The sequence below is a fragment of the Acinetobacter sp. NIOH-H-8 genome, from assembly GCF_046635365.1.
Taxonomy (GTDB): domain Bacteria; phylum Pseudomonadota; class Gammaproteobacteria; order Pseudomonadales; family Moraxellaceae; genus Acinetobacter.
Genome location: NZ_JBHDVN010000021.1, coordinates 1 through 52,214, shown reverse-complemented (window position 1 = coordinate 52,214; position 52,214 = coordinate 1). Strand labels below are relative to the sequence as shown.

Genomic DNA, 52,214 nt, shown 5'->3' with positions numbered 1-52,214 from the left:
AAAGTGGAATATGCCGATTCGCGACTGGCGTTTAGCCATGAGCCGCTTTATTATTGAATTCGGTGACCGCTTAAGCAATCACCTTTAAATTGATGAAAAGCAATTACACAAAATTATTTACAGGCTCAGATTTAAATATTTTATCTGCATCATGGCGCTGCCAAATATGGAATAGGCTGTTATGGGTACAATTCATAGCTTTTAATATTTCTTCTTGGGTTTGAATTGAGTTGTAACCATCTAATTTTTTATTAAGAACCTCAAAAAATAATTTATCAGTATTATTTAATTCATTCGGTATATCAATAATGTCTTTTATTGTTTGCACAGTCCAGATTGGTTGAGGGAGTAAATCTTCCCCATAAACCATAATAGATATCCTTACTATGTCTATATAAGGTATTTTTATTATTACATCATCTATATTTACGCCCACAATCTGATCATGCTCTAAGCTAAAATTTTTAATTTTAGTTTTATAATTACTCGTATCTAAATTTTTATTAGCTTCTTTTCTTACTAACCTTTTTAAAAACTTAAACATACAGGCTACCTACTGGAATTAAAATAAAGTCCATTCTGTAAAAGCTTCCAACTCTTCATCATAAGCTTCAACTAATTTATATGCTCCATACCCTCCCGCTAGACCGCCAATTATTACACCTACTGTTGAACATATGGGAGACCCGGGGCCACAAATTCCTCCTGCAATAGCACCACCCACAGCGCCAGCTGCCACTCCTGAGCCTATGGTTGCGGCTTCTTTATAAAATTCCTTTTCTTTATTCTCAGCTGAAAAAATCTCATACCAAGCATAGGAAATTGAAATAACGACAATTACTCTGCCTAGTGGTTTCATATACTTTGCTGCTTTATCAAAAGTTCCATGGGATGCCCCTGATCCTTTAACTACACTATAAAAAACTTTATTTTTATCTGCTGTTGAAAGCGCCTGAAAATATGAATTTCTTGTACCTGTTGATGCTTTTACATAATGATCTAAGGTTTGTCTTGACTGATCTTTCAGTCTTTTCCATTCATCAGGATCTTTTAATTTCAATGCATAATATTCTAAAAATTGATCTAAACTTTTAGCCGCTATTTTTTCTTTTTGTGATACTGCTAACGCGATTGGAGAATTCTTTTTCCTAGTCTGTTCTAAGATATCATTTCTTAATGTATGAGCCTCTTTCGAAGCATCTTTTACAGTCATTCTTCCATTTTCAACATCCTTTAAGTAATCATGACTCATTTTTTTAATTGCTTTCATATAAGCAATTCTTAAGGAGCTATCATGATCTAAAAAGTTATTACTAAAGTAAAGTGCTGTACCATGTAAGGCTTCAAGTGCTATTTCTAATTCATTTTTAACTTTAACAGGTACTTTATTTAATTCTGCTTGTTTTGTTGTACCTGTAGTTGATTTTAATTTATATATCGATTTATTAAATTCGCCATTTTCTAGTGCGGGAACACGCACTCTGGCAATTTTTGAATTATTTAAAATTAACTCTACAAAGATTAAATCTAATTTATTGCAACTATAGATTTTGGTACAACCATTCGGATCAATTTTTCCTCCATAACTTTTTTGAGTTGTCGTATTTAGTAAGGTATAGCTTAATTTTGATAAAAGGTCTTTATTATCACAGGATACTTTTAAACGAGCCGTATAAGTCATTCTTCTAACTCCGATATCTCTGCATCATATTTATGCACCATAACCGTATATTTTTCTTCCTTATTTTTTGAGGTAATTCTAATAATTCCATCTTTGGGAACCTCTCCTGTTCGTACATTCCCCTTAGAATCAATAAGACTAAAAATTGGAGAGCTTTCTAATAATTTATTGTTTATTTTATGTCGCACATCGAACTCTAAAATATAGGAACTATTATGTGAGGCAGGAAGATAGGGAATATCATGCATTACCTTTTCTCCTGATAAAAATTGATGCTGCCCTGCCTTCATCTCAAACTGACCACCCGTCATCGGCAAAATTCCGGCACTACTGATCTCAACTTGAGAACCGCCCGCAGTTAAAACAATTTCCTTCGCTGCTGTAATTTCGATCTGATCTTCAGTGGAGATAGTTTTGATACCTTTGCGTGCAATAATATCCATCCCATCATTTTGCGCCTGTAGTTCAACTTTGCCTTTTGCGGCATAAGCTCTTAAGCCTTGTTGGGCTGCAAACAGACTGACTTTAGAAGAGGCATGCCCAATAATATTTTTCTGCGAACTTAAATTAATACTGTCCGCTGACTGGTGGCTAATTTGACCCTCCGCAGACAAATGAATATCCTGCTGGGTACTCAGCGCAATGGATTTTGGTGCTGTCAGAATCATAATTGCCTGTTTAAAGGCAGCTGCCTTGTCTTGATCTTGCTGTTCAATTTTCTCAATAAAGCTTTTTAAATTTTCAAAGATTTCAAGCGGATCAGTTTGCTGGTTTTTAGCAACATCACTTAGCGCCTGGCTCATCTGCAAGCCTGATTCAAGCTGGCTTTTCGCTGGTTCAGCATCCATATGTGAACCGTCTGCGGCTTGCTGTTTATGAGCCGAAATCAATAACCCTTTACCTGCACGGACTGCACCCCATTGGTCAGTTCTAAGTTCAAAACCTTCACCCCGTCCTTCACTTTCAGCCTGTTCTTTCGGATGACTCAAGTTACCCAGATTGAGCTGACTGGCAGCTTGACTACTATGTAACTGTATACTGATCTGGCCAGTCGTATCATCAAAACGTAACTGGTTAAAGCCTTGCCCCTGTACTTCTTGCGAGCGAATACCACTGAGTTTTTTGGTGTCTGGTAGTTGTCCTTTTTGATCAAACTTCGTCGGAGAACGTTGGCCTTCATGAATCCGACCTACCACAAAAGGCCGATCAATATTGCCGTCGAAAAAGTCGACGACCACAATTTCACCAATGCATGGCAAGAAACGGACCCCATAACCTATACCTGCCCACGGGGTCAGAACATCTACCCAGGCTGAATCTGTATCACTGTCATTGCTGCCTGCACCACCATCGTGAGCATGGTCATCCGAACGAGTGAACAGAAAACGGATTTTGATCCGCCCCCATTCATCCACATAAATTTCTTCATCTTCTGGCCCGACTACCTTGGCGCATTGCGGATAGGCCTGTGGCCGCTGCAATAAAGGTTGATACTCAGGAACCAAGTGAATATGGCGACGTTGCAAGACTAGCTGGTTGGCCTGACGCTCACCTGCGTCCTTGGATTCTGTCATCTGCCAACAGCTTTGCTGAATTAAAGCATGAACCTGCTCATTTAAGTCTTTAGGCAAATTATTTTGGTTATAAAATTTCCTAGAGATGATTAAAAATTCTTTATCTACTGCTGGATGCTGGTCAATTTCAGGATGCTGATCCAGCCGAAACCAGTAACCCACTTGGGCATCACGTACCGTGGATGTTGCTAAAAATTGTTTGGCCTGTGCATCATAGAAATGCTGCAAATTTTGGTTTATTTTCTCGATTTGTGCATCCGAGGCTAGAGTTGCCTGATCTGCATGCCTGAGATCAGTGATCCATGCCGGACTGATGTTCCAGCCTTGTTCCAATGCCAGGCTGGCATTATCCTGAACCTGACTCTGCTGGTGCTTGCTTTGTACTGAACCTATGCCTTCTTCCTGATTCAAGCGACCGGCATGCCAGCGCTGGATATGTACAGCGGTCGGCTGCAACTGCCGTTCTGCAATAAAACTGGTCATGCTATCTTCTTGTTCAGTCGCACTGGAACGATGGAAACGGATCGCTCTGCGGCTTAAAGCTTGGTAGTAGCTATTGTCATCAATTAATCTAAGCTTTTGCGCTGCAATCGCTGCAGATGAATGCACAACTATAAGCTCAGACTCATCAATCAGCCAGTTAATCCCCTCACTACGCCATAAACGGGTTAAAAAGTCATAGTCGCTTTCATTCAACTGCATAGTAAAAGGACGCACATCATAAGTTTGCTGCAAACCGGATAAATCCAGCTTGAGTGCAGCCGCAAATAATGGACTCTTACGCTGCCATTCTTTGAATAAGATTTCAGTAATCTCCCGGACACTCTTGTCCATGAACACACGACTATTACGGCGTTTATGCCATAGCGACGTTGCATCTTCCAGGGTGAGTTTATAAAGCACTAATGCACCATCACTCTGTCCCTGAGTTGCTGCAGTAATAATTCCGGAACTGCGAAATAACTGTCCTTGATCCGTGACCTGATCTATCGCTACTTGAATTCCAATAAATTCCTTAAGGGGAATCAAGGCATTAGTCGACACACAAATCAGCTCAATCTTTAGTCCCTGATTCAGGACATGTTGGCCATCAATACGTTGCAGAAAAACTTCAGAATTAAGTTTTTGATGGGAAAACTGAACAAGCAAAGCACGCTTCTGTGCGCTAAGACCCAATTGCTCTAATACTTGAGCGATATGATTTTTTATCATTTTTAATTGTTATAAATATTTTTGCGGCATTATAGTGAATTATTTATATCCAGCCTAGATTCATTGGTCTGGCCATGGTTCCGATTCATCACTGTAATTCTGGAAGAGGCTTGAATATCAAAATTTTTATTTTCTGAAAATCAGGAATTTCAAGCAGATCAACTATTCAAAAAAATAGCTTTCTTTTCATTTTAATCTTTCAAAAATATGGGCAAATGAATCACTCATCTGCCCAAAAAAATCTTTTAACCGCCTTTTTTTACCAGATAATGGAACTCTTTATTGCCATTTTCATCCAGACGCTCCTCTTGGAGTAGCAGTTCATGGCCAAGGTGCATACAAAATTTTGGAATATCCCAGGAAGTTGAATTATCCGTAGCAAAAACTTCAACTACATCACCAGCTTTAGACTTACGGATGGCTTGATGCAACATCATCACTGGCTCAGGGCAGCGTAATCCACGGGTATTCAATTGCAGGCTTGGCGTAATTTCAGCTTCAGACATCGACAGACTCAGGAATTCAAGATCAGCCTTATTTTAGCATAAAGCGGCTATCGCATTGCAGCCCGCGCTTTGAACCAATTCACAAAACCATACTGACCCGCGCGATCAAGTCTGCGCAGCATAATTACAATAGACAAGCGTATTTTCTGCGGTATGATAAAATCACGTTTTTTTAGATATTAAGAGTCTTTAGGAAAGATCATGCACGAGGAATCAGGCCCGTCGTGGGGTATGCGCGGCTTACGTAAATGGCTGGGAACTGCACCCGAAACTCGCGACGAACTGCTAAAATTAGTACAAGATTCACGTCGATTTTTAGAACCCGATACTGTTGCAATGCTGGAAGGCGTATTGGATCTGCCAGCCACCAAAATTCGTGAAGTCATGACGCCAAGAACGTCCATGATTAGCTTGCAGGAAGATGACCAACTTCTCGAAATTCTGCATGTTTTAGTTGAATCTGCGCATTCGCGATTCCCTGTGTTCTCATCGGATCAACCGGATAATGTAGTTGGTATTTTACTGGCCAAAGATCTGCTTCCTTTCCTGACCGAGCCTTCTGCCAAAGTCGATATTCGTGCCTTGATGCGTCAGCCGCTGTTTGTGCCGGAAAGTGCGCGTTCGGATCAGGTTCTACGTATGCTGAAAAATACCCAGACTCATATTGCGGTAGTGATTGATGAGTACGGTACAACTTCAGGCCTGGTGACATTAGAAGATATTCTCGAAGAAATTGTGGGTGAAATTGAAGACGAACATGATATTGCGGATGAAGAAGCACAATATATTGTTCCGGATCAAGACCCGAAGACAGCCAATACCTGGGTAGTACAAGCGCTGACGCCAATTGAGCATTTTAACAATATGCTAGATGCCAATTTCTCCGATGATGAAGTTGAAACCATGGGCGGTTTGTTATTACAAGAAATTGGTCTGGTAAATGATTTGGAAGGTCAGACGATTGAACTGGAAAACTGGCAATTTACCATTCTTGAGGCAGATTCACGTTCTATTCGTTTAATTCGAGCTGTGCGCCAATGAGAGCATATTTCGATAAGCTATTAAATCCAGCCCAGCAGCAAAAGCAGCTAGCCTTAATTTATCCTGTATTGATTGCCTTATTTGCCGGCGCTATTTTTAGCCTGGCACTGGCACCTTATCATTACTGGTGGCTGGCGATTCTCTCTCCTGCCTTACTGTATGCTTGCGTCCGTGGTCGTAGTGCGAAACAGGCCTTTGGGATTGGCTGGGCTTATGGGATTGGATTGTGGTTTGTGGGTGCATTCTGGCTCTATACCTCTATTCATGTGTATGGCGATACCAGTGCTTTCCTGAGCGTAATCATGATCCTGATCATGGCGATTGTCATGGGACTGTTTACTGCGCTTCAGACTTTTATTTATCGTCGCTTTTTCCCGGAAACACCCCTTACCTTCGCCCCACTTTGGGTGATCTTTGAATGGGCCAAAACCTGGGTATTTACCGGTTTCCCATGGCTCTTTGCAGGTTATGCTTTTACTGAGCTTTATCTGGATGCCTATGCGCCTTTATTTGGTGTATTTGGGGTGTCCTTTGTAGTGATTGTTCTGGCCTGTGCGCTGGTTGAAATTTTAAGTAAACGGGTCTTCTGGATCGTTCCTTCTGCACTCTTGTTATTGGGTGCTTGGGGCGCAGCACAACTGACTTTCGTGCAAGAAAAAAATCAAAAGCCGCTCACTGTTTCTCTGATTCAGGGCAATATCCCCCAGGACCTGAAATGGTTAACTGAATATCAGGTAAAAACCCTGCTGATCTATGCCAATCTGAGCAAGACCGAATGGGGACGTGACCTGATTGTCTGGCCAGAATCTTCGATTCCAATGTTCCAGACCGACATTGAGCCTTTCTTGGATGCCATGAAAGTTCAGGCAGAAAAATCTGGAACAGCTTGGGTCACAGGTATTCCGTTCTGGGATCTGGCTGAGTCACAGGAAGCAGGCACGCCAAAATATTACAATAGCATCATGGCGACCGGTAATGAGTCGAGTGGTTTGTATAAGAAGCAGCGTCTGGTGCCTTTTGGGGAATATATTCCACTTTCTGGCGCACTCAGCTGGGTACTGCCAGCTCTGCAAAACGACCCTTCGGTGAGTGGTTTCTCGCGTGGTGCGGATATCCAGAAACCATTAAATGTGAAAAACCATCCTTTAGGTGCAGCGATTTGCTATGAAGTGGCTTATCCAAACCTGACTCGTCGTAATGCCAGCCAAAGCGATTTTCTGGTGACCGTATCTAATGATGCCTGGTTTACTGGCACTGCCGGTCCACAGCAACATTTACAGATGGTACAAATGCGGGCCAAGGAAAATGGTCGCTGGTTTATTCGTGCCACCAATACCGGGGTAACCGCGTTCATCGACCACAATGGTCATATTGTGAAGCGTGCACCCATGGATAAAGAAGCTATACTCCGCGGTGAGTTACCCGCCATGCAGGGTGAAACGCTTTATATGAAACTCAGCGACTGGCCAGTACTGATTTTCTCCGTATTGTTATTATTACTGGGTTGGCGCTTCCGCCCACGTAAGGTGGATATCAGCTTTAAGTCGAGAAGATAATTCTCTCAAAAGTCCCTCTTTACGAAAGGTGAGCCATATATGGCGCAAGAGGGGGATTAATTTTCTAAATCCCTCCCGGCCTCCCTTTTAAAAAGGGAGGAGATATAAAAAAACCGAGGTTCATGCCTCGGTTTTTTATCTATATATTTATTAAGAATGTTATTAAAACTGGATCACCAGATAAGACAACATGCTCGCCAGTGACAACATTGGAATATAACGATAGATCTGTACAATACCGTTTTCAAATGCAGAAGCCTGTTCTTGTTTAAACTGCACGACAGATGCTTTTAATGCTGACCAGAAGCATAGTACGAATAAGGTACTCATCATGCTAATGGCAAAGAAACCCACCATAATCTGGCTGCTGCCTTCAGTGGTCTGCCATAAATGCAAAATTCCTTGGCTGGCTGGAAGAATGCTTAAAACCAAAAGAACAGATTTCAGCATCGACCAATGAAACTGGTTTATTTCATCCGACAATATTAATGCTTTCATACCATTCTCCTTTGGCTAAAAAAGGGCCATTAAGAATATTATGAGCTATTTTTTATAAATAGAAAGTCTATATTTATTCACATTTTACGATAATTGTAATAGATAAATATGGGAATAATTCTTATTATAACTATCAAATCATCAATATTATAGTAATAGCATTAAATTCAGTTATTTATATTATATTTTATGATTGAGAGTTATTATCACTTCACCCAATATTGAAACAATCAATCAAGTGAAGTGATATATTCAATAACCTACTAATTTATAATAATTATCAGTTAAGGTTGGTAATAAATATCAGCATCAGTTCCTTCGCCACCCGCCTGTCCATCAGCACCAAAAGAATACAAGTCGAAGGCACGGCCGTTAGTTCCCGGAATCACGTATTGCAGGTCATTATCCCAGCTGTCTTTTGGATAACCACCTTTCACATAGCCGCCTGGGAGCCAGTTCTTCGCTGTTGCCGGCTGATTTACCAGCGCATCCAGACCACCTTCCTGCATGCTTGGATATTTGCCATTGTCCAGCTTATATTGATCCAGTGAACCCGCAATACTTTGCAATTTGATGACTGTGGTATCCACTTTAGCCTTTTCACCGCGTCCCATTACATTTGGAACAATTAGGGCCGCAAGCACACCGAGAATAACAATAACCACCATTACTTCAATCAGGGTAAAACCTGAGGCACGATGGGCACGTAACTGGCTCACACGTACGGTAGGTTTAACAGCTGTAATTGAAGGGGCTTTGGCTTGATTTGGATTCCTTTTCATTCAATATCTCTCATTCATCTTTAGAAAGTTTCAGGCACTTTCAATTCTTCGTAGACGTTACACATGTTATTTAAATCATATTATTCATATTGACGATTGGCAGCATCACTGCGATCACAATTACCAGCACAATACTGGCCATGAGTACCAGCATCAGCGGCTCTAGAAGTGCGAGTAATGTCGAAATCAGCGTGGTCACTTCCCGATCCTGCATGGTCGATGCCCGTTCCAGCATACGATCCAGCTCCCCCGAGGCTTCACCACTTTTGATCATTTGTACCATCATCGGGGGGAAATAACCACTACGTTCCAGCTGGGTAGCCAGGTTCCCGCCTTCAGTCACTTTTTCAGCAGCCAGATTAACCGAATCCCGGATCACCCAGTTATTACTTACCGCCGCTCCAATGCGTAAGGCATCTACCAAAGGTACACCGGACTGGGTCAGAATCGATAGAGTACTGGCAAAACGGGCAGCATTAATACCGCGTGATAATTTTCCGAATAAAGGTAGTTTCAGAGTTAGACGATCAAAAGCATAATGCCCAGCCGTTGTTCTTAAAAACCGTACCAGAAGAAAAATACCTACCGCACTCCCTATCAATAAAAATGGCCACGCGATCCGGATAAAATCGCTGGCTTTCATTAAAGTCACTGTAATCCAAGGCAAGGCATCTTTACTTTGATCAAAGGTCTTGACGATATCCGGTACTACATAGGTCATCAGACCCATCACAATTGCAAAAGACATCAAGAGCAAAATAATCGGATAGATCATCGCCCCTTGAATCTTTTTCTGCATAGCAAAACGGTTTTCGGTATAGTCAGCTAACTGATCCAGAATCAGGTCCAAGTGACCAGAACGTTCACCAGCCGCAATGGTGGCAATATACAGCTCTGGAAAACGTCCAGACTGTTGTAGCGCCTGAGCCAAGCTATGTCCTTCCAGCACTTTAGAACGTACTGACATCAGCAGATTTTGCACATGAACTTTTTCGCTCTGCTTGCCGACGGCGCGAATGGCTTCTTCTAGCGGAATTGCGGCAGCGACCAGTACCGAGAGTTGCCGGGTCATAAGGGCCAGATCATAGGCAGTGATGCTTTTTTCAAACCATTTGCGACGGTAGTGCTGGTCTTTTTTCTCAACCGGATCTACAGAGACCGGAATCAGCGCCTGATCCCGAAGCTGTTGCCGGATTTGTCGTGCTGAATCCCCCTCAAGCACGCCTTTTTGCTGCTTCCCTGAAGCGTCAAGCGCAGTAAACTGATATGCAGGCATTGTAATGCTCTAATTTTCCAAAATTTTGCTTAACGCTGTTGCGTCAGACCATCAAAATCATTCATATTCTTCAATATAAATTATCTGCTCACTCTAACATAACTGAACTTTGAGCACGACGAAATTTCATCAGGACCCACTCTGTTACTATGCCAAATTCTGTTCCCGTTACTGCCCCTGTTTATCGTGTTCGTGTTGCAGTGCCGGTGCATCTGTTTGACTGTTTTGACTATAGCTTGAGTCAGGAACAATATCAGCAGGCAGAAGTGGGTGCCCGAGTCGCGGTTTCTTTTGGCCGGCAAAATCTGGTCGGCGTGATTACTGAAAAATTACCGCTAGATGCTCCGATTGATCCCAGTTTCAAACTGAAAGCAATTACCGAGCTTTTAGATGACCGTGCCATTATAGACTCTCAAGTTTTAAGTGTATTGACCTGGTCAGCACAGTATTACCAGTTTCCTATCGGGGAAGTGATCCAGACTGCCTTGCCGACCTTATTGCGTCAGGGCAAACCGTATAATCTGCTGGCCCGAAACTGGAAATTGCTGGATCATGAGGCTGAAGCCAAGGTTCGCCGTTCCGAGAGGCAACAGGAAGCCTATCGGATTCTAAAACTACATCCGGTGGGAACAACTGAGAATCTCTTAAATCTGGCCGGAATAGAAACAGCGACTTTAAAAGCGCTCGAAAAAAAAGGGATTTGCGAATGTGTCCTGGAAGCACAGGATTTTAGCCCGCAACCTGTACAACTGGCCCAGATGCCATTAACGGCCAATCCGGAACAAAAGCATGCGATTCAGCAAGTGCTGAAATACCGCAAGCAATATCAGGCCTTTTTACTTGATGGCCTGACTGGCAGTGGCAAAACTGAAGTCTATCTTCAGATCATGGAACAGGTACTTAAACAGGGCAAGCAGGTACTGGTACTGGTACCTGAAATCGGACTGACGCCACAAACCATTAGCCGCTTTCAGTCCCGTTTCCATTGTCATATTGCCTTACTTCACTCTGGCCTGAATGACAGTAAACGCTTACAAGCCTGGCAAGCCGCTGAAACCGGTAAAGCGTCCATTGTGCTTGGCACCCGTTCTGCGATTTATACACCGATGCCGAATCTGGGCTTGATCATTCTGGATGAAGAGCATGATCTGTCTTTTAAACAGCAGGAAGGCTTTCGCTATCATGCCCGTGATGTGGCATTGTACCGGGGACATTTACAGCAATGTCCAGTCCTCTTGGGTTCGGCCACCCCCAGCATTGACAGCTATGCGCTGGTGCAGCAAGGCAAAATGCAGGTGCTGGAACTGAATCAACGCGCGGGTACAGCACTAATGCCAAAAATCCATATTCTGGATTTAAAAGTGGCACCAAAGCAGCATGGCATCAGCCTGCATCTGATTGAAGAAATCAAAAAGCACCTGGCTAAAAAAGAACAGGTACTCATTTTTCTGAATCGTCGTGGTTATGCACCCGTATTGATCTGTGGCAGTTGTGGTTGGCAGGCGCAGTGTCCGAACTGTGATGCCAATTTCACTGTGCATCGGCAACCTTATCAGCATCTGCATTGTCATCACTGTGGCACCATTCATCGTATGCCTGAACAATGCCCGCAATGCCAGCATCAGGAGTTGGCTACTTTAGGCATGGGGACTGGAAAAGTTGAAGAACATCTGAATGAGCTTTTTCCAGATTTTGAAGTGATCCGGGTCGATCGCGACTCAACCAGCCGGGTGGGTAGTTGGCAAAAGATCTATGACAAGATTCAAAAAAGCGAGCCTGCAATTCTGCTCGGCACGCAGATGCTGGCCAAAGGCCATCATTTCCCTTATGTCACGTTAGTCGCGATTTTAGATATCGATTCCGGTCTTCTTAGCGTCGATTTCCGGGCCACAGAACGTACAGCACAATTGATCGTACAGGTCGCAGGTCGTGCAGGACGTGGGGAACATAAAGGGGATGTATATTTACAGACCCTAAGACCTGATCATGCGCTGCTGAATACCTTAGTCACTGAAAATTACCGCGCTTTTGCCAAGCAGACTTTGACCGAACGGCAAATCGCCCAGATGCCTCCTTTTCGTTATGCCGTGCTGATTCGCTGTGAATCCAAAGATCAGGCACAAAATACCGAATTCTTACAGAAACATGCTGCTCTGCTCAGGCAATATCCCGATCTGGTGCTGGACATCTGGGGTCCCATTCCTGCCCCGATGGAACGCAAAGCCGGACGCTATCAATCCCATATGGTGCTATTGTCCGCAGACCGTGCCCGTTTGCATTATTATGTCCGTAGCTGGTGGCAAAACCTGTTACAGGATAAGCCATCCAATATGAAGCTGACACTGGATATCGATCCACAAGAACTCAGCTAAAATATTGAGACCATCTTCATTTGATAAAGGCTCAACTTTAAGACTGGATGAAAATAAAATTTAAGGCGGAAAAATGTCGATACTGTTACAAATAGCGCTGGTTCTGGCGATTGCACTGTTCATGGTGCCACTGAGCCATAAACTCAGACTGCCAACAGTGCTGGGCTATTTACTGACAGGTTTAATCATTGGGTCGAGTGCCTTAGCGCTGATCTCTGCTCCTGAGGTGATGCAGACTTTTATTCAAATCAGCCTGTTATCCCTGATGTTCTGGATTGGTCTGCAACTCAGACCACAACGAATTCTTCAGCTTGGGCAACCCCTGTGGTTTATGGCCATTTTACAGGTACTGAGCACGGCCCTGATTTTGAGCCTGCTGGCCTGGTTCTTTCTCGATCAGCATCTGGTTTCCAGCATTGTCATCGGACTGGCCGGCAGCCTCTCTGCCATGACGTTGGTGACCCAGTTTTTAAATAATCAGCAACAACTGGCGACCAGTTATGGTCAATCCGCTTATGCCAACACCCTGATTCATGCACTGATTGCAATTCCTATCATTGCAGCGATTCCGCTTTTTGCTGGGGTCAGTTCAACAGAACATGGCATAGCTTATTTTGCTGCCATGATGGCTACCTTTACTGGCTTATTTCTATGTAACCGCTATTTCATGCAGCCGCTCTATCGCTGGATTGCCAAAAATGGTCGTCATGAATTGCATAGCATTGTTGCCATTGTCATTTTCCTGAGCTTACTAGTCCTGATGGATACGCTGGGACTGAATCTGTACCTCGCGGCATTATTTGCTGGCATGTTACTGGCTGATTCTGATTTCCGGATTTCGGTCGAAAAGAGTCTGCAGCCTTTTAGCGGATTATTGATTGGGCTGGCTTTTATCAGCCTGGGCATGTCATTGCAGTTTGCCGATATACTGACGCAACCCGTATTGATTATTGCCGGAACACTTTCGCTGATCCTGATTAAATTTGCGATTACCTTAGGATTGGCACGTTATTATCAACATAGCTGGCGCAACAGTACGCTACTCGCCGCCAGTGTGGCACAAAGTGGTGAGTTCGCTTTTCTGGCACTCATCATTGCACTTTCGCAGCAGATCATTACTCCAACCCTGCTCTCCCCATTGATGTGGATGGCAAGTTTATCCATGCTACTCACACCGGCATTTTACTGGTTATTACATAACCAGATTCTGCCACGACTGGATCGGCAAAATCATTTGGCAGCAACCTTTGACATTGAAAGCCTTCCACCAAATACTGCACCAATTTTATTAATCGGTTTTGGCCGTTTTGGCCAGATCATTACCCGTATTTTGCTGCAACAGCAGCAAAAATTCAGTGTCATGGACAGCAATATCGAAGCAACTGAATTGCTCACCTCTTACGGTATTACCTTCTATCAGGCCAATGCGACTGAGCCAGAGGCTTTAGCTCAGGCACATCTGGATACGGTTCAGCATGTGATTGTCGCCATTGATGATATTGAAGATTCACTGCTGACTGTCCGGCATCTGCGATTAAATTATCCTGATATGTCTTTATGGGTACGGGCACGTGACCGGCATCATGTCCATCTACTTCAGGAGCTGGGCGTGGAACGAATCTGGCGAGAAACCTATGCTTCTGCACGAGAACTCAGTCAGTGTCTGCTAGGTCAGCTGAGCGGACTGTCTGAAGAGCAGGCGCAACAAAAGATCCATGAGTTTCATACTCACGATGAAAACCTGCTCAATCGTCAATTTCATCTGGATACGGAGAGCCCGTTTAATTCTGCAGGCTCAAGGAATACACTGGCAGAACTGGAGTATCTTTTTGCTCAGGATCAGCTAAAAAAAATACCAGAACAGGATACGGACACGCAACAGGACAACAACGCTTCAGGAATTGATGCCATAAGAGATGATCTGGCATAACTTGTGTTTTACAATAATGCCACCATTAAAGCAGGGTTATGGAGAATTTTATGTCTGATTTACGCCAACGCTTTTTTATTGAAGATAGCCCTGTTCGTGGTGAAGTGGTGCATCTTGAAGAAGCTTTACAAACAATTTTGGCCCAGCGTGATTATGCGCCTGCAGTAAAAATCCTGTTAGGTGAAATGCTGAGTGCCACTGCACTATTGGCCAGTACCCTGAAAATTAAAGGGCGTATCAGCCTGCAAATTCAGGCTTCAGGCACATTTAAATGGGCAATGGCTGAATGTAACCATCGCGGTGAAGTACGTGCACTGGCGGATTACGAAGAAGATCCACACTTTCAGGCAGCAGAAGATAGCAGCACAGTTTTAAAATCACTGACTAATCCAGTGCTGTTTATCAATATCGAGCCTGAATTTGGTGAACGTTATCAAGGTATTGTTCCGCTTGATCAGGAAAATCTGGCTGGCTGTCTGATGCAATATTATGACCTGTCTGCCCAGATTCCGACACGTATCGTGCTGGCCAGTGATAACAATCGTGCAGGTGGTTTGCTGATTCAACTGCTACCGCGTAACAGTGAAGAAGAACAACGCCGTGTCGATGAAGACTTATGGCCACGTCTGACCATGCTGACTGAAACATTAAAAACAGAAGAACTGGTCACTCTGGATGCCAATGAAATTCTCTATCGTTTATATAACGAAGAAGAAGTGCGCTTACCAGAAGTAGAACATTTGCAGTTTGGCTGTACCTGTTCTAAAGAACGTTGTGCGATTGCCTTACAGCAGATTGGTGTAGAATCGGTTCGTGAAACTTTAGAATTCCAGAATCCAATTGAGATGGACTGTCAGTTCTGTAATAGCCGTTATATCTTTACGGCTGAAGAAGCTTTGAGCCTGTTTGGCGAACACCTCAGTTAATAACCGCCCCTGTTCGACTCAAAAAAGCACTCAATATTGAGTGCTTTTTTCATTTTATATTTTCATAAAATATTGACCAAAATTTCTCATAAAAAAAGTCAAATGTACTTAATTTCAAGCTTACCCCATGATTAAAATTTGCACACCGATAGAATCAGAAGATCAACGGTATTTTCAAAGTAAAAAAATCAAAAAAATAAGTGGAAGATTTTAAATAAAATTTCGATATTTAATGGGTGTGATGTTATGTTTTGTACAGAGCTTCAGCTATGCAGCCGAAATCACGGGGACATGGAAAGCCATTGATGACAAAACGGGCTATGCGCGTGCTGATGTTGAAATCAGTAAACTCAATGATGGTACTTATCAGGGTAAAGTTGTTCGTATCCATGCCATTCCAAATCGTCCTGCACATACCCATTGCTCTAAATGTAAGGGGGCACTGAAAGACGTACCTATTCTGGGTCTCTCTGTCTTATCAGGTCTAAAACCAAATCCTGAAAAGAAAAATGAATTCGTTAATGGTTCAATTCTCGATCCACTAACCGGTAATGTCTATAAAAGCAAGGCAACTCTGAATTCCTGAGGTAATGTACTGACGCTTCGTGACTATGTAGGTACACCCATGCTCGGACGAACAGTATCCTGGGTGAAAGTCGAATAAATCTCATTTTTTATAAATTCTCATCTGCAAGCTGTCTGGCCAGATCAAAGGCTTGGACAGCTTAAAATCATTATCTTTATCCCATTCCTTATCACGTAAATACTTACTCATTCTCATCATGCTGAATGAACGTAATTTTTAACTCATATTCATTTTTCTTAATTTAATGTGATTATTGACTGGTATTTAGTGTATTTTTCACGCTATATTAATCCCATAATTTTTTTATGCCTTTAAGAAGTTAAATATATTTTCAATAGCATGGGGTAATGTGGCAATGAGATTCAAACTGCTTTGTTCTATCATTCTTACAGCAGCAAGTACCATCAGTCTATCCGCGTTCGCCAACAGTGATCCATTGCTTGGCCACTGGAAAACCATTGATGACCGTACCGGTTATTCCCTGGCAGATGTGGTGATTAGTAAAGATGCTCAGGATCGCTATATTGCCAAAATTGTGCATGTGCGTGAGATTCCTGGGGCAGCTCGACAGCAAACTTGCACTCTATGTAAAGGCGCATTAAAGGATCAGCCGCTCATTGGACTAACAATGCTTAAGGGACTGAGCAGTCATCCCGACCATAGCAATGAATTTATTAACGGCACTCTGCTCGACCCGGTTTCTGGACAGCTTTATCAGGCCCGTGCCCGCCTGAAAAATAATGGCAGGCATCTCGTCATTCATAGCCGTGCTGAAGGTGCACCGGTCGGACGCAATATGACCTGGATTAAAAACTAGTTTCGAATTCAGATTATTAAGAAAAGCTCCTTAGGAGCTTTTTTATTTTTAGGTCATGTGATAATTCACATGAATTTATTAATTTTATGCCAATCTCATCACATTTTACGCTATTGATTTTGTTACATTTTATGAATAAATTAGAGTAATAAATCTAATACGAATAATCATTGATCAACAGGCATGTTATGAAGAAAATTTTAAGTCGCTTAATGATGGGGATCACATTAGCAACAGCAGCAGGTTTAAGCCTTGCGTCTGAAGATCCACTACTGGGGAAATGGAAGACTATCGATGATCAATCCGGTTATTCTCGTGCTGATGTCGAAATCCGCAAAAAACCAGATGGTAGCTATGAGGGAATTATCGTAGAAACCCGCAGCCTGCCAGGTGCAGAAAAACTGGGAATCTGTAGCAAATGTCCAGGACAACTTAAGAATAAACCATTTATTGGCTTGCCATTTATCTGGGATTTTAAGGCAGACCCAAAAAAACCTCGCGAATTCCATGATGGCAAGGTACTGGATCCAATCAGCGGCAAAGTTTACAAAGGTAAAGCGCGTTTAAGCGCCAATGGCAAACGTCTGACCCTGCGTGGTTATGTAGGCGTTTCGGTTATCGGACGCAGTGTTACCTGGATAAAATACTAATTTTTTTCAGTTTTCCATGCCCCTGTTTCAGGGGCTTTTTTAATGGTTATGATTTGAAACAATTAAGTACAAATAAAAACTGTTTCCCTTAACCCAAACTCATAATAATGAATTGAAGACGGTTATTTTTTATTCACACAATGATCTATCTTCAGCTGCAATTCAATCTGCTACGGACTCTGGAACCTCTGGAACGGAGTATCCATGCAACATGTATTCCTCAATTAATAGGCATGGGTAAATGTGTGTTGCAAACAGCGGATGGTTTGCAAATGACAGATAAAACTATAAAAACAGATGCCCGCCTAGATCTTTGTTTCCCTGCCCAGACTGAGCTGTTCAGGTTCAAGCAGGATTTCCATAGGATAGGAGTTCCTCTTCTAGGCAGGATGCTGGTTCAAATAGCATTCCATACCGTTAGGGCACAGCGCATCGGCCATAAAATATTATGGCATTCCCCTACTTCAGGACGACCTTCCTCTCTGAATGTCTCAAGCCTGGCTGTTTAAGGAGTAGAGCTATGACTACAATTCAATATAGAGAAAACTTTTCCAACGGTTATATCCCCTCTGAAATCATGGATGATCGTACCTTTGATTTGTTCCACTTTTCTGAAGCATGTGGCCAAAGTCCGGAATGGGTGATGCAACTCATTGAACATGGAATTTTGCCGAACCGTTCTAAAACCCATCCTGGTACCTTCCTCGGGGAAGATATTACTCGAGCACAACGCGCTTACCGTTTGCAGCGTGATTTTGATGCTTCCTTTAGTGCCGTTGCCATGATGCTGGATCTCATTGATGAAGTGCAGGAATTACGTCGTGAGGTGAAACATCTGCATTTCAAATAATGCCTTTTAATGTCCGGTCTGCTTGAGTTAGATCAATGCGGACTAGGGCATATTTTGCTTTTTTCTTTTATTTTTTGAGTGATAAATATCCCTATGAAAACCAAAGACTGCAATAAAAAGATCAAATATATGTTCCCAGAATACCGTGATTTAATTGTGCAATTACGTGAGGAAAATCCGTACTTTGCCCGATTGTTTGAGGAACATAGCGAATTGGACAAACAGATTAGCCAGCTTGAACTCGATCCAGTCAATCATATCAATGATGATATCGATGCGATTAAACGCAAAAAGCTAAAACTGAAAGACGAGATTTATCGCATGCTGAAAAACTCTGAAGCCGATCCGCTTACCTGAATGAGAACAGCTTTCTTGACCAAGAGTCTTTCCATATAAGGTTTAATCATCCGTTTTATCTAGAATGTGATTATTAAATGTATTTCGGTTCTTAAATAAAGAATCTGTCCAAATAAAAAAGCCCGCATGATGCGGGCTTTTTCAGACTTAAAAGTAATCGAATTATGCTTGTTCGATGTCTTTCATTGTCAATTTAATACGACCACGGTTGTCAACGTCAGCAACCTGTACTTTCACTTCCTGACCTTCTTTCAATACGTCAGCCACGTTGGCAATACGTTCGTTAGAGATTTGAGAAATGTGAAGCAGACCGTCAGTACCTGGCAGGATGTTCACGAACGCACCGAATTCAACGATACGAATCACTTTACCAGTGTAAATAGTGCCCGGCTCAACTTCAGCAGTCAGCGCCTGAATTTTTGCAATCGCAGCCTGTGCAGCAGCTTTAGTTTCACCAAATACGCGTACTGTACCGTTATCTTCGATGTCAATCGCAGCTTTAGTTTCTTCAGTGATTTGACGGATAGTGGCACCACCTTTACCAATCACGTCACGGATCTTGTCAGGGTTGATGTTGATCACTTGGAAAGTCGGCGCGTGCATAGAAATTTCTGGACGAGCACGTGAAATCACTTGATTCATCGCGTTCAGGATGTGCATACGACCTGCATAAGCCTGGTTCAATGCAACTTCCATGATCTCTTCAGTAATACCTTCGATCTTGATGTCCATTTGCAGCGCAGTAATACCGTTGGCAGAACCCGCTACTTTAAAGTCCATATCACCAAGATGGTCTTCGTCACCCAGGATGTCAGAAAGAACTGCGAAACGTTCGCCTTCTTTCACCAGACCCATTGCGATACCCGCAACTGGTGCTTTAAGTGGAACACCGGCATCCATCAATGATAGAGAAGCACCACATACAGACGCCATTGAAGATGAACCATTAGATTCAGTAATGTCAGATACGATACGGATCACGTACGGGAAGCGGTCAGCTGCTGGAAGCACAGCTTGAACACCACGACGAGCCAGACGACCATGACCGATTTCACGACGTTTAGGACCAGACTCACGACCTGTTTCACCTACAGAATATGCAGGGAAGTTGTAGTGAAGCATGAAGTTATCAGTTTTAGTACCGGCCAGGGTATCTACCATCAACGCATCACGAGTATTACCCAGAGTAGTAGTTACCAATGCCTGAGTTTCACCACGTGTGAATAATGCAGAACCGTGAGCGCGGTCTAATACGCCAACCTGTACATCAAGGGCACGAACAGTTTTAGTATCACGACCATCAATACGTGGTTTACCAGACAGGATGTTGTCACGTACGGTACGGTATTTAAGATCTTCAAATAATTCGTTTACGTCATCAGCAAGACCTGTTTCGTCGCCTTCTGGAACGAACTGAGCGAGTGCTTCTGCTTGAAGTGCATCAAGTGCTGCATAACGGTCTTGTTTCACCGCAATGGTATATGCTTCAGAGATTTTCGCTTCGAATGCTTCTTTCAGTTTTGCACGAAGGTCTTCGTTTTTCTCAGGAGCAACCCAAGTTGATTCTTTCGCACCAGCTGCAGTCGCGAATTCTTTGATTGCTTGGATCGCGATTTGCATTTCATCATGACCGAACAATACTGCACCCAGCATTTGGTCTTCTGAAAGTTCTTTCGCTTCTGATTCAACCATCAGTACTGCAGATTCTGTACCTGCAACCACAAGGTCAAGATCACTTTCTTTCAATTGTTCAAAGCTTGGGTTTAGAACGTATTCACCGTTGATCAGACCCACACGTGCCGCACCGATTGGACCACGGAAGGGTGTACCTGCAATCGCAAGTGCTGCAGAAGTACCCAGCATTGCTGCAATGTCAGCTTCCATAGTCTTGTCAGAAGATACAACAGTCGCAGTCACCTGGATTTCGTTATAGTAACCTTCTGGGAACAATGGACGGATTGGACGGTCGATCAGACGTGAAATCAGCGTTTCAGCTTCAGATGCACGGCCTTCACGTTTACCGTAACCACCAGGAATACGGCCAGCTGCGTATTGTTTTTCTTGATAGTTAACAGTCAGTGGGAAAAAGTCTTGACCTGCTTTAGCAGTTGGTTGAGCAACAACAGCAACTAATACAGTTACGCCGCCCATAGTAATCAATACAGTATTGGCTTGACGCGCAACACGACCTGTTTCTAGGACAACCTGATGTTGGCCAAATTGGAATTCTTTACGAACAATATTAAACATCGACATGTTTTATTTTTTCCTGATTTTATTCTAGTGGAGACCCCTAAGGTTTGGCATTCACATCCATATGGACGGGTAAATGACAAAGCTTAGAAGCCGACCTCACCAGAAATAAACACTATTTTTAAACACAAAGAAGGAGCGAACATTCGCCCCTTCCCCTGATCTAGCCAAAGGCTAAACCGACTTTAGTTTTCAGCAATAAAGCACAAGGCATGCAATAAACCCGAAAATAAAGTTTAAATCGAATTAACGACGTAAACCTAAAGCACCGATCAATGCAACATAACGACCGTGGTCTTTACCATTTAGGTAGTCAAGAAGCTTACGACGTTGGTTAACCATACGGATCAGACCGCGACGGCTATGGTGGTCGTGTTTGTGCTCTTTGAAGTGACCTTGTAAGTCATTGATTTGAGCAGTTAAAAGAGCTACTTGAACTTCTGGTGAACCAGTGTCGTTTTCAGCGCGAGCGAATTTAGCAATGATCTCTGCGCGATCTGCGTTTGTTAAAGCCATTCGATTTCTCCGAGATGCTTATATATCTTGATAAAAATCAAAGTAATGAGAATTCAATACATTGACTGCCGTGCATCACTACAGCAAGTTGCATATTTTAAGGGAAATTGCGTCAGATTGCAAAAATAGATCATGAATTTTGAGGGTGTCGGCTGCCAGATGTCTTGGCTTATTTGCTGATATGAATAAATTCCATATGGTTTAATTTACACATAATTTCAGGAATTAGACCTGATCTGGCTTATGAGTAGCTGTTTAAATAACTGCAGAAATTAACTGATCTTTTTATATTTAAAATATTTCTGGTCGCGCTTAGAAATAAATGATAAAAAAAAGCCCGAGTAAACTCGGGCTTTTTCGCGCTGTAGTTTCTTCTATTATCATTTTTTATTTATTGTTTTTTTTAGTGCGTTTTACGCTTTATTATTTTCAAATCTTCCTGACTAAAAATAACTTCCTTGTGTGGTAGATTTTGCCATATTGTCGAAATGCTCATAGAGGCATTTATCTTCACTCGCTGTAAGCCATTGCGTACAAAATTGTCATCGAAATTTGCAAAATATTACACTTATATATCTTTTAATTACGCTATTTACTTAAATTTACTTATTCTGCCAACTTAATTGAACTATAAGATTATGGCAAAATTCCATTAACAGCAGATATAAAAAAGCCTTGTAGTCTCTCCCAAAACTACAAGGCTTAGCGGCTGTAAGTTTCCTCTTTCACTTACTTCACTGTAAGTTCGCTGTCTGGTGACATTCTTGTTCTTATTATGCGATTTATACCCAACTTTCCGTGTTGAGTTCTTTTGTGTGACCAATCTTCTCAAAAACCGAGTAAAAGCTCCATGCGCCAATTTCCTGAATCCATGTAAGCATTTACCTACAAAAGTTATTTATTTTTTGCCAATAAATTGTTGCATTGTTCAAGTATTTTTCTGCTTAAACCACTCTTTCGTGTGGTTCTGACACATAGCGCTTGTGTAAATGCGTCGCGATCTACCAGTAAGCTCACAACTTTTTTGGCCCGGGTAATTGCTGTATAAATCAGTTCCTTACTCAGCAAATTTTTGGCCTGTTGATCGAGTACTACAGCCGTATGAGTAAATTCTGAACCTTGCGATTTATGAATCGTCAAAGCAAATGCCGTTTCGATACTTTTCGGCAAGCGTGTCGCCAGTACCCATTTTTCCAGATTCGGGAAATACACTTCAAATTGTGACTGTCCTTGTTGTTCTCTCCAGAAACAGATTCCAATATCACCATTGGACAGACCCAGCTGATAATCATTATAAGTCATCATCACTGGTCGGCCGGTATACCAGTCGCCCTGTTTTAACTTGCCTACACTGGCCAGAAAACGCTGTTCAATCTGCTGATTGATTTTATTCAAACCCAGATCACCATGCCGGATTGCTGTAAGAATCCGGTAATGATCAAAGTACTGAATTGCCTGCTGCATATATTGCTCGAAACCAGCCTGATCTTGAGCCTGCTTGATCGCGTCCGCATAGGCCTGATAGCCATACATCAGTTGATCATAATATGGGTCTAACTGTAGACCTGTAGTTGGGTTTATTTCTGGCAGATATTGCAGTTGCAACTGGTCAATCTCTACCTGATCCAGTGCAATTGCTTGCAGCTCACTCGCAGCAACCACTTGCTGTTCAAACTGGTTTAAAACCGATGCTGGAACATGTTCCTGCTGGATAAAGTGCGCCATCGCACCAATCCGGGCGCCTGAAGCAAAACGGCGTGTCGTGATTAAATTGACCCGATTATCTGCCAGAACAGAAGTCTGCTGTAAATCTGCCAGTACAGTGCCGACATCCACCGAGGCCAGCTGGTCTGCATCGCCTAATAGAATTAAGCGGGCTGAATCTGGCACTGCAGCAAGGAGCATCTGTGACAGGCTTAAGTCCAGCATGGATGCTTCATCAACCACGATCACATCATATGGCAAAGGCTGCTTGGCATGAAACCGTGGGCGTCCCAACCGGCCCAAGCCCAGTAAGCGGTGCAAAGTAACGGGTTGAACCTGCTTTAAAGCCTCCAGTTCAAAAGCTTGTAACTTTTCACTATGTAAAGCTTTCTGCAAGGCTTCTTGCATTCGCTGCGCAGCTTTACCCGTCGGAGCGGCCATCGCAATCCGGATATTAGGCAAGGCTTCATGTAGTACAGCAATCATATGTGCCAAGGTGTAGGTTTTACCAGTTCCTGGCCCACCGGTAATAATATTCAGTCCCTGCTTGGCGACCATTTCCAGCGCTTGCTTTTGCTGTGGATCTGTCAGGAGGTTACGATCACGCTCACTTAAATTTACTGGTGTGATGGCTTGTGACTTGATCCGGGCGATCTGGGTGGCGACCGCTTGTTCCAGCTGCCAGTAGCGGTATAAATACAGCTGCCGGTTTTCAAAAATAAAAGGTGCAATGCCTTGAGCCTGCTGGCTACGATCCAGCACCAGATGATGCAATAGAGCGGTTTGCTCGGCACTGGCCGGAATACAACTATTGCCCTCCTGCATCGCTTCAAGGAGCTGCTGAATCAGCAATTTTGCGGCAGCATCAAAGGTCGCCGAACTGAACGGTGGCTGACATAGATAGTCAATCCAGGCCATTAAATGGGCTGATTGCTGAGACACGTGAATTTGCTCATTTTCCACACAGTTATCCTCAAAGTTATCCACAGGATAATCTTCTGTTTAAACTCTTAAAATTTTATAAATCATCAAAATTATGCTGATTTTTTCTGCTCAAAATAGCCCAGAATTTCATCCAGTTTCAGAATAAATTCCAGACCAGGCTGCCAGTGATAAGCGCCTTGTTCAGCCTGACCATTCATACCGCGCAAATACAGATAAGTCGCCCCACCCAGATGCTGCTGCATGTCATATCCCTGCATGTTCACGCTTAGATAACGATGCAATGCCACCAGATATAAGGCCGCTTGCAGCCAGTAACTGGAGTGGGTCATATTCTGCTGGATGGCCTCGGCCGTGTAATGCTGCTGATCCGGCCCGAGAAAATTGCTTTTATAATCGGCAATATGATAGCGCTGGCCATCAAAATAAACCAAATCGATAGACCCGGTCAGATAGCGTGCCGATTTTGCCTCATTAAAATCAGGCATGAGAATATCATGCTCGACAAACAGTTGCTGGATCTGACGAATCTGTAAGGGCGCATCGGTTAAAGACAGGTAAAACGGGAATTCAGACAAATAAGTACCTTGCTGCAACTGCTCCAGGCTGAACTCTGCCTGTAGGGGTGCAGCCAGAATTTCTTTGAGCCAGTCATGAACCCGATTGAGCAGAAGATCTTCAATCATCTCATCAATGAAATGATCGAATGCCTGCTGAAAAACGGCTTCTACCTCCAGTTGTGCTGCTGCCTCAGCAGGCGTCATCTGCGCCATTTCCTGTTCGAAAAACTGGATAAAAGGTTCATCATCCAGTTCTGTAAAATAGTGCTGAAACTGCCCTAAGAAGTTCAGCCATTCAGAGTGATCGAATGTTTGAGCGGAACGGAAAAACTGCTGCCATTCCTGACGATAAGCTTCACTCTGATCATGCAGGCGAATTCCGGTCAGGATTTTATAATTCAGGCTGGAGAGTACTTTTTGCATACTCTGCTGCAATTTCTCCGGCTGCATTTGACCTTGACGAGCCACCTGACTGAACAGGGTCTGTAAATTCACACAGGCTGTCTGATAGCCCGAAGTAAATGCCTGCTGTAACAATGGACGAACATGAAAGGCCTGATGAAATTTCTCTTTCAGTTCCTGCCAGATTTGTGGCGCCGTATTTTTAAAACGGCGGCGGATTTCCAGATTCCAGTAACTGCGATCCTGAAAATCGATATGCTCAAAAATACTGTGCAGGAAGGTTCCGGCCACCGTGCCTTTTGGGAAATTCAGCTTGATCCAGTCCAGTGGCTGACCGGCTGATTGCTGTTCCAGTTCCAGCAGATTCATTTCATCTGCGGCACTGTCCGGACGTTCAGAAGCGATGACCAGATCATCCTGCAATATCGCCTGATGCGGGAGATGCTGTGACAGCGCGGTAAAGCTGGTTTTAGTCCGTGGATAGAACTGTCGCTCCGGTAAAGGATGAGCCTGCATCTGTAACGGTGCTTCTGTCTGTTTTGCCACAATTCTAGGCGGCTCAGAAGCCAGAGGTTGTTCCAGCAGACTTAGGGCATGCTGAAAGGCCGCCTCACCTTGTCCACGCCAGAATGCCAGGCCTGAATCCGCCTGTCCGCTCTGATCTTGCAGCATGGCATAAACCCGGTGACTGGCCCGGGTCAGTGCCACATACCAAAGCCGGTGATTTTCTGCGGCATTCCGGGCCGCATTTTGCAAAATCGCCTGCTCATGCAAGTCCTTATGATTAACTGCAATTACCCGGGATTGTTCCAGTACATTTTCCGCGGCTGACAGGGAAAAGTTCAGATTTCCCTTATTTACATCAAAAGGTGCATCGGCACCTAACAGGAACACCACTTTAAATTCCAGACCTTTGGAAGCATGGATGGTTAAGAGCTGTACCCCATGATCGCCAGAGAGTTTTCGCTCTTTTTCGTTATCCTTGCCTGAAGGTGATTGCAACTGACGCAAATACCAGTGATACAGCTTTTGAGCACCCTGATAATATTCACTTTGCTGACACAGGATCTCGGTCAGGTGACGTAAATTCACCACTACCCGTTCATTGTCCAGACTCTGGCTTGCAACCAGATTGGTCCAGACCTGAAACAGGTTTAAGGCATAATTCCAGGCGGTGAGAAACCCTTTTTCAAACCACATTTCCCGGATAGCATCAAAGTCTGCAATATAACGGCTCAGACCTTCGCTCTGCTCTTGCAGTTCGATTAACTTTTTCAGGTTAAAGCCCAATAAACGGGTCAATAAGGCACGTTTGACTTTGGCTTCATTAAAAGGCTCCATGATCGCGGTGAGAACAGCTGCAACATCCTGAGCCACCGGGCTGGCAAAGACGCTCTGCTTAGATTCCTTATAACAGGGAATACCCATACGTTGCAGACGCTGCTTGACCTGTTCCAGCGCATAATGGCCAAAACTCAGGACTGCAATATCATCCGCTTTTAAGTGCCGAACATTGTCACCCTGCTGGAAATACAGTTGCTGCTGTTCAGACTGATTCAATAACTGGCGGATTTTCCAGACCACCTGATCGGCTTCAACATCCTGTTCACCGAGTTGAATCCAGCGCAGTGGATGCGGATTGCTCAGCGTTTTATCGATTAAATCCGGATGTGGCCGGCTCCCCGCCTGAATCAGGGTGTAATGCACCTGTTCACCAAAATCCATCTGGCGTTGAAACAACGCGTCCACCACCTCGACCAGAGGTTTTACCGAGCGATGGTTCTGGATCAGAGTATATTCACGGCCCTGCTTTTGCAGCACATCGGCACGCGCCTTGTTATAGGTCAGCATGTCGCCTCCACGGAAACCGTAAATCGCCTGTTTCGGATCGCCCACCATGATCATACAGCCGGCTTTGACCCGGTTCGGATCGCGCCAGATTTTAGCCAGCAGATCATCCTGATCCTGGTTGGTATCCTGAAATTCATCCACCAGAATGAGTGGATAGCGTGCCTGTACAAACTGGGAAAAACGCTGACCTTGCTGTCCCTGTAGAGCTTCAGCCAGAGTACGGATTTGTTGGGAAAATGTGGTTTCGCCCTGTTTTTGCAAGGTCTGCGGCAGACGGTTCTGCACACTGCGAATAATATGATATTCAAGATAGGTGGTCAGCTGCTTCAGCTGTGCATCCATCTTCTCTTTGACCTCGCACAATCCATCAATGGCCTGAATCAGATTATTTTGTAGAATCTGCTGCTGCTCTGCTTCCGGACAGCTTTTGTTAAATACTTGCTTCATTGAGACCGGCTGAAAATCGGTTTTCTTGCGGCGCAAATAACATAGATTCAATAAAATCGCATGCAGTTCTGGATCAAAAAAGCTCATTACACCTTTGGTTTCCAGTGCCGCCATCCAGGTCATAAAGTTTTCACAGACATCACTTAATCTGGTGAAAAAACTCTTATGAAAATACTTCGGAGAATTCTGGCAATACTCCCGAATGATCTCAATTTCATGTTCATGTACATCGAACAGGCGCTGGATGCAGTGCTCTAGTTCAGCCAGATCCCATTCGACTTTTTCTACCTTCTGAAAGTATTGCACACGGAAATTTAGAGCATCACGAACTAGTCCAGTATAGTGTTCTACTGGTTTCAACAAGTTTTGCAGATATAGATGATTGACCATATATTGCGGCTGCTGCTGGATCCATTCCCGCAGCACATCATGAATCAGTTGCTGGATATATAGGTCCTGATCTTCAGTCAGTTCGGCCCGCTCAATCTTGCCGCTTTCAAAAGCAAATTCACGTAATAATTTCTGGCTAAAGCTGTCCAGTGTCCCGACAAACAGCTCATCTAGCTGGTTCAGAACCAGACGTAAACGGCGCCGGGCATAATCCATGCGTGAGCCATAATCTTTCAACACCTGCTGGAACAGCGGATCCAATTCAGCCTGGATTTTGGCGGTGATTTCGACCGAATTCAGCTCCTGATGACGCTGAATGAAGGCCAGCGTTTCCTCGACTCTGAGACGTACCCGGTTTTTCAGTTCAGCTGTAGCCTTACGGGTAAAGGTTGTGGCAATCACCTGATGCGGATAATACTGATCCAGAAAAATCCGTACCATCAAACTGGATAAGGTATAGGTTTTACCGGTCCCCGCGGAAGCTTCAATCCAGTGCAGGCCGCTAAAGCGCATGTCCTGAATCGGATTGGTTGAAATCTTTTTGTTCTGGTTGGGTAACATGGTCATTATTCTTTTATCCATTCCAGATGTTCATGAATCGGTGCATATAACGCATGGGCAAAATCATGGCAACAGCGTTGCAAGGCCAGATCCGGGTCCTGATCCTGCAAAATAAACTGCCAGTCCTGATGCAACTGGCTGGATTCATCGCTGGCCAAAGGCTTGGCACTTTCATAGCTGTTGTTCCAGGCCTTTAGCAGTTCCTGCATCTCGGCAATGGTGATCTGTCCCTGTTCATTTTCGGTCCATTCCCAGGCCTTTTTCATCAGCAATTCGGCAGGCAATACCAGCGGCTGGGTCTGTCCCACTTCCCAAGCTTTCAGCCAGGCCTGTAAATGATGACGTGCCTGACTAGAACGCAGCCCGGAGAACTTCAGGGTTTTATTACTGAAAATGACAATCCGTTCCAGCTGCGGAGACAGTTCATCATTGTTCAGATAGGCCAGCCAGAGCAGATATTCCAGCCAGACCTGTGCCCGACGTTTTTCCGAAGCGGAGGAAGACTGCATACTCAGCCAGTAACTGCTGTGCGGCACTTGCGGCAAGGTAATATGAATCAGCAATTCAGGGTTATATTGCCAGGTTTGCTGAGTAACAGGCGTCAGCTCTTTATTCAGCTGTAATAAACGTTCTTTTAGCGATTGCTGTTCCTGCTGACTGCTGAGCCAGGTCGCTTCCTGAGTTTTTCCGACCGGTAAGCGATCCAGCATCAACTGCGGTTCAATCTCTTGATCCTGTTGCAGCAAAAAATCCCGAACCTGATACTGTTCCAGTTTATTCAGCAATAAGGGTTCTCGTGAACTTGGCAGATCGGCATATCTCACACTGGAAATACCGACACTTTTCAGGAATAGGCGTGCCGGGAAAATCATGTCACGAATCCATTCATCCCCTTTCAGCACCCGAATTTCTTTCTGCATCAGTGCCGGATAATGGGCATTGATCCAGCTGCTACGCTTGCCTTCTGCACTGCGAATATATTCTGCTACAGCAAACCACTGGGTCTGATAACGTGGAGTATGGGATTCAACGTAACCGATTGGATCGAACGGCTGTAATGGATGCACATGATAGAGCTGACGGATATGCTTAGCCACGCTCAAACCATTGAGCTCAACCGTTTCATCGACTTCAGCATCGGGCTGGTCTGACTGGCAGATCAGGGCAATATGCTGGATCAGTTCCTGCAATGAAGTGGATGGATCACGCGCTTCCCCGTCATCAACGTCAAAGCCATTATAGAACAGCCATAAATTGTCCTGCGCCAGTAGCAATGCATCCAGAAAAGCACCCTGGTCATCATCCAGACGGGAACGATCGCCCAGTTGCGGCTTCAGACTGTTCATCAGATCAAATGGCACCTGCTGATTCCGGCTCGGAAATTTACCGGTATCCAGATTCAGCATCACCACCAGCTTATATGGCAACGGACGGATCTGTCCGATCTGACTAAAGGTAATCTGTCCGGTCGGCTCGGCCTGATCCAGCTGCATCTCCAGTGTATTCTGAATTTCTTCCAGTACATAAGGCAATGGCAGACTTAAGGCGACCAGCTCCTGACTGGCCTGCGGATCATCCTGATCGTGATAATCGGCCAGCGTCAGCATCCGCATCTGCTTGTCGATAATCTCTGCAACCGTCTTTAAGGACTCGACGCCGGCTTCACGGAACTCATTCAGATCTTCACGCAGATATTCCAGCCAGGTTTTTACCGGGGTACGTTGACCCTGTTCATGCAAAATCAACCAGTCACGGCGCTGCACCAGATCCTGATAAATCTGGATCAGAGTCGAAATGAGAGGGAAATCACTACTCAAGACCTGAGCATAGCTTAAGGTATCCTGAAACAGGGCGTGTTCTGGTACTGCAAGTCCGAGTGCCAGCCGATCCAATGCAAATTTAAAACTGAAGCGATAGTCTTCATCACCGGCAGTCAGGCTTTGCTGTAAATGCTGCTGATCCAGACCGCGTTTAAAGCCCGCTTCGCCCAGTAACTGCAACATGCGCTCAACTTGCGCGTAGTCCAGCGCATATAGTTGCTGGGTCGCATTCAGGCTGAGCCAGTCGGCAAAATCTTCGATACTGAAACGTCGATGCACCAGCTGAATCCGGCCCAGTACCGCGCGCCAGGCATTGCTGACATCGAGTCGGGACACCCCGGCAATCTGGATTGGCAGATATAGGTTGTCTTTTTGCAGACGCTGGCTATGGCCTTCCCGTTCTCGCGGTGGTGGTGCAAAGACACTCCGGATCGCCGGCTCCAGCTCTTTCAGGTTCGGGGCCAGCACCAGAATATCGCTCGGCTGACGTGGGGCATCTTCCGTGCCTTGGGCCAGCCAGTGAATCATCTGTTCTTTTAAGACTTCCAGCTGGCGCAGTGAGGAATGACAGACATGAATCTGTACCGAATCATCGTCGGGTTTGAGCGGATACTGGTGTTTTTCCGGTTCCAGCAGGTACAAAATATCCGACTGGATTTTGGCCAGTAACTTATCCTGATATTCATCCACGAAAGCATCGGCCCAGAGACCTTCTTCACCTGAAGACAGTTTGGACAATAACGAGAAATGATCACGTGCCTGCTTGCCAAAGCGGGTCAGCAAGGGATGACGCGATTCCCGGTCTTCGGCATTAAAGTTCAACTGAAAGGCTGCAAAGAAATGCTGGATTTCGGTATCAGTCGGCAAACGTCCCTGCGATTTTTCAAATTTCTTGATGAAACGTTCCTGCACGCCAAGGTCATAACGTGCTTTCCAGTCCGGATCGACACTATCGGCCCAGTATTCCTGTGATGGGTTAAAGTGGAAAATATAAATATCGATGTATTGACCGAGACGGCGCAAGAAATCCAGTTGACTCGGTGGCAATTCTAGCAAGGTAAAGACCACGACCTGTTGTGGCAAACGTTTTAAAGCCTGTGCCTGAGTATCTTCATTTTCCAGACGTTCCCAGTACATCTGTTCGATGTCCAGAATCTTGGCATAATCATCCTGAAAGACATGCTGCCATAGCCAGCGCTGCCAGGCTTCCAGTTCGCGTGCCTGAATCTTGACGAAGTCTGCCACCGGAATTTCATGGCCATTTTCATCTTTAGGAATATAGATCATCTGCTCAAGATCGAGCGCGATATCCTGCCCCCAGGACGCTAGCCAGTTGGTGGGACAACGGCATTCCTGTGGCGGGCAATTCCGCGCGCAATAACCACGATAATCCATATAATGGCTAAACAGGCGCGAGACCTGTTCGGATACCCAATACAGCATGCTTTGTTTTTTCAGCTGCTTCTCTGTGCCCTGTTCCAGACGATCTGCGCTGTCATAAATCCGCTTGATAATCGAATACAGAGGATGATCGACCTCTAATGGAATCTGCTCAGGCAAAATACATTTACGTAGTGCCTGAAATACCCGCCATTTAATAATAATTCGGGGAATATTGGCTTCACGGATCTGTTCAACTTCTTTTGGATTATTTAGCACCCACTGATAGGAAGTCCACTGAAAGGCACGGATCCGATGATGAAACTGGGTATTGGCACTGATGCCCTTTTTCTCGGCAATTTTCTGGGTGAGCCAGGCCTCGACTGCAGGAGACGGTACAATAAAATGCCGCGGCTGTAACACGGCCAAGGGATTTTTCGCGCTCTGGTTGACGATACGCAGCATACTATCCAAAAGCACATCAATGCGTTGACTCTGAATAACATGAATTGCCATCGTTTCCCCTGAAAAATGAGATGGAGCAGTACTACAAAATGATAAAGATTATTTACTATACTTACCGAACTGTCTATGTCACTTTAAAACTCATACTTCAGTCAAAAAAGTTCTTTGAAAAAAGCATCTTATTGATGTTTGAACAGAAAAAAACAACATCTAGCTTTAGGTAGTGCCCATGAAATTAGACAAAATTCCAGATCGTATCGATCCAAGTTTAGATTTAGACAGAATTCGCAACGAGTGCTTAGAGCTAACCAAAAAACGTGCCTATTATTCTGCCGGAGCAGCTGTGATTCCGGTGCCATTTCTGGACGTGGTCATTGATGTCGGCATTCTGTCGCAACTGATTCCGGAGATCAATGCCCGCTTTGGTCTAGCCCCTGAACAGATCAGTGTGTTTGATCCTGCAACCAAACAGGTGCACTGGAATGAACTGCGTAAACGCGGAATCGAGTTTTCCGGTCTGGTGGTAGCACGTACAGCAGTCAAAAAATCTTTGAACAATGTTGCAGCGAAAGTGATCACAAAGCAAGTCACAAAATTCATTCCACTCGGTGGTCAACTGGTAGCCGCGAGCCTCGGTTATTTTGTCATGAAAAAAATTGCTGAAGCGCATGTGGAAGATTGTTATCGCACAGCAAAAAATATCCAGCAAAAACAGATTGCTCAAGGCAAATAAATTTCCCGCCCCATTTTTTATCCTCAAAATTTTCATAATTCAGGCAGATTAATCTGCCTGAAGCTGCTTTAAAATTGTTTTTAAAATTTCGACCCGAGCGGTGTTTTTATCATCAGTGGCGATAATGTGCCATGGTGCCTGTTCTGTCGACGTACGTTCAAACATGTCGGCGGCCGCTTTTAAATAATCCTCCCAACGTTCCCGGTTACGCCAGTCTTCATCGGTGATTTTAAAACGCTTATGTGGAGTATCTTCACGCGCCTTGAAACGGGCGGCCTGCTCTTCCTGGGAAATCGCCAGCCAGAATTTAATAATTACGGTTTGATGATTAATCAGGCTCTGTTCAAATCGGTTAATTTCATCATAGGCCCGCTGCCATTCTGCCGGACTGGCAAAGCCTTCTACCCGTTCTACCAGCAACCGACCATACCAGGAGCGGTCAAAAATACAGATATCATCATCGGTTTGTAGCTTGTTCCAGAAACGCCATAAATAAGGACGATTCAGTTCATATTTTTCCGGCGCCCCAATGGTCTGGATTTCATATTCACGTGGATCCAGCTTTTTCACAATCCGCTTGATTGCTCCGCCCTTGCCTGCTGCATCCATCCCTTCAAACAGCAAAATCACATTGCGTGGGTCTGAGCGCAGCGCCTTGGCCACCTGAAGAGACAGTTTTTTCAGTTCCGCCTTATAGTCCTCTGTCTTGGCAAGCTCTTGCGAAGGATGCTGCAATAATTCTGGAATTTTGGTCTGTTTCCATCGTCCTTTGGCCCGAACCGGATGATTGGGACAATGTTTTAAAGCCTGCAAAATATGCTGTGCAAACTGCTGGTCACGCCGTTTTTCATCTTCCCCATCAATGATCAGCCAGTCGTCGTCTTTACTAAACCGCTCTCGCAAACGTTGCACGGTGTCGTACTTTTTTTTGTCGCGCCAGTCCAGCCCATGCAGTTTGTGCCATTGCATTTCACTCGGATCCATCTGATCCAGGCGTTTTTGTAGCGTTTTCCAAGGCAAGTCGAACCAGACCTTGACCACATCAACATAGTTATTTTTTAGATCCTGCTCAAAGGTACGCATATCTTCCAGATAGGCATCAAACTGGGCATCATCAATGGCACCAGTCTGCATGGTGGTTCTGAGCAGATCGCTGTACCAGTTGCCAAATAGCACCATAATCTGGCCCTGGGCAGGAATAAACCGTGTATAGGGTTGCCAGAAGGTCTGTTTTTCTCCTAATACTTGCGGCTGATCGGCCTTCACCTGCAAATAACGAGGATCTACCCATTCACGTAACTGTTTGACTGCTTCGCCCTTACCTGCCAGCTCGATTCCATTGACCAGAACAATCAGGCTTTTGCCATTTTTCTGACCCTGGGTTTTTCTCAGATCATACTGGGCATTGATCAGCGCAAGGGATAGCTCGTCTTCGTCCATTAACCGGAAACTTTGTTCTTCTGTACGCATGGAGATCCCTCATCTTTTATTCTTGTGGGCAGTATAGCGAGGAGTCTAAACGCAAAAATAGCGTTAGCAACGTTTTTCACACGATTAGATTGTCTGTTTAAACAGCAAATTGACATTCAAATAAGGAATCATTGATCAATTTGTCATAGCGAGATTGCGCCACACCCTCTAAGATTCTGAGATCGAAAAATCATATTTGAAAATACATGTCCAAACTTGCCCGATTAGATGAACTCTTAGAACAGTATTATCAGCTGAAGTATCACACTCAGCCTGAAATTTTAAGCCGTTTACAGGATGTGCAGGCATGGCAAAAGACAAGAATGCAGCGCAGCCATCATCAGCATTTTTCTGAAAAAAATAACCAGCTGATGGCCGAATATTTCCTGAATCGGCTCTATGGCGGCCCGGACTTTGACGCACTGGCCGAACAGATTGCCCGACTGATGAAATATGCGCACAAGGCAGAAAAAATGATTCCGGAAAATGCCCTGAAAACCGGAACCTCAGGCGTCGAACTGGCGATCTTGGCCGTGCAACTGGATGAACAGGTCGCGATTCAGCTTTTAGAGGATTACCCTGCCAACGCACCATTGACCGATGAAATGATGCGTGTGACTTATCTGAAACTGGATCAGGGGGAAGCACGTTTGAAACAGCTAGCATTGCTGGATCAGCTGGGTGTCAGTCTGGATAAATATATGCGTTCCTTTGTGGTGTATACCGCCTTCAAGATGTGTAAAGGCGCAGCCAATAAATATCATTTTCAGGTGATGTATGAGTTTATGCAGGACGGTTTCCAGGCCATGAAACCGTTAAAATCGGCAGAAAAATTCGTGCATGACTTTACTGCGATTGAACGCGGTATTATTGATAAGGTGCATTCAGGCGATCCAGTGCCATTCCAATAGTAGATTCCTTTCCCATCCATGATGAGGAAGGATTGCGGTCCTGCCTGATCCTGATATTTTCAGGTTTTTAGGGCAGGCCATCGCCAATGATAAATCATATGAATTATTCGATCACTGGCAGTGAAGATTTCCGCCCATATTCCTATTTTTCTGTATATTATTCATAACAATTGCATCATGATTGCTGAATAACATCCAAGAATCTGTCATTATGCAGGCAATGCAAGATTAACCCGATTGATATGTTAGGAGTGACTCCAATGTCGAATGAAAATCAAACGCCTACCCCTACACCCGAGTCGGCACAACAGACAGACAAAGTGAGCCCATTCTTAACTACTCCGCTTCCGCAAGGCGCTCCACAAGGTCAGCAACAATCTCTAGAACAACGCCTGACCGATACGCCTGTGACTGGAACTGTCCCTAAATATAACCTGCCACGCGGTGCCAATACCAGTAACGTCGGTCCAACCACGCACTTCGGCTACAAGACTGTGAGCAGTGACGAAAAAGCCCAGAAAGTGGCTGAAGTATTCCATTCGGTAGCCAGCAAATACGACATCATGAATGACCTGATGTCATTCGGCATTCACCGTCTGTGGAAACGTTTTGCGATTAATATGTCAGGCGTGCGCCGTGGCCAGCATGTGCTGGATATTGCAGGCGGTACAGGCGACCTAGCCAAAGTATTTAGCCGTGAAGTGGGCCCTACCGGTCATGTAGTACTGTCTGATATTAACGAATCCATGCTGAATGTTGGCCGTGATCGTCTGATTGATGCCGGCTGTACCAATGTTGATTTCGTTCTGGCGAATGCAGAAACTCTAGAGCCATTTGCCGACAACAGCTTTGACCTGGTAACGATTTCTTTTGGTCTGCGTAACGTCACCGATAAAGATGCTGCACTGGCAGCCATGTATCGTGTGCTTAAGCCAGGCGGTCGTTTACTGATTCTGGAATTCTCTAAACCAGTTTTTGAGCCATTCTCAAAACTGTATGACCTGTATTCATTCACCGCTCTACCAATCATGGGCAAAATCGTGGCAAATGATTCAGAAAGCTATAAATACCTGGCTGAATCAATCCGTATGCATCCAGACCAGCGTACTTTAAAAGGCATGATGGAAAATGCTGGCTTCCAGAACTGTGATTACCACAACCTGACCGGCGGTATCGTTGCCGTTCACCGTGGCTTCAAGCTTTAAGGGTCGTACCCGATATGTGGTCACTTCTCGCTCTCGGTGCTGTTGAACGCCTGATTCATCATATGATTGATCTGGATGCGATTACCCGCATTCAGCTCAATGCTTTAGCCGGCAAAATGTTGCGGCTGGTCATTACCTCACCGCAACTGTCCGTCGATGTCTTCTTTGATGAGGGCAAGGTTCGTCTGGAACCAACGCCAACCGGTCATACTGAAGAATCTTCGATTTTTGAACAGCGCCCTTATGAAGCCAATAGTACTCAAATTCCTGAAGCAACGGCGACGCTACAGGTGAATAATGTCGTAGAGCTGCTTAAACTGCTGCTTGCTGATGAAGTCGGTAATATTCCATTGCAAGGTGACTATAAACTTCTGCAAGAAATCCAGCGCATCATGCAGCAGGCAGAACCTGATCTGGCGGCGCATTTGAGTCCCTGGATTGGCCCTGCTCTGGCACATGAAATTGGCAAGTTGCAGCTGGCTCCGAAGCATTTAAAACGCACTTTACAAAGCCAGTTATTTTTTGCTGAAGATGCCCTGAAAGAAGATAGTGGTCTCTTTGCCCCGCGCTGGCAAATGGATGACCTGAATCAGGATACCCGTATCCTGAACCAGAATTTAGATCGCGTCGAAGCCAAAATCCGTCAGCTTCAGGCACAGATTGAATCTGACGATTCTACTGATCAGCCATTTACTCCTGCTACACCTCATATTCCTTCTCAATACTAGGTACACCGCTTTATGATTCCGCATGTTTCACGTTTACTCGAACTTTGGCGCATCGCCGCGCACTATAGACTCGACACGTTGTTTCCTGCGGAAGAACTTCCTGAGAAAGCCCGACATATTTTATCTTTGATCCGTATGCATCCGGCAGCCTGGTCCAGCCGTGAGCGTAAAAACCCGCTCAAGCTGAAACTGGCACTGGAAGAGATGGGACCGCTGGCGATCAAGCTGGGACAATTGCTTTCGACCCGTCGTGACCTGATTCCGCCTGAAGTGCTACAACAACTGGTCCTGTTACAGGATCAGGTCAAGCCCTTTGATAATGATGTCGCCAAGATGCGTATTCAGGAATCCTTAAAAGCGGATGTAAATACTCTATTCGCCCGATTTGATGTTCAGCCATTGGCAGCAGCTTCGATTGCACAGGTGCATACTGCTGCCCTGCATGATGGCCGTGAAGTAGTGGTCAAAGTGACCCGCCCGAATATTCGTCAACAGATCTTGCAGGATTTTGAGATTCTAAGCTGGCTGGGTGATTTTCTGGAAAAGCGTCTGGAAGCAGCGCGTGCCCTACACTTGTCTGAAATTATTCAGGACTATCGCCAGATCATTCTGAATGAGCTAGACCTGACTCTGGAAGCGGATAATACCCGCCGTATGCGTCATTACTTCACTGGCTCCAGCATGATGTATGTGCCTGAAGTCTATATGGACAGTAAGGACGTGCTGGTAGCAGAACGGATTACCGGTGTTCCGATTTCGGATATTGCCACCTTTGATGAACTGGGTATGGACCGTGCGGATCTGGCACGTAAAGGTCTGACGATTTTCTTTACCCAGGTCTTCCGCGATAACTTCTTCCATGCTGACATGCATCCGGGCAATGTTTTTGTCGAAACTATCAATCCGGCCAATCCGCGCTTTATTGCGCTGGACTGTGCGATTATGGGCGAGCTGTCCAAACATGATCAGATGACCGTGGCACGTATGCTGCTGGCGGTCATGAACAGTGACTTCATGCAGCTGATTCAGATTGTGCATCAGGCGGGCTGGATTCCACCAGGTACTGATCAGGACGCACTAGCACGCGAAATGCGTCGTACCGTGGGTCCAATGGTCTCCAAGCCAATGCATGAACTGGACTTTGCCGGGATTCTGATTCAGGTCATGGACATCGCCCGTCGTTTCCATCTGGAAATCCCGCCACAGCTAATGTTGCTATTGAAAACACTCGTGCATGTGGAAGGTCTGGGAACAGACTTATATCCTGAGCTGGATATCTGGAGTCTGGCTAAACCGATCCTCACCGATTGGGTCAAAGCCCAGATGAATCCGCAAAAGAATATCAAGGAACTCGGACAAAAAATCCCGGATCTGCTTTTGGGCGCGCAGGATTTACCGACCCTGATGATCGACAGCCTGAACGGTCTGAAAAACCAGTCCGCCTGGCATGCCAAGCAGCTCAATGAATTGCAAAGCATGCGCCTGCAAATGGAACATCAGCAAAAACGTAGCTGGATTTTCGGCAGCATCATGGCTATCCTGCTTTCAATTGCGATTATTTCACCATGGTTTGTATCAGTGATTCTGATCGTACTGGCAAGCGTACTCGCGGTCTGGCGGATTGCAAAATAACTGAAATAACCTTCTTAAGACACCTGACATTGTTCAGGTTTTTTTATTTTTCTCCTCCCCTATGACTCCTAAGTCACTTTAGGGTACATCTTGCCATTGGGCTCTGTGACCAGATGCTTAAAATATGTCCTCATTGGTCAAATATGGGCTGAACCTTTATGCAGATTTTACAAAAACATGCGCCTGCTCTGAAAATCCGCGCTGGGCATCAGGCTCGTGAGCTGATTCTGAAAGAAGGTTTACAACCCGAACAGGTCGATATTGTGCCGGGTGCTGCAGGTGGACCCAAAGGTATTGGTATTCAGGGACTGGATCAGGCCATTTTTGGCGAGTTTTTCCCCCGTGCCCCTCAGCGTAGAACGCTAGTCGGTTCATCCATTGGCAGCTGGCGTTTTGCCAGTGTCGCGGCGTGGGGAGCCAAAGCAGGCACTGAACGTCTTGCCGACTTGTATACCCATCTATACTTTCACAAGAAAATGACCCGTAAGGAGGTCAGTGACGTTTGTCGTGGCATGCTGCTGGATCTGGTACAAGGCAAAGAAACCGATCTGGTGAATCATCCAGATTATCATCTGACGGTATTGTCGATTAAAGCCCAGCACATTTTCCAGAGTGACAAGGCGCTCCCCCTACTCGCCTCTGTAGCTGGCATTGTGGGAACTACCGCTGTAGCGCGCAAACATAGTCGCCATTTTATGCAACGTGTGATCAGCCAGCCGAATACCGGTGAACAGTTTAAAATTGCCGATGATGGATTTACTACACATTATCACGCCTTGACTGAGCAAAGTGTTTTGTCCTGGCTGATGGCTTCTGCCTCTATTCCGGGCGTGATGGCAGCAGTCAATAATATTCCGGATGCACCGCAAGGTTATTATCGCGATGGCGGTCTGATTGACTATCATATTGACCTGCCGTTTCAGAGCAAAGGCATCGTGCTATATCCGCATTTTACTGACAGCATTACTCCTGGCTGGTTCGATAAACTGTTTAAACGCACGGCAAGCCCGGAAAATCAGGCACGAACTTTGCTAATTTCACCTTCTCAGGAATATTTGCAAAGTTTGCCTTTGGGTCGTTTACCGGATCGTAAGGACTTTACTTTGAAAGGTTTGGATCAAGCTCAGCGGATTCAGCTCTGGAAGCAATGTATTGCTGAAAGTCAGCGCTTGGGAGATGAATTTCTGGAACTGGTCGAGAAGCAGAATTTTGCCGATGTGATGCAAAGCCTGTAATGGGCACAGCCTGTCCGAATTGTTTGTATAATTGCCTTAATTTTTTGAACTGTTGAGATTTATGCAGAAATTTTTAGTGATCCTGCAATATGCATGTATAGCCTTTGGACTTTATCTAATTTATAGCGTTAGCATGTCGCTGTATACCCAGCAATTTGAGCTGATGGAACTGGTGGCAGATATTGGCACCATTCTGATCTGTCTGGATTTGGGTGTGTTCTTATATACCAGTAAAGGCAAACAAGGCATCACCATGGAAGAGTATGCCAAACAGCTGGAACAACCACCGTCTAAACTGGTTTATGTGACACGTAAACTGGGACATCTGGGTATTTTATTGATTATTACCAGCTGGATTGTTCCAATCGTGAACTCATAAAGATTCAATAAAAAAACCTCCCAAAAGGGAGGTTTTTCGTTTAGAGCCTAAAGATTATTTCGAACCTTTAATCCCTGCTTGCAATAACAATGCCCCTAAACCACCAATTTTATTTTCTTGTGGTTTAGCCGCTTGAGGTTTCTTGCCATGCGGGCGGTCACCTTGTGGACGTGCATGCTGTGGACGTTTGCCTTGTGGCTTGCGCTCACCGCGTTGCTCATTGTCACGACGTGGTTGACGTGGTGCTTTCGCTGGCGCTTCCGAACCTTCAGGACGCATCGACAGATTGACACGGTTACGTTCCACATCAACGTTCAGTACACGAACTTGTACGATTTGACCTGGTTTTACCACTTTATGCGGATCAGCCACAAATTCATTGGCTAATTCAGAAATATGTACCAAACCATCCTGATGTACACCAACATCCACGAAAGCACCGAAGTTAGTCACATTGGTGACTACGCCTTCCAGCTGCATGCCTTCAGTCAATTGAGCCACTTCAGTAATATCATCACGGAATTTTGCGGTACGGAATTCTGGACGCGGGTCACGGCCAGGTTTTTCCAGTTCAGCCAAAACGTCCTGAACGGTTGGCAGCCCGAATTTATCATCGACAAACTCTTCTGCATTCACTTGACGAATGATTTCAGTATTACCAATAATATCTTTTACAGTGGTTGCTTTCGCTTCAACAATTTTAGATACCAGTGGATAAGACTCAGGGTGAACTGCAGACGCATCTAGTGGTTCTGAACCTTGCTGGATACGCAAGAAACCCGCTGCCTGTTCAAAAGTACGCTCGCCTAGACGTGGCACTTTTTTCAGATCCTGACGGTTGTCAAAACGGCCATTTTCTTTACGGAAGTCCACGATTTGCTGCGCGATTGATTTGTTCAGACCTGCGATGTAACCCAGGATCGCAGCAGATGCAGTATTCACATCCACACCGACCGAGTTCACACAGTCCTCAACTACTGCTTCAAGAGTTTTTGCCAGACCGGTCTGGTTCACATCATGCTGGTACTGACCTACACCAATGGACTTAGGATCGATTTTCACCAGTTCTGCTAATGGATCTTGCAGACGGCGTGCAATTGATACTGCACCACGGATCGATACATCCAGTTCAGGCAATTCCTGAGAAGCCAGTTCAGATGCTGAGTAAACAGAAGCACCCGCTTCTGAAACAGAAACACGAGTCAATTTCAGGTCGCTATTTGCAGCCATCATTTCAGCAACCAATGCTTCAGTTTCACGGCTTGCCGTACCATTACCGATTGCAATCAGGTCAACATTGAACTCGCGGCAAAGACGCGCCAATTCAGTCAGTGAACCTTCTTTATCATCTTTCGGTGCAAATGGGTAAATGGTGCTATGTGCCAGTACATCACCTGATTCATTTACCACTGCCAATTTCACGCCAGTACGGATGCCAGGGTCTACACCCAGAGTTGTACGGGCACCTGCAGGCGCAGAAAGCAATAAATGACGCAGGTTTTCAGCAAAGACCTGCATTGCTTCAGCTTCAGCAGCCAGACGTTTTTCAGTCAATAATGAATGTTCGATCGTTGGACGAACTTTACCAAGCCAGAACAATTTCGCAGTTTGCTTTAAGAAATCCTGACGAGATTGTGGCTGAATGGTATCCAAGTTGTATTCAGTTTCAATACGTGCCAATGATGCATCATCTTCACCATCTACTTTAAGGCCCAGTACATTTTCCTGACGACCACGTAGCATTGCTAATAAGCGGTGTGAAGGTACCTTGTTCAGATTTTCAGAAAAATCGAAGTAATCACGGAATTTTTTACCAACTTCTTTTTTCTCTTCGCTAGCGACCAGACTTTTCAGCATAGTAGTTTTAGCAAACATTGCTTTAAGTTCAGTGGTCAACGCAATATTCTGTGCCCAGTCATCAATCAGGATGTGCTGGATCGCATCGAGCTGGCTTTCCTGATCTGGATAATCTTCATGGCTAAAACCTGCTAAAGCTTCTGCTGGATCCACGACTTCAGTAAAGATTTTTTCTGCAATCGGACCTAAACCGGCTTCTTTGGCTTTAAACGATTTGCTAGTACGTTTTGGACGGTATGGTGCGTAAATTTCTTCTAGGGCATTTTTAGTTTCTGCCGCATTCACCCGTGCCAATAAATCATCAGATAATTTATTTTGTTCTTTTAGTGATTCGATCACCTTTTCACGGCGTTCATACAAATCACGCAAATACGATAAACGTGTATCGAGCTGGCGTAGTTGCGTATCGTCTAAGCCCTGCGTTACTTCTTTACGGTAACGTGCAATGAAAGGAACGCTGGCACCCTCATCAATCAGTTTGATGGCAGCTTCTACTTGATTTGGACGTACGGCAAGTTCTTTTGCCAACTGCTGAACTAAGTCAGTCATCGTGTTTGATCCCACAAGGATAAGTACTAAATGGCATGATTATAAAGACCAGGTCTATAAAATCCACCATTGTTTTTATTAATTTATATAAGCTTCAGATAACCGTATACGATCGTTTTCCAGTTTTTCCGCTAAAGTTTGCATGAACTTTGCATTTTATTCTTGTTCCGGAACGATTTTTTTCGCATATAGATGTATATATTTGGTATCTATGTCTTGATTTTAACTGCAATATTTGATGCTTTAGAGCATAGTCAATAATAGTAATGAATCGTATACTCAAAGCATATTTCATTTTTTGTTTATGACGACAATAAAGAATAAAGGAGCACCTCATGAGTTTAGTGGTACCTGCTGAAAAACCCGATGCTGTACATACCGAAACCGACCGGGTCGAGCGCATCCTGGTTGTCGATGATGATGTGCGTCTGCGTACCCTGTTACAACGTTTCCTTGAAGATAAAGGCTTCGTCGTTAAAACTGCGCACGATGCTACCCAGATGGATCGACTATTACAGCGGGAACTGTTTTCTCTAATTGTGCTCGATTTTATGCTGCCTGTAGAAGATGGCCTCAGTATCTGTCGTCGCCTACGCCAGTCGAATATTGATATTCCAATCATTATGCTCACCGCACGTGGTAGCGATTCAGATCGTATTGCAGGTCTGGAAGCGGGAGCCGATGATTACCTGCCTAAACCATTTAATCCAAATGAATTGCTGGCACGTATTCGTGCAGTTTTGCGTCGTCAAGTCCGTGAAGTTCCAGGTGCTCCTAGCCAGCAAATGGAAGTGGTATCCTTTGGCCCATGGTCACTGGATCTGTCGACACGTACCCTGACTCGTGAAGGACAGGTCGTCACCTTAACTACCGGTGAATTCGCCGTATTGAAAGCCTTAGTCCAACATCCACGTGAACCTTTAACTCGTGACAAGCTGATGAATCTGGCGCGTGGTCGTGAATGGGGTGCGATGGAACGTTCAATTGACGTTCAGGTATCACGCTTACGTCGTTTGATTGAAGAAAACCCTGCCCGTGCGCGTTATATTCAAACCGTTTGGGGTGTCGGTTATGTGTTTGTTCCAGATGGTGCTGAATAATTTTCTTATTAGAAGAAAGTAAAATATTCGTCCGTCTATCAATTTAGTTTTTAATTACGTGACAAATTCATTCGCAACTGTTTGAGGCAGGAGGTATTCATCTCTAATGTTTCTGCGATAAATTGATTACTTGCCGCAATTTGACGAGTTTTGCGAATGAAAATGGTTTTGCCTACTTTTGCCGAAACAAAAGTAGGTCGAACCGAAGGTTTCAACCTATATCTAAATTACAGATGGTTTGACTCCGGTGTGATAAGGCCTTTTAATCAACTCATAATAATTTGCTGAAGTCATAGCACAGGATTGCTCAGTGAAACTCGACCCCATCGACCCACAAAAATTTACCGATTTTGTCAGCTACTCAGAAAAAAAACGCACCCCTTGGGAACGCTTTCTGGACAAAATCAAGCCGCGCTCTGCAGCAATGCGAACCACTGTACTGGTGGTCTTTGTGGTCTGTTTCAGCCTGTTCATGTCAATCTGGTTTTTCTGGCGCACACTTTATCTACCTGAAATTCAGCAACACGCGCGTTATCTGGCCATGGAGCTGGAAATTCTCAACAATCCGGACCTGCGTCTTTATCATAAAGAACAGGAAGTTGATATTGATACTTGGCTCAAAAACCGGATCGGAATCGAATATGTCACCAATCCGGCTGAATACCCCAATGTAAAAGACAAGGTCATTGCCGAATTCTTTACTAACCAGATTGAAACCAAACTGGCCAAAGAATTAAGAATCGAACAGGCAACCGTTTATTTCCAGTTCAAGCCAAGTCCACGCATCTGGATCCAAACTCCTGAAATGAATGGCAATTGGGTACGTGAGCCTCTTAAAACCTATGCCAACTATAGCCCTGAACTGATTCTAGGCTGGCTGCTTGGTACACCACTCATTGCCGGCATTATTATTCTGACCCTAGTTCGTCAGCTGAACCGTCCTTTACGCCGCCTACAGAATGCAGCAAACAGCTATAGTAAAAATGGTTCCGCCCCTTATCTGGATACCAATCATGGTCCGCTGGAAATCCGTCAGGTGAATCATGCCTTTAACCAGATGATTTATACCTTGGATCAAACCGAGCGTGATCGTCGAATCATGCTCGCGGGGATTTCACATGACCTGCGTACACCGTTGACCCGTATCCGTCTTAGCGCAGAAATGATGCCGGATGAAGACTTTCTCAAGGAAGGCCTGATTTATGACGTCGAGGATATGGATGCCATTCTGAACCAGTTCATTTCCTATATGCGGGATGGTTCCGATGAAGAGCTGCAAGAAACCAATGTCAATGTGCTGTTGCAGGAACTGGTCAAGCAGTTTAAGCCACTTGATATTCGCTTTACACCTCAAGAAATACCGCTGGTTGAGGTACGCAGCATGTCGCTGAAACGCCTGATTGGTAACCTGATCAACAACTCAAAACGCTATGGTGCGGAACCGATCGAGCTGGCTGCCTATGTGCAGGACCATAAACTGATGATCAGTGTGACCGATCATGGTGAAGGGATTCCAGAAGACCAGATTGAAGCACTGATGCAACCCTTTGTTCGTGGAAATTCTGCGCGTACCGTACAAGGCAGTGGTCTGGGTCTGGCAATTGTCAAGCGTATTGTTGATATTCACTCAGGTGAGCTGCATATCCAGAATCGGCCTGAAGGCGGTCTGGAAGCCATTATCGCCTTACCCCTGAAAACAGCAGATTCCGAGGCACCCGCTGCCCCAACCACCTTAGATAAAATTCGTCAAACGCTCACTGATCACTTCTAGTAAGTGATCATAAAAGCAACAAAAGACTTTTTAGTATTTCTATATAATTCATTTTAATTTTTAATAATTCAATCATTTAAAAAACATCATTTTCCATTATACCTACATTTAGCTAAAAAATTAGACCTTAGCCTAACACCTATGCAAAATACATTTTTTGATCGGTACAATCCGTATCATTATTTAAGAATTTATGAGAGTTGAAATGTCTTTAGATCGTATCCGTTTAGCCTCCCTACACAACAAAGTCATCAGCCCTGAACAAGCGGCTGAATTCATCGAAGATGGTATGACTGTGGGTATGAGTGGCTTTACTCGCGCTGGTGAAGCGAAGGCGGTTCCTTTAGCTTTGGTTCAACAGGCAAAAGCAAATCCATTAAAGATCACGTTAATTACTGGTGCATCACTAGGGAACGATCTAGACAAACAACTGACTGAAGCTGGCGTATTGGCACGCCGTTTACCGTTCCAGGTAGACAATACTTTACGTAAAGCGATCAACAAGGGCGAAGTGATGTTCATTGACCAGCACTTGTCTGAAACTGTTGAGCAAATGCGTAACCTGCAGTTGAAAAAACCAGACGTTGCGATCATCGAAGCCGTAGCAATTACTGAAGATGGCGGCATCATTCCAACAACATCTGTTGGTAACTCTGCAAGCTTTGCGATTTTTGCTGAAAAAGTAATTGTAGAAATCAATACGAATTTAAGCCCGGCATTTGAAGGCTTGCACGATATCTACATCCCGACCTATCGTCCAACGCGTCAAGCGATTCCATTGACTCAAGTTGATGAGCGTATTGGTACGCATGCGATCAATATCGATCCATCTAAAATTGTTGGTATCGTATTTAACAGCGAATTGCACGACTCTCCATCTACTGTAACTGCACCAGATGATGAGACTCAATCAATTGCTAACCACTTGATCGCTTTCTTTGAAAAAGAAGTAGCTGAAGAGCGTTTACCGAAAAACCTTGGCCCTCTTCAAGCAGGGATCGGTTCCATTGCAAACGCCGTATTGACGGGTCTGAAAGATTCAAACTTCGAAGACTTGATCATGTACTCAGAAGTACTACAAGACTGTACCTTTGAATTGATCGATGCCGGTAAAATGAAGTTTGCTTCAGGTTCTTCTATTACGCTTTCTGCTAAGTACGGCGAGAAAGTATTTAACAACCTAGAACAATACAAGGACAAACTGGTATTACGTCCACAGGAAATTTCAAACCATCCTGAACTGGTACGCCGTTTAGGTATTATCGGCATCAACACTGCACTTGAGTTTGATATTTACGGTAACGTGAACTCAACTCACGTATGTGGTACCAAAATGATGAACGGTATTGGTGGTTCAGGTGACTTCGCGCGTAATGCCCACTTGGCGATCTTCGTAACCAAATCAATCGCGAAAGGTGGCGACATCTCTTCTGTAGTGCCGTTTGCTTCACATATCGACCATGCAGAACACGATGTTGATATCCTTGTGACTGAACAAGGTCTGGCAGATCTTCGTGGTCTGGCGCCACGTGAACGTGCACGTGCGATCATCGACAACTGTGCACACCCAATGTACCGAGATGCATTGAATGACTACTTCGACCGTGCATGTGCAAAAGGTGGCCATACACCTCACCTGCTTCGTGAAGCATTGTCTTGGCACTCTAACTTTGAAGAAAATGGTCATATGCTTGCAGTAGAAGCTGCAGTCAAAACTGCTTAATTGACCGCTTCAGAAAACGCCCCACGGGGCGTTTTTTTATGGGAAAAATAATAAATAAACAAAGACAAATCTATCCATAAGAATCTGATCAGCTTAACTTCTTAAATATTTTGAATGATTAAAAAACTGCACTTAGTCTGGATGCAGGGCTTTAAATTCCAGTTCTTCACCCTCATACTTCTAACAAGACAAAGATTAGAGACATGACATGCGCGTAGATATTTGGTCAGATGTGGTCTGCCCTTTTTGCTATATTGGTAAAAAACGGCTGGAAGCTGCTGCAAAGGAAAGCGGAATTGAACTTGAAGTCCATTGGCATAGTTTTCAGCTAGATCCTGAAGCGCCAGTCCGTCAGGAAGTTTCCAACTCTGAGCGTTTGGCACAAAAATATGGCCGTTCAGTGGCAGAAGTTGAAGACATGCAGCGCAATATCGCAGCCATGGCCAAACAGGAAGGCATTGAATTTAACTGGGAAGGTGCCAACTCTGGCAATACCTTGAATGCGCATCGCATCATTCACCTGGCACAAAGCAAAGGCTTGGGCAATGAAGCTCAGGAAGCTTTTTTCTACAGCTATATGACGCAAGGCCTGCCAATTGGTGAACGTGAAACGTTGGAAGATGTCGCGGCGCGTATTGGCCTGAACCCGGTCGAGGTGGATGATTTACTCGACTCGGATGAGTTTGCGGACTTTGTTAAATTTGACCAGGAAGTAGCACGTGACCAGCTCAAAGTTACCGGTGTTCCTTTCTTTGTATTTGATCAACGTATTGCTTTGGCAGGTGCTCAGCCGAAAGAAGTCTTTTTACAAGTTCTTGAAAAAGCTTTAGAGGAGCCACAGCAACAACCAGCAGCTGATCAGTGTTCTACAGATGCTTGTGATGTTCCTGAAAAGCCTCAATAAACACTAAATCAAATCAAAAAATCCCCATTCAAGATGGGGATTTTTTTATGAATGATGTGAATTATTCAACCAGAAAACTGATCTTTAGATTGACACGATATTCGGTAATTTTATTGTCATTAATCACGACTTTCTGTTCATTGATCCAGGCACCTTGAACATTTTTAATCGTCTCTGTGACTTTCGCGATGCCAGTCTGAATTGCATCCTCAAAGCTTTTACTACTGCTTGAATTAACTTCTACCACTTTTGCAATTGCCATGATTCAACACTCACTCTGTGAAGATAGAAGCATTCATCTTAGTTGATTTAAATTTCTCTACAGCTCTTAGCAAACAAGTGATAGCAAAAACTTACAGGGAATGAACAAATACTGATTTGCCCTTACTGCTTTAAAAAAATTTAAATCTGGACCTCTAGTTTTAAATAATCAACAAATAAATGTTTGTTTAAAAGCTTCTAAAACATCTAAAAAATGTATAAAAAACAATCCAAAACTATCTAGAGTAAATATTCTAATACATTGTTTTATAGAGTATTTTATCTAAATTTAGTTGCTTTTCTTGCCGATTTGATCATTTTTTATTAATTGCCATTTGATATTATTTTTCACGTGATTTAGGACTAACTTTTTTCTTGTTCAAGCTCTTGAACACCCAGATATCAAAAGGTCATGTTATGAAAACTGTTAAATTTTTATGCGCAGCAACTGTGATGGCTTTTTCTCTACAAGCTTCAGCACAAATGGCTCAAGTGGTTTATCTTCCAGATTTCCCTGTGAGCAAAGCACCAGTTGAAACTGTAGCAACAGATACTGCAAATGCAGAAACTGAAAAAGCGGCTTAAGTCTTTAAGCGAAATCTCCCAGCAGGCTGAATTATTCAGCCTGTTTTTATTTCAGGACTTCAAAAGTCTAACTCGTTCTTCTATTTAGAGAGCATTAAAAACCTCATTATTTTTTATTTTATTTTGATTTCGTTCACTTTTTATTCAAAAACAACTACCAAATTCGCTTAAAAAATACTCAAAACAATCAAGTATTTTGTCAATCAAATGCTTATAATCAAAACCTGATCTTTTATGGATTTCAGACTTTCTTGTTATGAACCAGCTTCAAGCATTAATACAGGGAAAAATTTCTCCGCAGGCAATTTCTGTGGATTTTTTGATTGAAATGGCTGAGCGTTATCCAGATCCCAACTCTACCGAATATAAACTGGTAGAACTTGCCGTCAATATGATCATGGCCAAGTCACTGGATAAAGCACTCAAATATATCTAGAGAGCTAAAATGAATGCTTTAGAAAAAGCAAAATTAATTAAAGAATTAAATGAATTGGGGCAGCAACTAGAACATAAATCCCTCAGTTTATATGAAGTCGCCCGAACCAAAAAAAGACTCCAGGATATTTTTCATCTCTGTGATGAACCTGTTTTTAAAAATCAGATTTTAAGTTTTAAATCCCGTGTCCAGCCTGAGCTGGCAGCACATCAGTTTGCGGCGAGCACCGATTTTCATCACTGTTATCGCGGTTATTTTAAGGATACTGTCCAGCTGCAACAGGTACTGACTGCGCATAGAGAAACAGGCTGGGCCTTTTTGCATCAGCCACAACAAGGCTGGCAAATCTGGCTGGGTCCTGTAAAGCAATCTGATTTTTTACATAGTGAATGGGTTGAATTAGCAAATTGCCATCACTGGCTTTTGCAGCAACAGCAACAAGACGCATATTTTCCTCTCGATCCCCAACTGGATATTCCGGCTTTATTTGTTCAGGATGCCGAATTCGATACGCTTACCCTAGAAATCGCGCGTTATCATCAGGGCAGTTTGCAGATCCAGACCAAGATCACTGCACCTCAATTGTCTAAAACAATTAAACCTGATTTAGACAGAGCAACTAGCGAAACAGAAGAAGCTAAAACAGCTGAGCTGTCTATAGAAATAGACAACACGGATAGTTCATCCTCTATTTTGATAATAGATGAAAATATTAATTTTCCTGAATCTTTACAGCTAGGTGAATTCTCTGCCCTGCTACATCCATTAGAACATGCTGGAGCGACTATACGGCGTCTCTGTGCCCTAGAATTACAGCCGACTGCCTCTCAACCAGCTGAACTTGAAATGGCGCTATATTATGCTGAGGAAGACCACTGGCAGGCACGTCCTGTTTATCTCTCCATGCAGACCGATCAGCAAGGGCAAGGTCTGAAATATCTGATGCTCTTAGGCGCACCGAGCCTCTTGCAGGCCAATTCCTGTATCCAGCACTGGGGCACGCAACGTGGACGGCGTTGTATAGAGATAAAATCCATATCATGGGCAGCTTTAGGTGCCTGTCTTGATCAGATAGATCTTTTCAGTGAAATATATCTGCAACAAGCCGAAACGGTCTGGATGCCTGAGGAAAGCTATGCCTATATTCCGGCTCGGTGTATTCATCAAAAGAAATTTATCAATTTTGAGGAAGCGCCCGCTGATTTTTCTACTCCAATTTTATTGCTACAGGAACATCAGAAAATTCGGGTGATTCATGGAGAACGTCGCCTGGCATTGTCCAATCAGGAAATCGCTTATCCTTATTTAATGCTCAAACGTGATAAGGATTTGAATTGGCAAAAAATTCATCAAATTGTTTTAGGATTGTCACAGCCGGTACGGGTTTTAGATCTTTATATGGCAATTCAGGCACAAATCATTAAATAATTGATGTAGTTATGTAGTTTATCCTTGCTTTTTTTCCTTATTTTCTAGAAAACTAGCGCAGTAAATAAAATACGATAAGAGCAAGAATCAACTCATGCGAATAAACCAAATTACTCGAATCTTATTGCTATCACTTGGCGTGGGATTAAGTAGTAGCCCAGTTTGGGCAGAAGCATCTCCTACAGAACCTGCAGAAACAGAACAGCCTACAGGTACAGGTACAGGTACAGGTACAGGTACAGGTACAGGTATTTTAGATCAGATTCCACGCTTGATCGATGCCACGCCTACGATTTTACCTGAACAGTCAGACGAAGCGATGGTGCCCACCACCGAAGAAACAGAAGATAAATCTTGGGCTGACAAAAAGCAGAAAAGAATCCGTGAATGGGCAGACCGCACCGCACATAAGATTGATAACTGGTTTGGCCAGACCAACCCGGATGAGCCAGCAACTGCGACTTTGCGAATCATCCTGGATAATAGCTGGGACAAATATGAAAACTATGAAATCAAGCCGAGGATTCGAGGAAAAATCAAGCTTCCAACCTTGGAACAAAAGTTAAGTCTGGTCTTTGGTGATGACAGCCTGGATAACGAACTGGATAGCAATGTCGCAATTACCAATGAAAATCCTGGCAATGCCCGGGATAAAAATCTGGATATTCGCCGTACCCGTGAAAACAACAGCTCGTTTGCACTACGCTGGTCAGAATTTTCAAATGGCCTACCTTTCGATAGCGATCTGGATCTGGGGGTACGTTCTGGGGATGATATCTATGTACGGGCCAAAATCAGTAAAGACTGGGCGATGCAGAATGACTTCTCTTTTCATGCCGAACAGATTTATCGCTATGGATTGCAGAGTGAAAATTATTTGCGGACCAACCTGGAACTGATCCATGCTCGTCCCAATGAGGCCTTTTTTTCCAATCAGTTAAGTTTAACCTATGCAGATGAGCAGGAAGACGATTTGACCTGGGACAACTATACCTTCAGACAGCATCAATTTTTCCAGGGCAACCGCTTTAACTATGGCATCTATACGGGCGGCTATCTGGATGATAAAGATTTACGCTTAAATCGCTGGGGACCTTATGTATCCTGGAGACAGCCTTTCTTACGTGAATGGTTCTTTGTGCAAGGCGACCTGAACTATCTGAATGATGACCGACTGGACCGAAGCCATTATCTGGGTGCGATGGTACGTCTTGAGGCCATTTTCTAAATTTGAAAAAATCCGAAACTATAAAAGCCCATAAAATATGGGCTTTTTAATAGACCTCTTGCGAAAGTAAAAACTGCCTCAATATAGATTTCATGAAATATCAGAAATTAAATCGTTTTTCAGATTCTGAATTCCAGCGCTTGGTTGGTGTACCTCGAGCAGTTTTTAGTGAAA

40 protein-coding genes are annotated in these 52,214 nt (G+C 44.2%); 25 read left to right on the top strand and 15 right to left on the bottom strand.

Annotated elements, in window-relative coordinates:
• Nucleotides 1–103 precede the first annotated feature (103 nt).
• The 4 genes from ACEWB7_RS09975 to tusA form a co-directional block, all read right to left on the bottom strand.
• Nucleotides 104–544: a hypothetical protein gene (locus ACEWB7_RS09975; protein ID WP_411580685.1), complete on the bottom strand. Its 441-nt coding sequence runs from the start codon at nt 542–544 to the stop codon at nt 104–106.
• A gap of 18 nt (nt 545–562) precedes the next feature.
• Entirely contained in the window at nt 563–1,681 is a 1,119-nt protein-coding gene (locus ACEWB7_RS09970) for a hypothetical protein (RefSeq protein ID WP_411580683.1), read from the bottom strand.
• Complete coding sequence (locus ACEWB7_RS09965; protein WP_180002545.1) at nt 1,678–4,467, bottom strand: type VI secretion system Vgr family protein; 2,790 nt, start codon at nt 4,465–4,467, stop codon at nt 1,678–1,680. The genes ACEWB7_RS09970 and ACEWB7_RS09965 overlap by 4 nt, the downstream gene beginning before the upstream one ends.
• Nucleotides 4,468–4,712: 245 nt before the next feature.
• A complete protein-coding gene (gene tusA / locus ACEWB7_RS09960) occupies nt 4,713–4,973 on the bottom strand; it encodes a sulfurtransferase TusA (protein WP_004781744.1) in 261 nt (86 codons plus the stop codon).
• A gap of 201 nt (nt 4,974–5,174) precedes the next feature.
• Here tusA and ACEWB7_RS09955 point away from each other — a divergent pair, with 201 nt between their 5' ends.
• Both ACEWB7_RS09955 and lnt read left to right on the top strand, forming a co-directional pair.
• Nucleotides 5,175–6,014 (top strand): HlyC/CorC family transporter, encoded by an 840-nt coding sequence (locus ACEWB7_RS09955; RefSeq protein ID WP_218947769.1) that lies wholly within the window; start codon nt 5,175–5,177, stop codon nt 6,012–6,014.
• Nucleotides 6,011–7,570: an apolipoprotein N-acyltransferase gene (lnt, locus tag ACEWB7_RS09950; protein WP_312310068.1), complete on the top strand. Its 1,560-nt coding sequence runs from the start codon at nt 6,011–6,013 to the stop codon at nt 7,568–7,570. Before ACEWB7_RS09955 ends, lnt begins: the two co-directional genes overlap by 4 nt.
• 162 nt (nt 7,571–7,732) lie before the next feature.
• Here lnt and ACEWB7_RS09945 read toward each other — a convergent pair whose 3' ends face one another.
• The 3 genes from ACEWB7_RS09945 to gspF all read right to left on the bottom strand — a co-directional run bounded on the left by ACEWB7_RS09945 (nt 7,733) and on the right by gspF (nt 10,126).
• Nucleotides 7,733–8,068: a hypothetical protein gene (locus ACEWB7_RS09945; RefSeq protein ID WP_034705833.1), complete on the bottom strand. Its 336-nt coding sequence runs from the start codon at nt 8,066–8,068 to the stop codon at nt 7,733–7,735.
• A 284-nt stretch (nt 8,069–8,352) separates the two neighbouring features.
• Complete coding sequence (gene gspG, locus ACEWB7_RS09940; protein ID WP_218946463.1) at nt 8,353–8,850, bottom strand: type II secretion system major pseudopilin GspG; 498 nt, start codon at nt 8,848–8,850, stop codon at nt 8,353–8,355.
• 70 nt (nt 8,851–8,920) lie between these two features.
• On the bottom strand, nt 8,921–10,126 hold the full coding sequence (gene gspF, locus ACEWB7_RS09935) for a type II secretion system inner membrane protein GspF (protein WP_034705070.1): 1,206 nt from the start codon (nt 10,124–10,126) through the stop codon (nt 8,921–8,923).
• 149 nt (nt 10,127–10,275) lie between these two features.
• On the opposite strand from gspF, the gene ACEWB7_RS09930 reads away from it, so the two are divergent.
• The 8 genes from ACEWB7_RS09930 to ACEWB7_RS09895 all read left to right on the top strand — a co-directional run bounded on the left by ACEWB7_RS09930 (nt 10,276) and on the right by ACEWB7_RS09895 (nt 18,614).
• A complete protein-coding gene (locus tag ACEWB7_RS09930) occupies nt 10,276–12,498 on the top strand; it encodes a primosomal protein N' (RefSeq protein WP_284880069.1) in 2,223 nt (740 codons plus the stop codon).
• A 73-nt stretch (nt 12,499–12,571) separates the two neighbouring features.
• Nucleotides 12,572–14,428: a cation:proton antiporter gene (locus ACEWB7_RS09925; protein ID WP_312310070.1), complete on the top strand. Its 1,857-nt coding sequence runs from the start codon at nt 12,572–12,574 to the stop codon at nt 14,426–14,428.
• A gap of 50 nt (nt 14,429–14,478) precedes the next feature.
• On the top strand, nt 14,479–15,354 hold the full coding sequence (gene hslO, locus ACEWB7_RS09920) for an Hsp33 family molecular chaperone HslO (protein ID WP_159123419.1): 876 nt from the start codon (nt 14,479–14,481) through the stop codon (nt 15,352–15,354).
• Nucleotides 15,355–15,586: 232 nt separating this feature from the next.
• Nucleotides 15,587–15,940, top strand: a complete 354-nt coding sequence (locus tag ACEWB7_RS09915) for a DUF2147 domain-containing protein (protein WP_312308615.1) — start codon at nt 15,587–15,589, stop codon at nt 15,938–15,940.
• A 355-nt stretch (nt 15,941–16,295) separates the two neighbouring features.
• A complete protein-coding gene (locus tag ACEWB7_RS09910; protein ID WP_005232479.1) occupies nt 16,296–16,757 on the top strand; it encodes a DUF2147 domain-containing protein in 462 nt (153 codons plus the stop codon).
• Nucleotides 16,758–16,945: 188 nt separating this feature from the next.
• Nucleotides 16,946–17,407 (top strand): DUF2147 domain-containing protein, encoded by a 462-nt coding sequence (locus tag ACEWB7_RS09905; protein WP_286713948.1) that lies wholly within the window; start codon nt 16,946–16,948, stop codon nt 17,405–17,407.
• A 520-nt stretch (nt 17,408–17,927) separates the two neighbouring features.
• On the top strand, nt 17,928–18,257 hold the full coding sequence (locus ACEWB7_RS09900) for a chaperone modulator CbpM (protein ID WP_004781729.1): 330 nt from the start codon (nt 17,928–17,930) through the stop codon (nt 18,255–18,257).
• Nucleotides 18,258–18,350: 93 nt separating this feature from the next.
• Nucleotides 18,351–18,614, top strand: coding sequence for a YdcH family protein (locus ACEWB7_RS09895; protein ID WP_004781728.1), 264 nt, complete (start codon nt 18,351–18,353; stop codon nt 18,612–18,614).
• 162 nt (nt 18,615–18,776) lie between these two features.
• On the opposite strand, the gene pnp is transcribed toward ACEWB7_RS09895, so the two are convergent.
• From pnp to ACEWB7_RS09870, 5 genes are all read right to left on the bottom strand, one after another.
• Nucleotides 18,777–20,864, bottom strand: a complete 2,088-nt coding sequence (pnp, locus tag ACEWB7_RS09890) for a polyribonucleotide nucleotidyltransferase (RefSeq protein WP_171505581.1) — start codon at nt 20,862–20,864, stop codon at nt 18,777–18,779.
• A 249-nt stretch (nt 20,865–21,113) separates the two neighbouring features.
• Entirely contained in the window at nt 21,114–21,383 is a 270-nt protein-coding gene (rpsO, locus tag ACEWB7_RS09885) for a 30S ribosomal protein S15 (protein WP_004637724.1), read from the bottom strand.
• A gap of 894 nt (nt 21,384–22,277) precedes the next feature.
• Nucleotides 22,278–24,050: an exodeoxyribonuclease V subunit alpha gene (recD, locus tag ACEWB7_RS09880; RefSeq protein WP_291359512.1), complete on the bottom strand. Its 1,773-nt coding sequence runs from the start codon at nt 24,048–24,050 to the stop codon at nt 22,278–22,280.
• A gap of 71 nt (nt 24,051–24,121) precedes the next feature.
• Entirely contained in the window at nt 24,122–28,246 is a 4,125-nt protein-coding gene (locus tag ACEWB7_RS09875; protein ID WP_312308626.1) for a UvrD-helicase domain-containing protein, read from the bottom strand.
• Nucleotides 28,246–31,956, bottom strand: a complete 3,711-nt coding sequence (locus ACEWB7_RS09870; protein WP_312308628.1) for an exodeoxyribonuclease V subunit gamma — start codon at nt 31,954–31,956, stop codon at nt 28,246–28,248. Before ACEWB7_RS09870 ends, ACEWB7_RS09875 begins: the two co-directional genes overlap by 1 nt.
• 178 nt (nt 31,957–32,134) lie before the next feature.
• On the opposite strand from ACEWB7_RS09870, the gene ACEWB7_RS09865 reads away from it, so the two are divergent.
• The gene (locus ACEWB7_RS09865) at nt 32,135–32,638 is read left to right on the top strand and encodes a hypothetical protein (RefSeq protein WP_159123426.1); all 504 of its coding nucleotides are present in this window, start codon (nt 32,135–32,137) and stop codon (nt 32,636–32,638) included.
• Between the two features lie 48 nt (nt 32,639–32,686).
• Here the strand turns inward: ACEWB7_RS09865 and ACEWB7_RS09860 are convergent, their stop codons facing one another.
• Entirely contained in the window at nt 32,687–34,108 is a 1,422-nt protein-coding gene (locus tag ACEWB7_RS09860) for a phosphate--AMP phosphotransferase (RefSeq protein ID WP_312308631.1), read from the bottom strand.
• Between the two features lie 206 nt (nt 34,109–34,314).
• Between ACEWB7_RS09860 and ACEWB7_RS09855 the strand changes: the two genes are divergently transcribed.
• The 6 genes from ACEWB7_RS09855 (at nt 34,315) to ACEWB7_RS09830 (ending at nt 40,198) form a co-directional block, all read left to right on the top strand.
• Complete coding sequence (locus ACEWB7_RS09855; protein ID WP_312308633.1) at nt 34,315–35,019, top strand: FFLEELY motif protein; 705 nt, start codon at nt 34,315–34,317, stop codon at nt 35,017–35,019.
• 260 nt (nt 35,020–35,279) lie between these two features.
• Nucleotides 35,280–36,224, top strand: a complete 945-nt coding sequence (ubiE, locus tag ACEWB7_RS09850; protein WP_312308636.1) for a bifunctional demethylmenaquinone methyltransferase/2-methoxy-6-polyprenyl-1,4-benzoquinol methylase UbiE — start codon at nt 35,280–35,282, stop codon at nt 36,222–36,224.
• 14 nt (nt 36,225–36,238) lie between these two features.
• Nucleotides 36,239–36,952, top strand: coding sequence for a hypothetical protein (locus ACEWB7_RS09845; protein WP_312308638.1), 714 nt, complete (start codon nt 36,239–36,241; stop codon nt 36,950–36,952).
• Nucleotides 36,953–36,964: 12 nt separating this feature from the next.
• Nucleotides 36,965–38,584, top strand: coding sequence for an ABC1 kinase family protein (locus ACEWB7_RS09840; protein WP_159123429.1), 1,620 nt, complete (start codon nt 36,965–36,967; stop codon nt 38,582–38,584).
• A 158-nt stretch (nt 38,585–38,742) separates the two neighbouring features.
• The gene (locus ACEWB7_RS09835) at nt 38,743–39,819 is read left to right on the top strand and encodes a patatin-like phospholipase family protein (protein WP_180002535.1); all 1,077 of its coding nucleotides are present in this window, start codon (nt 38,743–38,745) and stop codon (nt 39,817–39,819) included.
• Between the two features lie 61 nt (nt 39,820–39,880).
• Nucleotides 39,881–40,198, top strand: a complete 318-nt coding sequence (locus tag ACEWB7_RS09830; RefSeq protein WP_159123431.1) for a hypothetical protein — start codon at nt 39,881–39,883, stop codon at nt 40,196–40,198.
• Between the two features lie 54 nt (nt 40,199–40,252).
• On the opposite strand, the gene ACEWB7_RS09825 is transcribed toward ACEWB7_RS09830, so the two are convergent.
• Nucleotides 40,253–42,604, bottom strand: a complete 2,352-nt coding sequence (locus ACEWB7_RS09825) for a Tex family protein (protein WP_312308644.1) — start codon at nt 42,602–42,604, stop codon at nt 40,253–40,255.
• 335 nt (nt 42,605–42,939) lie between these two features.
• Here ACEWB7_RS09825 and ompR point away from each other — a divergent pair, with 335 nt between their 5' ends.
• The 4 genes from ompR to ACEWB7_RS09805 all read left to right on the top strand — a co-directional run bounded on the left by ompR (nt 42,940) and on the right by ACEWB7_RS09805 (nt 48,102).
• The gene (gene ompR / locus ACEWB7_RS09820) at nt 42,940–43,704 is read left to right on the top strand and encodes a two-component system response regulator OmpR (protein ID WP_004781707.1); all 765 of its coding nucleotides are present in this window, start codon (nt 42,940–42,942) and stop codon (nt 43,702–43,704) included.
• A gap of 310 nt (nt 43,705–44,014) precedes the next feature.
• Nucleotides 44,015–45,475 carry an ATP-binding protein gene (locus ACEWB7_RS09815; RefSeq protein WP_411580678.1) on the top strand — a complete coding sequence of 487 codons (1,461 nt, stop codon included), beginning with the start codon at nt 44,015–44,017 and terminating at the stop codon, nt 45,473–45,475.
• Between the two features lie 205 nt (nt 45,476–45,680).
• Nucleotides 45,681–47,198, top strand: a complete 1,518-nt coding sequence (locus ACEWB7_RS09810) for an acetyl-CoA hydrolase/transferase family protein (protein WP_411580677.1) — start codon at nt 45,681–45,683, stop codon at nt 47,196–47,198.
• A 208-nt stretch (nt 47,199–47,406) separates the two neighbouring features.
• Nucleotides 47,407–48,102 carry a DsbA family oxidoreductase gene (locus ACEWB7_RS09805; protein WP_411580676.1) on the top strand — a complete coding sequence of 232 codons (696 nt, stop codon included), beginning with the start codon at nt 47,407–47,409 and terminating at the stop codon, nt 48,100–48,102.
• A gap of 61 nt (nt 48,103–48,163) precedes the next feature.
• Here ACEWB7_RS09805 and ACEWB7_RS09800 read toward each other — a convergent pair whose 3' ends face one another.
• Entirely contained in the window at nt 48,164–48,364 is a 201-nt protein-coding gene (locus ACEWB7_RS09800; RefSeq protein ID WP_005232506.1) for a dodecin family protein, read from the bottom strand.
• 416 nt (nt 48,365–48,780) lie between these two features.
• Here ACEWB7_RS09800 and ACEWB7_RS09795 point away from each other — a divergent pair, with 416 nt between their 5' ends.
• From ACEWB7_RS09795 to ACEWB7_RS09780, 4 genes are all read left to right on the top strand, one after another.
• Nucleotides 48,781–48,948, top strand: coding sequence for a hypothetical protein (locus tag ACEWB7_RS09795; RefSeq protein ID WP_171069961.1), 168 nt, complete (start codon nt 48,781–48,783; stop codon nt 48,946–48,948).
• 256 nt (nt 48,949–49,204) lie between these two features.
• The gene (locus tag ACEWB7_RS09790) at nt 49,205–49,384 is read left to right on the top strand and encodes a hypothetical protein (RefSeq protein WP_004781696.1); all 180 of its coding nucleotides are present in this window, start codon (nt 49,205–49,207) and stop codon (nt 49,382–49,384) included.
• Between the two features lie 9 nt (nt 49,385–49,393).
• Nucleotides 49,394–50,812, top strand: coding sequence for a hypothetical protein (locus tag ACEWB7_RS09785; RefSeq protein WP_411580675.1), 1,419 nt, complete (start codon nt 49,394–49,396; stop codon nt 50,810–50,812).
• A 94-nt stretch (nt 50,813–50,906) separates the two neighbouring features.
• A complete protein-coding gene (locus ACEWB7_RS09780) occupies nt 50,907–52,040 on the top strand; it encodes a hypothetical protein (RefSeq protein ID WP_180025231.1) in 1,134 nt (377 codons plus the stop codon).
• Nucleotides 52,041–52,214 lie beyond the last annotated feature (174 nt).

Bases quoted from the DNA above. Each gene is read 5' to 3' on its own strand.
- ACEWB7_RS09975 (WP_411580685.1), bottom strand. From the start codon at position 544: ATGTTTAAGTTTTTAAAAAGGTTAGTAAGAAAAGAAGCTAATAAAAAT.
- ACEWB7_RS09970 (WP_411580683.1), bottom strand. From the start codon at position 1,681: ATGACTTATACGGCTCGTTTAAAAGTATCCTGTGATAATAAAGACCTT.
- ACEWB7_RS09965 (WP_180002545.1), bottom strand. From the start codon at position 4,467: ATGATAAAAAATCATATCGCTCAAGTATTAGAGCAATTGGGTCTTAGC.
- tusA (WP_004781744.1), bottom strand. From the start codon at position 4,973: ATGTCTGAAGCTGAAATTACGCCAAGCCTGCAATTGAATACCCGTGGA.
- ACEWB7_RS09955 (WP_218947769.1), top strand. From the start codon at position 5,175: ATGCACGAGGAATCAGGCCCGTCGTGGGGTATGCGCGGCTTACGTAAA.
- lnt (WP_312310068.1), top strand. From the start codon at position 6,011: ATGAGAGCATATTTCGATAAGCTATTAAATCCAGCCCAGCAGCAAAAG.
- ACEWB7_RS09945 (WP_034705833.1), bottom strand. From the start codon at position 8,068: ATGAAAGCATTAATATTGTCGGATGAAATAAACCAGTTTCATTGGTCG.
- gspG (WP_218946463.1), bottom strand. From the start codon at position 8,850: ATGAAAAGGAATCCAAATCAAGCCAAAGCCCCTTCAATTACAGCTGTT.
- gspF (WP_034705070.1), bottom strand. From the start codon at position 10,126: ATGCCTGCATATCAGTTTACTGCGCTTGACGCTTCAGGGAAGCAGCAA.
- ACEWB7_RS09930 (WP_284880069.1), top strand. From the start codon at position 10,276: ATGCCAAATTCTGTTCCCGTTACTGCCCCTGTTTATCGTGTTCGTGTT.
- ACEWB7_RS09925 (WP_312310070.1), top strand. From the start codon at position 12,572: ATGTCGATACTGTTACAAATAGCGCTGGTTCTGGCGATTGCACTGTTC.
- hslO (WP_159123419.1), top strand. From the start codon at position 14,479: ATGTCTGATTTACGCCAACGCTTTTTTATTGAAGATAGCCCTGTTCGT.
- ACEWB7_RS09915 (WP_312308615.1), top strand. From the start codon at position 15,587: ATGGGTGTGATGTTATGTTTTGTACAGAGCTTCAGCTATGCAGCCGAA.
- ACEWB7_RS09910 (WP_005232479.1), top strand. From the start codon at position 16,296: ATGAGATTCAAACTGCTTTGTTCTATCATTCTTACAGCAGCAAGTACC.
- ACEWB7_RS09905 (WP_286713948.1), top strand. From the start codon at position 16,946: ATGAAGAAAATTTTAAGTCGCTTAATGATGGGGATCACATTAGCAACA.
- ACEWB7_RS09900 (WP_004781729.1), top strand. From the start codon at position 17,928: ATGACTACAATTCAATATAGAGAAAACTTTTCCAACGGTTATATCCCC.
- ACEWB7_RS09895 (WP_004781728.1), top strand. From the start codon at position 18,351: ATGAAAACCAAAGACTGCAATAAAAAGATCAAATATATGTTCCCAGAA.
- pnp (WP_171505581.1), bottom strand. From the start codon at position 20,864: ATGTTTAATATTGTTCGTAAAGAATTCCAATTTGGCCAACATCAGGTT.
- rpsO (WP_004637724.1), bottom strand. From the start codon at position 21,383: ATGGCTTTAACAAACGCAGATCGCGCAGAGATCATTGCTAAATTCGCT.
- ACEWB7_RS09875 (WP_312308626.1), bottom strand. From the start codon at position 28,246: ATGACCATGTTACCCAACCAGAACAAAAAGATTTCAACCAATCCGATT.
- ACEWB7_RS09870 (WP_312308628.1), bottom strand. From the start codon at position 31,956: ATGGCAATTCATGTTATTCAGAGTCAACGCATTGATGTGCTTTTGGAT.
- ACEWB7_RS09865 (WP_159123426.1), top strand. From the start codon at position 32,135: ATGAAATTAGACAAAATTCCAGATCGTATCGATCCAAGTTTAGATTTA.
- ACEWB7_RS09860 (WP_312308631.1), bottom strand. From the start codon at position 34,108: ATGCGTACAGAAGAACAAAGTTTCCGGTTAATGGACGAAGACGAGCTA.
- ACEWB7_RS09855 (WP_312308633.1), top strand. From the start codon at position 34,315: ATGTCCAAACTTGCCCGATTAGATGAACTCTTAGAACAGTATTATCAG.
- ubiE (WP_312308636.1), top strand. From the start codon at position 35,280: ATGTCGAATGAAAATCAAACGCCTACCCCTACACCCGAGTCGGCACAA.
- ACEWB7_RS09845 (WP_312308638.1), top strand. From the start codon at position 36,239: ATGTGGTCACTTCTCGCTCTCGGTGCTGTTGAACGCCTGATTCATCAT.
- ACEWB7_RS09840 (WP_159123429.1), top strand. From the start codon at position 36,965: ATGATTCCGCATGTTTCACGTTTACTCGAACTTTGGCGCATCGCCGCG.
- ACEWB7_RS09835 (WP_180002535.1), top strand. From the start codon at position 38,743: ATGCAGATTTTACAAAAACATGCGCCTGCTCTGAAAATCCGCGCTGGG.
- ACEWB7_RS09830 (WP_159123431.1), top strand. From the start codon at position 39,881: ATGCAGAAATTTTTAGTGATCCTGCAATATGCATGTATAGCCTTTGGA.
- ACEWB7_RS09825 (WP_312308644.1), bottom strand. From the start codon at position 42,604: ATGACTGACTTAGTTCAGCAGTTGGCAAAAGAACTTGCCGTACGTCCA.
- ompR (WP_004781707.1), top strand. From the start codon at position 42,940: ATGAGTTTAGTGGTACCTGCTGAAAAACCCGATGCTGTACATACCGAA.
- ACEWB7_RS09810 (WP_411580677.1), top strand. From the start codon at position 45,681: ATGTCTTTAGATCGTATCCGTTTAGCCTCCCTACACAACAAAGTCATC.
- ACEWB7_RS09805 (WP_411580676.1), top strand. From the start codon at position 47,407: ATGCGCGTAGATATTTGGTCAGATGTGGTCTGCCCTTTTTGCTATATT.
- ACEWB7_RS09800 (WP_005232506.1), bottom strand. From the start codon at position 48,364: ATGGCAATTGCAAAAGTGGTAGAAGTTAATTCAAGCAGTAGTAAAAGC.
- ACEWB7_RS09795 (WP_171069961.1), top strand. From the start codon at position 48,781: ATGAAAACTGTTAAATTTTTATGCGCAGCAACTGTGATGGCTTTTTCT.
- ACEWB7_RS09790 (WP_004781696.1), top strand. From the start codon at position 49,205: ATGAACCAGCTTCAAGCATTAATACAGGGAAAAATTTCTCCGCAGGCA.
- ACEWB7_RS09785 (WP_411580675.1), top strand. From the start codon at position 49,394: ATGAATGCTTTAGAAAAAGCAAAATTAATTAAAGAATTAAATGAATTG.
- ACEWB7_RS09780 (WP_180025231.1), top strand. From the start codon at position 50,907: ATGCGAATAAACCAAATTACTCGAATCTTATTGCTATCACTTGGCGTG.